The organism is Burkholderia sp. Ac-20349, from assembly GCF_017104865.1.
In the GTDB taxonomy this organism is placed as follows: domain Bacteria; phylum Pseudomonadota; class Gammaproteobacteria; order Burkholderiales; family Burkholderiaceae; genus Burkholderia; species Burkholderia aenigmatica.
Map to the genome: position 1 here is coordinate 56,344 of NZ_JAAGPM010000008.1, position 56,571 is coordinate 112,914.

Here is a 56,571-nt window from a genome sequence, read left to right on the forward strand (position 1 = left end):
CACTATCGCGACGAAGTCGTGCCGCTGCGCAAGACGATCTCGGACGAGCTGCTGCTGCGCTACAACGGGATGCTCGCGAGCGTGTTCGAGCTGCTGACCGATGCGCGCGAACAGGTCGGCGCGGTCAACGGCTACATCGATGCGCTGAAGGACTACTGGCTCGCCGAAACCGATCTGCAGATGGCCGTCGGGGGCCGGTTGCCGTCGCCGGGCGCGACGCCATCTACCCAACCCGAAGCCACTTCAAATGCCGACGCTGCGCCGCAGCCGGCTTCCACTCCCGCGGCGCAACCGGCGTCCGCGACGCAAACGCATCCGGAAGGTCATTGACATGGTGTCCCGTCGACAATTTCTCAGCGGCTCGGGCGCCGCGCTGCTCGGTGCGGCGATGGTCAGCAAGGCCGGCGCCGCGTCGCTGCCCGACGCGCCCACGATGGCGAAAACCGCCACGCAGCCGCCGCTCGTGCCGCCGAACGGCCGCCCGTACACGCCCGTCGCGACGCTGAACGGCTGGACGCTGCCGTGGCGGATGAAGAACGGCTGGAAGGAATTCCACCTGACGGCGGAGCCCGTCGTGCGCGAGATGGCGCCCGGCATGAACGCGAACCTGTGGGGCTACAACGGCCAATCGCCGGGCCCGACGATCGAGGCCGTCGAAGGCGACAAGGTGCGCATCTTCGTGACCAACCGGCTGCCCGAGCACACGACGATCCACTGGCACGGGCTGCGGCTGCCGAACGGGATGGATGGCGTCGGCGGCCTCACGCAGCCGCATATCCCGCCCGGCAAGACTTTCGTCTACGAGTTCCAGCTGGAAGCGCACGGCACGTTCATGTACCACCCGCACGCCGACGAGATGGTGCAGATGGCGATGGGGATGATGGGCATGTTCATCGTGCATCCGAAGGATCGCGGCACGATGCCGGTCGATCGCGACTTCGTGTTCCTGCTCGCCGCGTACGACATCGAACCGGGCAGCTACACACCGCGCGTGAACGAGATGACGGACTTCAACATGTGGACCTTCAACTCGCGGGTGTTCCCGGGCATCGATCCGCTGCCGGTGCGCGCGGGCGACCGCGTGCGGATTCGTTTCGGCAACCTGACGATGACGAACCATCCGATCCACCTGCACGGCTACAGCTTCGAAGTCGCGGGCACCGACGGCGGCTGGATTCCACCGGCCGCGCGCTGGCCGGAAGTGACGGCCGATGTCGCGGTGGGCCAGATGCGCGCGATCGAGTTCACCGCCGATCGTCCGGGCGACTGGGCGTTCCATTGCCACAAGTCGCATCACACGATGAATGCGATGGGCCACCAGGTGCCGAACCTGATCGGCGTGCCGCAGAAGGATCTCGCGAAGCGCATCGGCAAGCTCGTGCCCGACTACATGGCGATGGGCAGCACGGGCGGCGCGATGGGCGGCATGGAGATGCCGCTGCCCGACAACACGCTGCCGATGATGACGGGCACGGGCCCGTTCGGGCCGCTGGAGATGGGCGGCATGTTCACGGTCTGCAAGGTGCGGCAGGGGCTCCGCCGCAACGACTATCGCGATCCGGGCTGGTTCAGGCATCCGAAGGGCACCGTCGCGTACGAGTACACCGGCGAACTGCCGGACGGCTGAGCAGCAGCATGCGGCGGCTGCACGCAGGCGGCCGCCGGTTTCATTTCATTCACTGGGAGTCGACACGATGAAGCAGGGACTGGTTCTGATGGCAATGGGTGGTGCGCTGGTGTTTTCCGCGGCGTCTTACGCGGCCGGCGACATGGCCGGCATGGACATGAGCGGCGGCGCGAAGCAGGAAGCCGCGGCGCAACAGGGCATGTCGCACGGCGAGATTCGCAAGGTCGACACGGCCACCGGCAAGCTGACGATCAAGCACGGCCCGCTGGAAAACCTCGGGATGGACGCGATGACGATGGTGTTCAAGGTGAAGGACCCGGCGATGCTGTCGCAGGTGAAGGCCGGCGACAAGATCGACTTCGTCGCGGAAGACGTGGACGGCGCGCTGACCGTCGTCGAGCTGAAGAAGCCGTGACGCGGAGCGTGAACATGAAGATCCCGAACCTCGCGCGGCTGGCCGCGTGTGCCGTGGCCGGCGCGATCGTCGCGGCCGCACCGGTTGCGGCGTTGGCGCACGGCAAGCTGGAAAGCGCCGCACCGGCGACGGGCAGCACGGTCGACATCGCGCCCGACACATTGCGGCTCACCTTCAACGAAGACCTCGAACCGGCGTTCAGCTCGGTAAAGGTATCGGATGCGAACGGCAACGCCGTCACGCAGGCAAAGTCGAAGGTCGATGCGGCGAACCCGCGCGTGATGACGCTCGCGATGCCGAAGCTCGCGCCCGGCGCGTACACGGTGCAGTGGGCGGCGATGACGGCCGACGCGCATCGCACGAAGGGCACCTATACGTTCAGGGTGAAGGGATGAACGACGGCCTTGTCGGCCTCCTGCGGCTCGTATCGGTGGCGATCCAGAACGCCGGGTTCGCCGTCGTCGTCGGCGCGCTGCTCGGCAGCCACTGGCTCGCGCGCGGCGCGTCGGCGTGGCAGCACGGCATCGGGCGGCGGCTCGGTACGACGCTGCGCATCGCGTCGGTCGTATCGCTGGTCGCGAGCGTCACCGCGTTCTGGGCGCATTGCGCGCTGATGAGCGAGGTGTCGTTGCTCGAAGCGGGGCCGGCCGTCTGCGCGATGCTCGCGGGCACCGGGTTCGGTCATGCGTGGCTGGCTGGTACGGTGTTCATGCTCGTCGTCGCGGGGCTGTCGTTCGTCAGGCGCGCGAACGAGTCGCGCTTGCCGTTCGCGATGTGGGCCGCGCTCGCCTGCGTCGCGCTCGCACGCAGCAATGGCGGGCATCCGGTGGATGCCGGATGGTTCAGCGTGCCGGTATGGATCGACTGGCTGCATCTGCTGGCGATCAGCGCGTGGGTCGGGCTCGTGCTCGTGACGGCATTCGGCGTGATGCCGAGGCTGTCCGCAATGCCCGCGAGCGAACGCACGACCGGCGCATCGTTCGTGCAGTCGCTGTCCGATGCGTCGACCTACGCATTGATCGTGCTGTTCGCGACCGGCGCGTACAACGGCTGGCGCGGCGTCGATACGCCCGCCAATCTGATCGCATCGACGTACGGGCAGATCCTGCTGCTGAAGTTCGCGCTCGTGCTGATCGCGGCGGCACTCGGCGGACACAACCGCTTCTTCGGGATGCCGACGTTGCTGGCTGCGCTGAAGGATCCGGCCGCGTCGATGCCGGCCAGCGCGTTGAAACGGTTCGGCACGGTGTTGCGGATCGAGGCGGTGGTGCTCGGCGGCGTGCTGATGGTCGCGGCCGTGCTCGTGTCGAGCGCGTTGCCGGGCACGGTGTAGCGCGACGGCGCGACGCTGCGGCAGCGAACGCGCGCGGGGCAATCGTCACGGGCACGGCGGATTTTCATCAGACGATTTCCCCGCTTTTTCAGGCGTAAACGCGCGCTCGACGGCGATCGCAGCGCGATAACGACAATTACATCAACCTGTCTTTCAATTACCAAAAACTGTCATTGAGCGCCGCTAAGCTTTCGCCACCCTCACAACCGGGATTCCCCGTCATGCGCTCGACAATCCGCCTCATCCCCCCGCTATTGCTGCTCCCGACGCTCGCCGCGCCGGTTTTCGCCGCCACTGCCGCGCCCGTCAGCCCGAACTGCGGTGGCAGCACGACGCCGATCGCCGATATCCAGGGGCCGGGCGCGCCGTCGCCGCTCGCTGGCCAGAACGTGTCGATCGAAGCCGTCGTCACCGCCGATTTCGGCGGCACGGACGGCTTCGGCGGCTTCTTCGTCCAGCAGGCCGATGCGCAGCGCCGCAATCAGCCGGGCGTGTCCGAAGGGCTGTTCGTCTATGCGCCGAAAGTGCGTGCGAAAGCGGGCGACCTCGTGCACGTGACGGGCAAGGTCGAGGAAAAATACGGGCAGACGCAGCTCACGCAGTCGGGCGCGATCGCGGTATGCGCGAACAACCAGACCGTCACGCCCGCGACGCTCACGCTGCCGGTCGACAGCCCGAACGCGTTCGCCGCGTATGAAGGGATGCTGGTGCGCCTGCCGCAGACGCTGAACGTCACCGACAACTACGAGCTCGGCCGCTACGGCAGCGTGATGCTCAGCAACGGCCGCCTGCGCACGCCGACGAGCGTCGTGCCGCCTGCCCAGGCGCAGACGCAGATCGATGCGAACGCACGCAACCGCCTGATCCTCGACGACGGCTCCAACAAGCAGAACCCCGCCACGGTGCCGTACCCGGCGCCGGGCCTGTCGGCCGCGAACACGCTGCGCGCGGGCTACACGGTGCGCGACATCGAGGGCGTGCTCGAAGTGCGCTACGGCGCCTGGCGCGTACAGCCGCTGCCGGGTGCTGCCGTGCCGGCATTCGAAGCCCGCACGAACCCGCGCACCAACGCACCGGCGCGCGATCCGAAGTCGAACCTGCGCGTCGCGTCGTTCAACGTCCTCAACTACTTCAACGGCAACGGTCTCGGCGGCGGCTTCGACGATCCGAACAACCGCGGCGCGAAGAACTACCAGGAATTCCAGCGCCAGGAAGCGAAGATCGTCAGCGCGCTGAAGGCGATCGACGCCGACGTGATCGGCCTGATGGAAATCCAGAACAACGGCTACGGCGAACTGAGCGCGGTGCGCCAGCTCGCGGCGAAGCTCGGCAACAACTGGCGCGTCGTCGATCCGGGCGTGTCGCGCCTCGGCGGCGATGCGATCACGGTCGCGATGATCTACGACAGTCGCAAGGTCGAACCGGTCGGCCGTGCGGCGACGCTCGCGATCGACGACAAGAACCGCCAGCCGCTCGCGCAGTCGTTCCGGATGATCGGCGGCAACAAGCAGTCGCTGACGGTCGCGGTCAACCATCTGAAGTCGAAGAACTGCCCGGATGCCGCGAACGACGATCTCGACCAGGGCGACGGCCAGGGCTGCTGGAACCCGACGCGCACGCGCGCGGCAGCGAAGGTGGCCGACTGGCTCGCCGGTAATCCGACGGGCGTCGCGGGCCAGGGCGTGCTGCTGATCGGCGACTTCAACAGCTACACGTACGAAGACCCGATCCGCGCGCTCGAATCGCGCGGCTACCGCAACCTCGTCGCGCGCTGGATCGGCGCGAACGCGTACAGCTACGTGTACAACGGCGAAGCCGGCTATCTCGATCACGCGCTCGCGACGCTGCCGCTCGCGTCGCACGTGAAGGCCGTGCACGAATGGCACATCAACGCGGACGAGCCGCTCGCGCTGCAGTACACGCTCGCGTACAAATCGGCGGAGCAGCAGAAGACGTTCTACGCGCCGGATGCGTATCGCTCGTCGGATCACGATCCGGTGCTGATCGATATCGCGATGCCGGGCGGCGGGAAGTAATGGCGGATTGAACGCGAATGAAGCGCGGCATGCGGCGACGCTGCACGCCGCGCTTCATTTTCACCGCACAGGCCGGCTGGATCGCGGGTAAATAATTCCGCTGAAATTTTCGTGAATTAGCAAAATCGGTATTTTATGGATGGCGTGATGCGGATAAGCGCCTCGATTGAAGAATGGTTGAAGTGACTTGAATCATTGAGTGGCGGTCTATGCGTAATGCCACGCTGAATTAATCGATGGCCGATAATTAAAATGAAAGAATAATTCCGGCGATCTGAAGGCTTTCGAGGCGCTGCATCAGCGCCAGTAAAGGACGCCTGGTTGTGCGAGAAAAGCGGCGGATTCGGCGGATTATTGTCCGAAAAGCGCGCAATGCACAAATAATCCCGCTTTCTTTCAATTGCCAGACACTGTCCGCCGTTAGCATCATTGCGGGATTTTTAATATCCGAATGATCTTTGACAACGCGGCGCAGCACCGCCTATTTTTGTGTTGTCGTAAATTTGGGTCATATAAAAGTTGTCCAAACTGCAGGGGGCGTCCGAGCACCATTCTCGCCAGCAGTTTGCTGTGTCTGTATCAAGTTCAGTCTCTTAGAAGTCCAATCCCCAACCGCCGACTGCCGACCGTGCAACGCGAGTGGCGGGTCGGTCTGCGCGTTTCGCAGGCGTTGGCGGCCTTTGTGAAGCGGTATCCGAATCAAAGGACAGAGATGAAACCAGACAGGAGCTGTACCGGCAGCCGCCGTGGCCGTCACGGCCGGTTGACCGGGCTAGGTGCCTTGACCGTCATGACCTTGGCGCTCGCGGCCTGCGGCGGCGACGATTCGTCGTCCGTCGGGGCGTCGAGCCTCGCGCAGGCCACCGCCAGCCAGCAGGCCAGCGCGCAACAGGCGGCCGGCCAGACGCCGGCCAACCAGCCGTACGTCGACCCGGTCGCGTATTCGATGAATGCGGGCGACGGCCTTGCCCCCGGGCAGGTGTCCGAGAAAACGGCCGTCATGCATTACCAGTGGAAAAACGGCGGCACGACCGTCAACTACACGACGACCACCGGCCACCTGACCGCGCAGGACGCGAACGGCAATGCGGAAGCGTCGATGTCGTATGTCGCGTACACCGCGCCGAGCACGAACGGCAAGCCGCGCCCTGTCACGTTCGTCTATAACGGCGGCCCCGGCTCGTCGTCGATCTGGCTGCGGCTCGGCTCGTTCGCACCGACCCGCGTGGCCACGCCCGATCCGCTGTTCGGCGCCAACTGGCCGAACTATCCGCTCGTCGACAACGCCGAAAGCCTGATCGACACCACCGACCTCGTGTTCATCGACCCGCCCGGCACCGGGCTGTCGGAAGCCGTGTTGCCGAACACCAACCAGAAGTACTGGGGTTCCGATGCGGACGTGAACATCATGCGCGACTTCATCCAGCGCTACCTGAACGTCAACAGCCGCAGCACGTCGCCGATCTACCTGTACGGCGAATCGTACGGCACGCCGCGTACCGACATGCTCGCGCTGGCGCTCGAATCGGCTGGCGTGCACCTGACGGGCATCGTGCTGCAGTCGGCGATCCTGAACTACTTCGCGGATGCGGTGGAAGCGGTGGCGATCACGCAGTCGACCGAAGGGCTGCTGCTCGAAACCGATACGGTGGCCGGCTACCTGCCGGGCTATGCGGCGGTCGCGGCGTACTTCAACCAGGTGTCGCCGGCCCCGGTGAACCCGGGTCTGTACGCACTGCAGACGGAACTGTTCACGACGCTGATCTACAACCAGCTGCAGAAGTATTCGCAGTCGTGGGTGTTGAGCCAGCTCGGCATTCCGGATGCGCTCGGCACGCCGGTGTTCCCGAGCGATGCGACGCTCAAGCTGTGGTCGATCCCGTCGAGCCTCACGCAACAGGCGCTGCGCGGCTACTTCAACGCGAATCCGTTCGGCACGAGCCTGCTGCCCGGGACGACGATCGGCCGGTATGACGGACGCGTATCGTTGCCGAACGCCGATCCGCGCCTGCAGAACGACGGCGATCCGTCCGACATCCTGATTTCGCAGCCGTTCACGAACGCGCTCGCGACGCAGATGCCGGATTACCTCGGCTACACCGCGCCGAACGCGACGTACCTGCCGCTGAACGACAACATCATCGGCGTCTGGGACTTCACGCACGACGGCCAGCCGATGCCCGACACGATTCCCGATCTGCTCGGTGCGCTGCAGCTCAACCCGAAGCTTCGCGTGCTCGCGGAGAATGGCTTCCACGATCTCGCGACGCCGTTCTTCAACACCGAGAAGCAACTCGCGCGGCTGCAGACGGTGAAGGGCTTCAATCCGAAGCTGCAGGTGAACTTCTTCCAGGGCGGCCACATGATCTACCTGGACGACGTCGCCCGGCCGCAGATGAAGCGGGACCTGAAGACGTTCTACAAGGGCGCGCGGATTCCGACGGCGCTGACGCTGCACACGCTGCCGCCGCCGTGGCCGGATGAAAACCCGCCGAGCGTGCCGACCGGCAGCGTCCCGGGCGCAACCGCCGCGACGACGCTGGCGGCGGCCCCTTGAGCGACCGTGAGCGACGGACTCCTTGTCAAAGGAACCCTCTATTCATCCATTGAATGCGAGTGATCATGTCCCTAATCAATTTGATGCGGCGTATGTCTCCGTTGATCGTCCTCGGTGCCGTGATGAGCAGTGCCTACGCGTTGCCGCCGCAGGCGGTGGCGCCGGTGAAGCTGCCGCACGGCGGGCACGGTGTCGACGGTCCGTTCTTTCCTGCCACGAAAGCGGCGCCGGTGTTGCCGTCGACCGGCGCGACGCTGCAGCAGCAGGCGCAGCAGCGTGTCGATGCGCGGCTCGGCGCCAATACGGTGCTGAGCAACGGCGCGGCCGTGACGAAGGCGCAGGCGCAGAGCAGCGGTCTCGGCTTCGTGTCGAAGCACTTCGACGAGATCGATGCGAAGCACACCGGCCGCGTGACGATGAGCGATGTACGGCAGTTCATCCAGCAGCGGCAGGTGCAGGCGCAGCAGGAACAGCAGGACGAGTGACGTAGCAGGCAGGGCGGCGGCCGGTGCGGGATGATTCGCATCGGCCGCCGGAAGGTGAACGACAGGCGCTAGCCGGCCTGGCGCGCGTAGCGCTTCGCGGTGGCCGACGGCAGTTCACCGAACATCGCGCGATAGTCCTGCGCAAAGCTGCTCAGGTGCCAGAAGCCCCATTTGGTGGCAGCGGACGTCACGGAGTCGCCGAGCCGAAGCTCGCGGCGCACGTGATTCAGCCGCACGGCCCGCAGGTAGGCGATCGGGTTCAGGTTCAACGTATCCTGGAACGCGTATTGCGCGGTGCGCCGGCTGACGCCGAGCTCCACGCACAGCTCGGCGATCGACAGCGGGCAGGTCGATGCGTCCTGCAGCCGCTCCCGCACCGCATTGACCAGCGACCAGTATTTCGTCGGGCGCACGACCTGTGCGCCGGCGTCCAGCGTCGCGGCCGTCATCACTTCCGAGATCGCGTACAGCACGGTGCGTTCGAGCAGTTCGATCCGGTCCTGCGTCGTCACGTCGTCGACGTGCGAGCTTTTTGCCGCGGCAGCGAGTGTCTGGCGCAGCAGGTCGCGCAGATGGTCGGCCACACCGGTTGCCATCGGGATCACCGGCGCGTGGGTTTGCGCATGCAGCGACGCGGCCACGGTGCGCATCGCTTCCGTCGACAACGTCCCGGGTTCGATCTCGACATTCACGAGCACGTGCCGGTCGGGCGAGTAGAACTCGAATTGCGGCTGGCTCGAGAACACGTGCAGGCTGTCGCGCCCGCTCTTCTCGCCGCACAGGCGCGCGTGCCCTTCCAGTTCCAGCGGCACGGCCACGGCGATCCGCTCCGACGGCACGGCGCCTTGTTGCAGGATGACCTTGTCGAGATCTTCGACCAGCAGCTTGATGCCGCCCAGCGACATGATCGACGACGAGCCATGAAACAGCCCGCCCGAGATCTGCGTGTAGTTCATGTTCCAGCCGTCGAACGAACGCGCCTGTTCCTCCACGTCGGTGAACGCGCAGAACGCAACGGTTCGCGCGAACAGCGGGGCGCCAGAGAAATCGCTCGGGTGGGCAGACGGCGTCATCGAGGGCGGGAAGGGGCGGGCCGGATCGATTCATTGTAGCCGCTCGCCGCGCCGGTCAAAAAGGCCGGCCGGGTATCGCCTCGTCAAAACCCTAACTTGCCGAAATCCGATAGTGGAAAACCTTTCGACACCCTACCTTTGGCACCAATACGACGCTGGAGAGACGGTAATGGAACTTCCCCGTGGCGGATTCTGGAGAAACTGGGTCGGCAATCAGTCGTGCATGGCCGCGCACCTGGCGTCGCCGACCAGCGAGGCCGAGATCGCGGCGCTGGTGCATACGGCGACGCGGCAGGGCAAGCACGTGCGGTGCGCGGGGTCCGGGCACTCGTTCACGCCCGTCGTGGCCACCAGCGGCCTGCTGCTGTCGCTGCAGGATTACCAGGGCATCGTCGATGTCGACGAAGCGCGCAAGCGCGTGACCGTGAAGGCCGGCACCAAAATCAATGCGGTGACGCGGCACCTGAAGGAATGCGGCCTGTCGCTCGTCAACCAGGGCGACATCGATTCGCAGGCGATTGCCGGCGCACTGGCCACCGGCACGCACGGCACGGGGACGACGCTGAGCAACCTGTCGTCGCAGGTCGTCGGGATGCGCATCGTGCGCCCGGACGGCTCGATCATGAAAGTGAGCGACCGGCAGGACCGCGACCTGTTGCATGCGACGCAGGTGAACATCGGGATGTTCGGCGTGGTGTCGGAGATCACGCTGCAAGTGACCGATGCGTTCTGGCTGCACGACCGGGTATGGCGCGAGGACTTCGAAGCGTTGATGGAGCAATACGACGACCTGGCCGCGAAGCACCGGCATTTCGGTTTCTTCTGGTGCCCGACGTCCGCCAGCCGCGATCTCTACTGCCTGCCCGACACCACGAAGGTATCGAACTCGAAGAAGGACTACGACGTGTGCGAGATCAAGGTGATGGATGTCACCGACGCGCGCACGTTCCATGAAGGCGAGCACGAGAAGATCGCGTACAGCTCGGAGGTGTACGCAATCCACTACGTGCCGAACTTCCACGAGCTCGAATATGCGGTGCCCGCGCAGCACGGCAAGGAAGCGCTGCGCCGGGTGCGCGAGCTCATTCTCACGAAACACCGCGACTGCATCTTCCCGGTCGAGTACCGCTTCACGAAGGGCGATCCGGCGTGGATCAGCCCGTTCAATCACCAGGACAGCGTCACGATTTCATGCTCGGGCGGCCCGAACGGCGTCGACTACTGGCCGTTCCTGAAGGACGTCGACACGATCCTGCGCGACTACGGCTCGCGTCCGCACTGGGGCAAGCTGCATTTCACGAACCGCGAGGACGTCGATCGCTGGTTCCCCAAGGCCGAAGCGTTCCGCGCGCTGCGCCGCAGCGTGGACCCCGAAGGCACCTTCCTCAACGATCACCTGCGGACGCTGTTCAGTTGAGCAGACCGAACGCACCAGACTGGAGAACGCAACATGAATGTCAAGATTGACGGCCGCCTGGCCGGCAAGGTCGCCATCGTGAGCGGCGGCGCCGGCGGCTGCGGCGGCGCGGCGTCCGAACTGTTCGCCGCCCAGGGCGCGAAGGTCGCGATCATCGACCGCGACGGCGACGCCGCCGAAACGCTCGCGTCCAAGCTGCGCGACGCAGGCCTGCAGGCGATCGGCCTCGGCGCCGACGTGTCGAAGCAGGCGGAAGTCCAGCAAGCGGTGAACGCCGCGCGGGAGCAGTACGGCAACGCGGACATCCTGTTCAATCACGCGGGCACGCTGATCGTCAAACCGTTCCTCGATATCGAGGAGTCGGAATGGGACTGGCTGATGGGCGTGAACGTGAAGAGCATGTTCCTGATGACGCAAGCGGTGCTGCCGCAGATGCTGGAGAAGGGGCGGGGCAGCATCGTCTGCACGTCGTCGATTTCGGCGGTGTGCGCGACGCCGGGCGAGGTGCTGTATGACGCGACCAAGGGCGCGTGCCACATGTTCGCGCGGGCGATTGCGGTCGAGTATCGCGATCGCGGCATTCGTTGCAACGCGCTCGCGCCGGGGTTCATCCGCACGCCGCACGGGATGCGCGAACTGAAGGATCTGCAGGCGATGGGCGTCGATGCGACCGAGGCGGCGATCGCGGTGCAGCAAGGCCGCCTGTGCGAGCCGTCGGAAGTCGCGGCCGCCGCGCTGTTCCTCGCGTCCGACGAGTCGAGTTTCGTCAACGGCACGCATCTGTTCGTCGACAACTGCTTCTCCGCCGTCTGATCGTTGTTGCTCGCAAGAAGTTGAAGGGCAGGCTTCATGCCGGCCTGATCGGCAAGTTCCGTCGAAGGTGTCGCAGCGATGCGACCCTTCGATTTTTTTTGCGTATCCGGCGCGCGGTGTGTCCCAGCGGAATGTCGGAATCCTTCTAGCTGAACGAGAGCCGGTCTGGTGGAATGCGAAGGCCGAAACACCATGCAGCCGGCAAGCCGCGGTCAGTCATTCACTCTCAACTGGTCAATCAACATGTTCAACCGCACCACCAGCACCGTTGCCAACGTCGATCCGGAACTTTTTGCCGCGATCGAGCAGGAAAACCGTCGCCAGGAAGATCACATCGAGCTGATCGCGTCGGAAAACTACACGAGCCCGGCCGTGATGGCTGCGCAGGGTTCGCAACTCACGAACAAGTACGCGGAAGGTTATCCGGGCAAGCGCTACTACGGCGGTTGCGAATACGTCGACGTCGTCGAGCAACTGGCGATCGACCGCGTGAAGCAGCTGTTCGGCGCGGAAGCGGCGAACGTGCAGCCGAACTCGGGTTCGCAGGCGAACCAGGGCGTGTTCTTCGCGATGCTCAAGCCGGGCGACACGATCATGGGCATGAGCCTCGCGCACGGCGGCCACCTGACGCACGGTTCGCCGGTGAACATGTCGGGCAAGTGGTTCAACGTGGTGAGCTACGGCCTGAACGAGAACGAAGACATCGATTACGACGCGGCCGAGAAGCTCGCGCAGGAACACAAGCCGAAGCTGATCGTCGCGGGCGCATCGGCGTTCTCGCTGAAGATCGATTTCGAGCGTCTGGCGAAGATCGCGAAGTCGGTCGGTGCGTACCTGATGGTCGACATGGCCCACTACGCGGGCCTGATCGCAGCGGGCGTATATCCGAACCCGGTGCCGCACGCGGACTTCGTGACGACGACGACGCACAAGAGCCTGCGCGGCCCGCGCGGCGGCGTGATCCTGATGAAGGCCGAGTACGAGAAGCCGATCAACTCGGCGATCTTCCCGGGGATCCAGGGTGGCCCGCTGATGCACGTGATCGCAGGCAAGGCGGTGGCGTTCAAGGAAGCGCTGTCGCCGGAGTTCAAGGCATACCAGGAGAAGGTGGTCGAGAACGCACGCGTGCTGGCTGAAACGCTGGTGAAGCGCGGTCTGCGGATCGTGTCGGGCCGCACGGAAAGCCACGTGATGCTGGTCGACCTGCGCGCAAAGCACATCACCGGCAAGGCAGCGGAAGCGGCACTGGGCGCGGCGCACATCACGGTGAACAAGAACGCGATCCCGAACGATCCGGAAAAGCCGTTCGTGACGAGCGGCATTCGCCTGGGTTCGCCGGCGATGACGACGCGCGGGTTTGGCGTGAAGGAAGCCGAGATCGTCGGCAACCTGATCGCCGATGTGCTGGAGGCGCCGGAAGATGCGGCCACGCTCGAGCGTGTGCGCGGGCAGGTTGCGGAGCTGACGAAGCGTTTCCCCGTCTACGGCTGATGCCAGCGAGATTCAACCGCTGCAAGGCGGTTGAATCTCATCGTTGCGCATAGACATGAAAAAACCGACTCGCGGCATCGAGCCCGCGAGTCGGTTTTTTTCAGCCTGCTTCGAAGCCGCTTCAGACAGTCGGATCGACGTTCGCCTCGAGTTCGCGGATGCGGTCGAGATTGCGCGTGTCCTTCAGCACCGGCGGCCCCGCGAACGTGTTGCGCACGCCGAAGCCGTACCAGATCACCATCAGCACCACGACGAAACCGACGAGCACGTACAGCACCTTCTCGTTCGGCGGCTGAATGCCGACATACGCGAGCACACAGGCGCCGACCAGCGCGAGCAGCGCACACGGCTTCGACCAGATTCCCAGTTGAAACGGGCCCTTGTCGGTCCACGTGCGGCCTTCGGCCAGCATCCCGGAGCCGATCGGCATCGCATACGAGATGAACAGGAACACCGCGCTGCCGGCGCTCAGCACCGAGAACGCGTCGCCGTACAGCGTGACGACGATCGCGAGCACCGCACACGTCCAGATGGCGGGGCCGGGCGTCCGGTGCGTCGGGTTCACGCTGCGCAGCAGTTTCGACGCCGGCAGCCCGCCGTCGCGTGCGAACGCGTACATCATCCGCGACGTCGACATGATCGCGGCGAGCCCGCACACGTAGTTGATGAAGAACATCGCGAGTTCGAGGATGACGCGCAACGTCTTCGGAATCGGCGCGAGAATGGCTTCGAAAAAGCCGGTGCCCTGCTTCATGCTGGCGGTCAGGTCGGGCATCACCAGCACGAACGCGCACACCATCACGTAGCCGAACACCGCGGACCAGAACACCGACCCGATGATGCCGCGCGGCACGTTTTTGGCCGCGTCGTGCGTCTCTTCCGACGTGTGCGCGGAAGCATCGAAGCCGGTGATGGTGTAGGTCACGAGCAACAGGCCGGACAGGAACGCGAGCGGCGTGGCCTGCTTCGGCCATGCACCGCCGTCGACGCCGGTGAAATTGGTGAACGTCACCAATCGATGCGCATCGAACGCGACCGGCGAGTAGTAGAGCAGCGATACCACCAGCGCAATCGTGACCACGAAAATGAGGTAGCCCGACAGGTCGGTGATCTTGCTCGCGATCTTGATGCCGCGGGCATTCAGGATTGCCTGCGAGATCGTGATGAACGCGATGAACGCCGTCTGATGCCACCACGTCAGGCTGTCCGGGCTGACGCCGAACATCGGCGCGATCAGCGTCTTGAAGAACGGATCGTAGGTACCGAAGTTGATCGCGGCGATCACGAAGATCAGCCCGATCAGGTTGAGCCACGCCGTCATCCACCCCCATTTCTTCCCGCCGAGGATCGCGCCCCAGTGGTAGAGGCCGCCGGCCGTCGGAAACGCGGACGCAATTTGCGACATCGACACCGCGACGATCAGCGCGAACAGCGAGCCCAACGGCCAGCCGAGGCCGATCGACGCACCGCCGGTGGCGGAAAACGCGAGCTGGAACGCGGTGATGCCGCCCGACAGGATGCAGATCACCGAAAACGAAACCGCGAAGTTCGAGAAACCGCTCATACGTCTCGACAGTTCCTGCGCATAGCCCATCTTGTGCAGCAGGCTTACGTCACTGTCGGTGCCTGAATCAGGCTGGAATTTTGCATCCATGGTCGCTCCGTCACGAATGTCCTGCGTGGCAGGACCGTCATCGCCGCCCGGGCCGTGCGATACGGCCCGCTCCTGGGATTCGTCGGCGGCTCGCGATGCCGTGGGGAAATCGGCAATCGCTTTCCAGTCCGATGCGTGAACGGTATGAAATCAAATCTCCCGGCTCTATCAGATTTCGGCAACGTAGTGAAATTCCGGATGCGGGCCGGCTGGCCGGTCTCGTCGTCCGGATGACCGGGGGCGTGACGGATGCGCCGCATGTGCCGCCTGTGCCGACAGGCGATCGCCGCCGGGAAAGCGGCCCCGCACGAACACGGAACCCGGTGGCGGCCTATTCCGCCTGCGGCTTGTCGCGTCGCGGTCCGAAGCGTGCACGATAGTCGCGTGGCGATACGCCGACCTGCTTCGCGAACGCGCGCTGCAGCGCGTCGATACTGCCGAATCCCGATCGCTCGGCGATCCGTTCGATTGGCCAGTCGGCCCGCTCCAGCAGCGCCTTCGCGCGCTCGATGCGCGCTGCCAGCACGTACTGCGCGGGCGACAGTCCAGTCTCCTTGAGGAAATGGCGCGCAAACGAGCGTTCGCTCATGTGCATCCGTGCGGCCAGCGCGGCGACGCCGAGATCGCCGGCCGGATCGTCGGCGATCTCGGCGAGCAGGGCGCGCATGCGCGGCGTCGCGTGGGCGAGCGAGCCGAGCCCGACGCTGAACTGCGCCTGTCCGCCGGGCCGGTGCATGAACAGCACGAGTTCGCGTGCGACCGCGAGCGCGGTCGGCGCACCGCAGTCCGCCTCGACGAGTGCCAGACACAGATCGATGCCGGCCGTCACGCCGGCCGACGTATGGAACGGCGGATCGCTCACGTAGATCGCGTCCGGTTCGATCCGCGCGCCGGGGCAGAGCGCCTGCAGCGCCGCGCACTGGTTCCAGTGCGTGGTCGCGCGCTTGCCGTCCAGCCATCCGCCCGCGGCGAGCACGAACGCCCCCGTGCAGATGCTCGCGATGCGCCGCGTGTCCGCGATCCGCGCGCGCAGCCACGGCAGCACGCCGGCTTCCGACGCGGCGTGCCGCAGCGCCGCTTCATCGCCGCCGGCGACGACGATCGTGTCGATCCGCTCCGGCAGCGCTGCCAGCGCGACGGTACCGGCGAGGCGCAGGCCCGCATGCGTGACGATGTCATCGCCGTGTTGCGACGCGAGCGTGAGCCGGTACGGCACGGCGTGGTCGGGCAGGTAGCGGTTCGCGACCGCGAACACTTCCATCGGCCCGGTGATGTCGAGCGACTGGACGCCTTCGAAGCCGACGACGACGATGTCGCGTGCCGGGCAGGTTGACTGGGACATGGCGGAAAGTGCGGTGGAGTTGTCCTTGTGACCGCGAGCATGATCCTTGTAATTTTCCGGACGTGCAATCGACGGATGCGGGTGGACGATGCGGGTATGGAAGACAGGCGGGGCAGTACTGCTCGCGGGCGCGATGCTGGGTGCGTGTGCAGCGGGGCGGACGGCACCGGCGATGGCGGAGGACACAGCGCCGGTCGCACGCACGCTGACGATCGGCGCACCGAAGGCGGGCCGCGCGCGGCCGCTCGTTGCGATCGTCGCGGACAACGCGGGAACGGAGACGACCGATTTCATCGTGCCGTACGCGATGCTGAAGACGTCCGGTGTGGTCGATGTCGTCGCCGTGTCGGCCGACGAAGGCGAGGTCGAACTGATGCCCGCGCTGCGCATGCTGGCCGACACGACCTTCGAACGGTTCGATGCCGCCACGCCTGCGGGAGCCGATGTGGTGATCGTGCCCGCGCTGCATCGCGCGGACAGCCCGGCCGTATTGGCGTGGTTGCGCAAGCAGGCCGGTGCCGGCGCGACGATGGTGGCGATCTGCGATGGCGCGGAAGTCCTCGCGAATGCGGGCCTGCTGCGGCATCGCACGGCGACGTCCCACTGGTATTCGCGCGACGGCCTGCGCCGCCGCTTTGCCGATACGACCTGGATCGACGATCGCCGCTACGTGATGGACGGCGACGTCATGACGACGACCGGCGTGTCGGCGTCGATGCCCGCTTCGCTGGCCTTGGTGAGTGCGCTGGCGGGGCCGGCAGCGGCACGCGAGACTGCGCGGCGCGTCGGTGCGCAGGCATGGAGCGATGTTCACGACGGCAGCCGGTTCGCGTTGACCGCGCGTGCGGTGGCGGTCGCGTTGACGAACCGCGTCGCGTTCTGGCGGCACGAGACGTTCGATCTTCCGGTCGAAAACGGCTTTGACGAGCTTCCGGTTGCGTTGACCGCCGACGCGTGGGCGCGAACCTGGCGCAGCGACGTCGTCGCGACGGCGGACGCGCGCGTGATCGTGTCAACGCACGGGCTGCGGTTGCTGGCGCAGCCGGCGAATGTCCGGCATGCGCGCGTGACGATGCCGGCTGGTCGGCGTGGCGATGCGGTGCTTCCCGGCGTGCTCGACGATATCGCGGCCCGCTACGGCGATGCGACATCGGGCTGGGTCGCGCTGCAGCTGGAGTATCCGAAGTAGCGGCCGGCTTACTTCACCCACTCTGCGAGCCGGGGATCGGGAATGGGCAGGATGTCCCGCGACTCGGTGGGCTCGGCCACCCATTTCGTCCCGTTCCAGTGGAAATCGGCCTGCGTCTCCGTCCCGTGGCCGTTCGCGCGGATGACCAGCGTGCAGGCCGCCTGGATCGGGTAAGTCGGGTTTTTCGCGCCGATGCAGGAGCCGAGAAACACCATGACGTCGCCGAGGCCGAACCGCTCCTTCATCGCGTAGGTCGCGTCGAAGTCCGAGAGTCGATCCGGTACCGGCGTCGCGTCGCACGCGGCGACGCTCGCGGCAAGCAGCAGCGCGGCGGCGCGGCTGGCACGCCGCCAGTGCCACGGGCTGTTGGCCGAAGGTGCATCAGCGTCGGCGCGCTTCCACGCGCGGGAATGTGACGGGCAGGGCATTCGGGGTTCGGGTGACGGACACGACGGCCATTGTGACGGATTTCACCGGCACCCGGGCTGGCCGACCAGGGCCCCGACCCGAATCCCGCGCGCGAACGCTACGGCGCAATCACCGTCATCCTGAACGGCCCGCCATCCGGCCGCGCATCGAACTATCGGCTTCGTGCGCGAACGCCGGAGGCGGAGCGTAACGGGGCGGTGTTCCCGGTCAGGCCGAGGCCGTGCGCCGGGCGGACCAGCGATTCCACAGCATGCCGGAGCGGCTGCCGCTGCGGCAGTACGCGAGCACCGGCTTCTGCAGCGTGTCGACCAGCGCACCGAATGCCTCGATTTCGGCATCGCCGATGCGGTCGCGCTCGACCGGCAGGTAGCGCGCTTCGAGGCCCAGTTCGCGCGCCGCCGCGGCGATTTCATCGAATGCCGGATGCGCGTCGCCTTCGCCGTCAGGCCGGTTGCAGATGACCGAGCGGAAGCCGGCATTGCGGATCGCCTTCAGGTCGGCCGGCGTGATCTGCCGCGAAGCGGAAAACCCGTTCGACGCCGTCGCGCGACATTGTTCGATCGCGTGGCGGAAACAGGCGATCGCGAAGTCGACATCCTCCTCCGTCGTAAAGCGGCCGAAGCTCACGCGCACGGTGCGGCCGGCCGTCTCCGTATCGAGGCCGATCGCGGTCAGCACGTGGGACGGCGCGCCGCTGGTCGAGTTGCACGCGGACGTCGACGACACCGCGAGCGCTTCGCCGAGCATGAACGGGAAGAAGCCGGGCGCATTCACCGTCAGGCTCAGCGTGTGCGGGATGCGGCGCGCTGTGGCCGCGTTCTGCGTGATATCGCCGAGCGCGACCAGCGCGCTCGTCAGGCGTGCGCCGAGCGCCGCGATCCGCGCGGCTTCGCCGTCGAGCTTTTCGGCGGCCAGCTCGCATGCAACGCCCATGCCGACGATCTGATGCGTCGCGAGCGTCCCCGAGCGCAAGCCGCGCTCATGCCCGCCGCCGTGAATCTGAGGGGCGATCCGGTCCGCGATGTCGCGGCGGACGAACAGCGCGCCGATGCCCTTGGGGCCGTACAGCTTGTGCGCGGACATCGACAGCATGTCGATGCCGAGCGCGCGCACGTCGATCGGCGTCTTGCCGAGCGCCTGCGCGGCGTCGACGTGGAGCAGTGCGCCCGCGGCATGCACGATTCGGGAGATTGCGCCAATATCGGTCAGCGTGCCGAGCTCGTTGTTGACGAGCATCAGCGATACGAGGCCCGTATCGGGGCCGATGGCGGCCGCGACCGCGTCGGCGGTGATCTCGCCGTCGCGGGTGGGCGTCAGGTACGTGACCGACGCGCCGTGCTTCGACAGGTTCGCCATCGTGTCGAGAATGGCCTTGTGCTCGATGCGGCTCGTGATCAGGTGGCGCTTGCCGGTCGCGTTTTCCGCATAACCCTTCAGCGCGAGGTTGTTCGATTCGGTGGCGCCCGACGTCCAGACGATCTCGTCGGCCTCCGCGCCGATCAGCGCGGCGACTTGGGCGCGTGCCTGCTCGACCTTGTCTTTTGCCAGCCGGCCGGCGGCGTGCGAACTCGACGCGGGATTGCCGAAGATGCCGTCGAAGCCGAGGCAGGCCGTCATCGCTTCGATCACGCGCGGATCGGCGGGCGTCGTGGCCGCGTAGTCGAGGTAGTGCAGCGTGGTGGTGTCGCTCATGTCCTTCTCATACTCTTTTCTTTCGGAATGGAAGAAATGATACGGGGGACAGGCGGGAAAAAGGATCCAAAATTGGTCGTGTATTCAGCTTGATATGGAATAACGTTTTATCTGAATGTGGATTGGGAGAATTTGTTTTTCATCTCGACGGCGCCCGACAGTGGCGGTTTCGGCAGGTGGACGCACGCATGGCCGGGCGGGCCGCTCGTCTTTGCCGGCGTGGTTTCGTCAGGCCGGGCAACGGCGGCCAGGAGTGAATCGGGGTTGAGTGAAGCTCCGGGACGGGAATCGATCAGGTTGCCGTAATTGGGTCATTCTGAGTCGCCAATCGATACGCATCACGCACCCATGCGTGGAGTGCGGGCTCATATCTGGCCGGGATCGTGATCGTGAGGGTGGTGACGCGCGTACAGTTTCCCGGTAGCTCCAGATACCGCTGCCACGCCTTTCGTACCAGCTGCGACATCGCGGAACACGTCATGCCGAGTTCAGCCGCCACAGCCCGTTGTGAGCGACCCTTGACGAAAATCTCGTGCAGGGCCCACTGGTTCAAAGGCTTGATTCGCGTATCTTGCATGCGCAACAGGCGGAATTGTTCGGCAGTCATGCGTCGGGTCTTTTGCATTCAAACTCGCCCGGAGGTGTGAAGTGAAGAAATCAAGGTCGCGCCGCATGAAGTCTTGTGTCCATCGAACGCGGCGTCTTGACCTTCGACATTGAATGCGGTGTCGCCTTCGGCAATCGTGCCGGGACCGTGAAGCGGACACGAACACACGTCGCCGATGCGGGCGACCGAGCGCCCCATCACCTTGCTCGTTCCGGCTCCGGATTCGACCCGGCCGCCGTGGGTATGGACGTCGCCTACCCGGATAATTCCTCGCATATGACTCATCCCCTGAATGATTGGTGTGGTGCCCACGTTCGCACGCGACGTGCCGTCGCGTTGGTTTGCATCACCATGAATAGCCCTGCATGCCGTAGTTGGTATCGTGCCGGCGTCCCCACCACGGCAGATAGGCGTTGTTTCCGCCGCGTGCGCGGAACCAGTCCTTGTCGGGATCGATCGGCGTGAGCTTCGACGGTGGCCGGACAACGACCGCGGCCGGGTGATCCGGATCGGTCGTGCCGGCGACGAGTGCGTTGCCGCCGAAGTGATTGATCCGGCCGATGGCGAGCGCGACGTCGGTCAATGCGCTGCCTGTTCCCATGTCGCCAAGTAGGGCGGCCGTGTTGAATGTCTGTTTGCGGTGGTCGTATTCGGGAAGGGTTTCGGTCAAGGTTTGCGCGAGCACGGTAAGACGCGCCGACGATGCGTCGCTACCTTTACCTGCGTCGTGGACGATGTAGTTGAGGTCAGGGACCGCGATGCCGGCGTTGCGTGCCGCTTGGTCGATGGTCGCCTTCCACGCCTGCACGGCGCGGGTCGTGCCGACCTTCTGCGGAAAATCATGCGTGTTGCCGGTTGCGGCCTTGCCGATCCAGGCGAGGGGCTCACGCTCGGTGTTGAAGGTTGGGCCGGCGAGGAACAGCACGACAAGGTTCTCGTTGATCTGTGCATCCGTGGGCGGGAAGTTGGGTGCGTCCCAGTTCACTACCCAGACGGTCTCGTCGGGGTTCGCCTGCAGGTAGTCCAACGCGCTGTTCAGCGAGGTGAAGCCGGCGTTCGGCCCGCCTTGCGTGATCTGGACATCGGGAAGCGTGTTTCGGCTCCACATGGTTGGAAAGTATGAATTGCCGATCGAAAACGTCTTTCGAATGGAGTCCCGTAGATAGCTTTGCGATTCGGCTGCGTCAAGTCGTTCCGGAATCGCAAGCTCGACGCGGATGCCGGCCAGTTCGCGCCAGCCTTTCTTGTCATCAGGTTTGACCGTGTAGAAGTATTTCGCGTTGCTTGCATAGCGTGAGCGAAGCAGCAGCGGGAACTTGGTCATGTACTTGCGATAGAAGCCTCTAAATGTTTCTGCACCTTCGTTGCCATATACCAGCGCGCCAATCGATTGAAGCGTCGTGAAGGACTTCGGATCGGTCCGTACCATGTCGTCGTTCTTGTTCGGAGACACGAGTCCTTGCGTCCACAGCAATTGCCATTCGGTCGGGTAGTCCATGCGTTGCAATGGATTCAACCAGATCAAACCTGCAACCTGTGCCACGAACGGCTTCGCTGCTTCTTCCGCGGACAGCATCGCATGAGTTACGGGTTCCGTAGCGGGTGCCGCGTGCGCTGACCGTGCCGTGGCCGTGGTGAACAGGAGCACCATGAGCGCAGCCAAGCTGGGCACGAATACAAATCGTTTCATCCAATCTCCTATTTCCAGTTGGGTCGGGTCCGGTTGCTCTACGTGAGCCATCAGCGAAGCCATGAGTACGGCTGCGATCATCCATGCAGCGACCGAAACAGCGGCACGTCGCGGCCATGTAGCGATCAGTGCTTTCATCTTGCTCCCCCGACGTTCAGATAGAACTGACCTTCCCGTTCATCCGTGATCGTGTCCGGCATCGTGCCTTCACTGCTCTCTGCATGTATCCATTCGTGCATCGGAAGCTCATCAAGCTCTCCGCGTACAAAGTACTCTGCGTATTTCTTGTTCGGGTTGCCGTCGGGAATACCGTCTCCCATCCGCCAATCGGCTTCAATCCGTAGTGCTTTCATTTGCTCGGGCGTCAGGTAGCACCGCCCGATCGCCACGTCGTACGCAAGCGCCTTTTCAGCATGCTCCGGATTGGTCATCGTCGTGGAATGGTTCGTCGGGCTGTTGGTCGCACCACGATCGAGCCAGTCGACAATCTGCTTGTCGCGCCATTCCTTGTAGCCCTCCGGCATTTCGCTCTTGCCGCCCTCACCGATCACGCGGCCATCACCATCGAGCCATTCCGTATTCAGCGTGCGCCGCGCCTCCATCCGCATCAACGCGCGGTCCTCATAACGCTGTCCGGCTTCGCTCTCCGCCGTACCTTGCGCGACGCTGTCCTCGTCCTTCGCCTCGTACTGATCGTAGGGATCGTCCGCGCGCTTGTCCGCCTCGGGCTTGCCTGCGTCGCGCCAAGCGGCTGGCGGATCGTTGCCTTCGTTGAAGTCGCTCACCGCGTCGCCGTCCCTCGTTTCGACCGGCTTGCCAAACCGCAATGCCTTCGGCGGGAACGGTTCGTCGAGTGCCGGGGCGTCCGCCACCACGGTCCATCCCTTCGGCGGATCGGCGTTCACGCGGAACATATTCAAGGCCGAACTGATCCCGGTCAGCACGAACATGAGCGGCGCGGTTGCAAGCGTGGCCACCATCCCGAACACGGACTCGTTTCCCTTGAGCGCACCGATGAGATTGAACTGGGCCGGCGGCGAAGGCGGATACCAGAATCCGGACGTCTTTCCCTTTTGGACCTGCCGCCAGTCATCTTCCCAATACCGATAGGGTGTCTGCACACCGACGGGGAAGCCGGAGGCAAAGACGCGCTGTGTCAGCACGCCGGGGACACCGATATCGTTCAGTTCATTCTTGTCGACGCCGCGCCAGCCGATGCCTTGAACCGTGACCGCCGAAATCACCTGGTCGTGCGGACAGCAATACGCGGTGACGCGGCCATACGTCGATGCGTTCAGGCCGTGGCGAACCCGATCCTCTTGTGCCGCATACGACCTCTTGCTGGTTGGCGATACCCGTTCGTTGGCCATGTCTTCATCGATCTTGTCGGCGGAAAGTTCGTAGGCTCTTCGCGTGCGGATGATCGACAGAAACTTGCCGAACGTTTTCGTGCGCGCGGCGTAGGTCTGCCGTCCGCGACGGCCCTCGCCGTCCTTGGTCGCGCGTTGCGACCAGGTATCCATGAACGTATCGGATGGATTCGGACCGTCCGCACGCGCAAGGCTGTACGGCGCATTCGCCAGCACGTAGGCGTCCGCCACGCAATGCCCGTGGCGTCCCCACGGATCTTCGACATCGGGCAGCGCATCGCCGAAGAATGCGGCCGTCAGTCCCACGATGTTGCCCTGGCTATGGCACACGACGGTAATCGGTACGTCGGCCTGCATGCGGCGGATCGATTCGATCAACTTCGCAAGGCGCAACGCCGCGAGCACGCCATACACGCGGGGCGGCGCGCGATACAGCGGCCGGTTGGTCGGGTTGATGCCCTGCACGGTAATCCACCCGGCAGCGCGGTCGTCGAGGCCGCCGTGCCAGAGGTCGGGCAGGCTCGCGCAGCCGTTCGTGAACGGACCGCCGCCCCAATAGTCCTTCTCGTTCAGGAAAATCTTGTCGCCGTACTCTTTCAATTCCTCGGCTGTCGCGCGATAGCCCCATCGGAAATGAATGACCGGTGAAAACGACGGATCGGACTTGACGTAGTTGTCCGCGAGCAGCTTCGGATTCAGAAACCCGTCCGGCGTCACGCTTTCCGTGTACTTCGCAGGCACCAGCTGCCCGGCATCGATGCCGCGATACTTCAACTGATCGTCCAGCCGCCCGAGCCGGCGGTTCAGACCATCGCACAGCCCCCGCTCGGAGGCCTCGAACCATTCGCCTTCGGAGTTCACGCCGTGTACGAAGATGACGATACCGGGCAACGGCAGTTGCTTGATGCAGATCAGCCGGGTGCCTTTCGTCCACATCGCGACGCCTTCGCTCCGGCCGACGACGATCTGCGGCGGCTCCGGGCGCGGCGCCGCCGCGTCGGACACGTCGGACACGTCGGTCTTCGCGGCGTGCTCGTTGGCGCGGGCGTCCGCAGCCGGCCGAGGATCGAGAGATGAATGGGACATCCGGACTCCTGCGCTTGCATTAAACATTTTTCTTGGTGAACTGCACCGCCAGCCTCTCGAACCGGTCGGTATCGACCGCCGGCAGTTCCCCGGCCCTGTCGGTCGTCAAATCCGACAGCGTCCCCGATGCCTTTCGAATCTGTCCTTCGAACCCCGGTGCCGCGTTACCGTTCGTTGGGCGGATCAGCTTCGGGACGCGGCCGAGCGTACGTTGATCGAATGTCGGCAGGTCGACGCTCATGCTTGCGGGGCCATCCCATGCATGACCGTCCGATTTCACGGTGAACTTGCCAGGGCATCCCAGTTCGATATCGCTACCATGCAGCTTGAGATACGCGCCGCCGGACGTGACGAATACGACTTCGTCGCTTGCCGTGCCGGCAAGCTTGCCGTCGGCCGCAGTCAGCTGGATGCTTTTGCCGGACTCGATTTGCGTGTCGTCGTTCTGCGATTGAATGGCCACTTTCCCCTGATTCGCGATCGCCGATACGCCGTTGCTGTGCGCGAACATCGCGACGCCATGCCCGGCATGCAGATTGATCCGCTCGCCGCTCGTGATTTGCACGTGTTGCTGCGCAATCTGATCGATGTTCTCGCCCGCATACGTGACATGCGTTTTCGGCGTGACGTTCAGCGACCCCGCTTGCGCGCCGAACGCCATGAACGCGGATGCGTTGCCCGCGGCGCCGGATTCCGAACCGCCGGGGTTCCAGTGGCGGAATGCGCTGGCGATGTTGTCCTGGCCGGCCGTGTCGGCGGATTGCCCGCCATGCTGGCCGGCATGATCGCCGAGCGACTTGAACAGCGCCGTGCATCGATCGAGCAAGTGAATCAGTTCATCGCGATCGAGCTGACCACCGGTCGCGTGCGAACGCGCATAGGTCGTCAGCAGCATGCCTTGGGCGGCGCGCAACGCCGCAGCGGCGTCGGTACGCAGCTCCGCGCCTTCGCCCCGATCATTCCCGTGTCCGTCCACACGGGGCTGCGTCAGATAGCCGAGATTCAACTGGGTATGCGCATGTTCGCTTGCCAACTGCGCGGAGATTTGCGACGGCGTATCGTCCAGGCGTAGCTGGTTGTGCCGGCGGCCCCTGATTTCCCTCGTCTTGATCCCGGACACGTAGCGATTGCCCGGAAGCGCGCCGGTATCGCTGAACGTCGCGGGCGGGTTCGCGCCGTTGCTCAACACCCCGATGATCACCAGACGGTCCGGATCGCCCGACAGGCTACCGAGCAGGACCTCCATGCCGACACGCGGCAGGAACAGCGCACCGAAGCATTCGCCCGCGAGACTTGCCGCGACGCGAATCGGCGCGCTGTCGCCGGCCAGACCGTTTGTTCCGGCGCCTTGCGCGTGAGCATGGTCCGTCGGATCCAGCCCATGAATCAGCACACGGACGCGGCCAGCCTTGTCGCAAAACACCTCCTCGCCCTGCGTGCCGACGATCGTGCCGGTCAGCAGGTGAACCGGCGGCACATCGATCGTCGGATCGTAGGACGGCCTGAGCGGTACACCGCGTTGCACGCACGTGAAACTGTTCTCGTAGCGCGTGTCCGTTTGTCCCGATGCATCGGGCGGCGGGACGGTCGGCGCCAGGTTGCGGCTTGCCGCGAATAGCCTGCATGCGTGGCCCGACAGGTCTTTCGGCAGGTTGTTGCGGATGACGTGTCGAATCGAGGTGACGACAAATCGACGATGATCGATCGACTTCATATCCAGCTCGGGGTCGCCCGCCAGCGTGAACCCGTGCCCAACCAGCATGTCGCGCACGGTGCCGATGCCTTCGAAGCGCGCGGCTTCGAACTGATGCGCCAGCATCCGGTCGTGCGTGATGCGCGCGTGATCGTTCCACGAGTCGCCGACGTGCGGGATATCGATCGCGACGTCGGTCAGCAGGCGCGCAAGATCATTCCCCGACTCGCCCTGATCGATGCCGGTGACGGCCGCGCAATCGTCCACACGAGCGGTTTTGTAATCCCATGACGGGCGGCGGACTTTGCCGGGCGACAGACGCTGGTCGTACGCAAAGAGGGTGACGGTGTCGCTTTGCTCGACGCCGCCGTCGCGCGGGTGAAGGCGTACGGTGCCGGCGGGTGCGTCCGGCAGACGATGCGGATCGTCGCAGAACACGAGTGTGTGAATCGGCCGCTCATCGGTCACGCCGCGTATCCCTTCGATCGGGCCGGCTTTCGCAAAGACCGTGATGCCTTCCCGGCGCAGCAGGCGTCGAATGAAGCGTGCGTCGGACTCGTTGACCTGCCGCGTCAGTTCGCGTGCCGGATAGCGTTCGGCCTGCAATGTCGACAGGTCGAAATCGAACGCTCGCGCGAGGGCGGGGCTACGCTGTTTCCACTCGCTCATCAGCGTCGCCAGAATGTCCGGCACGCTGCACGAGCGGAACAGGCGGGCGTTCGTGCGCCGGTCCATCAGCGACAGGGCGTCGCACACTTGCAGCTGATACGCGGTCAGTTCGCCGTCGGATTGACCGGTTCGCACTTCGTGCACGATCGCGTTGATGGCCCGGAGGTTGCCCCGATCGGTCGTCAGCCGGACCGATACGGGCAAACCGAGAAACAGCGCAGGCGGCAGATGATCGTAGGTGGACACGCAGGTCAGTTGCCCTTCGATGCCCGACATCAGGCCCTCGCGGATATCGGCGTGATGGAGCGCCAGCAGATGGCCGACTGCGCGTTGCGCCTGCCCGAAATGGAGATCGACCGGCCGCCTGTTCCCGACGGCCAGACCGGACGCAAAATCCCGGAATGTTTTTGTTATCGACATCACTACGATCTCATGATTTATGTTCTTGATTCGTATTAGTTCGAACGGGTCTCTCGGTGTAATAAACGAATGCGCTCTGAAATATTCGGTTAAGAATATCGATGTCGTGCTGGATATGAAATGAATTTTTATTTTTAGATAACGTTTTAATTTGGATGAAACGGTATTTGACGTTTTTGATGATTATTTTATTTAATAAAAGTCTTGCTTCGAGGCGTGTTGGCCGCGTCCGAAAGGTCGATGTGGCAATCGGTCAGAAGTATTCTTGTTGATCAGATCGAAGTTTGATTATTCGGAAATAGTATTTGTCCCATATCGAACGAAGCGCGCTGCCATTTCAACAGACGAAAAACTCGCCCGCCGAGAGGTTTGGCCCCGATTGCCCCTTCGGGCGATACAGGATGAATCGCACCATCTACCGGCTTGAAGAGGCCGGTGCCCAGCCTGTCGGATGGTGTTGCATGGCCCGCGTGGGCGATTGCGATGTCTATCAGGGATTCCCCCGTCACGCCCGAGCGAGCGCCATGTCTACCTTGTGCGCACCCGCTCCACGCCCTCCTGCCGCCCCTTTCTGCCCGCTCCACCCGATTATTTGCGTTTCGCGAATGGCGCGTTCGCCGGTTGTTCCATACCCGATTGGCGGCCTTGCACCTATCGTGGTGACGTCGGCTGACTGAATTCCGCGCCACGAACCGGAACGGCAGCCGCCACTTCCTCGCGATTCGCGTCGCACACAAAAGACATCGGACCTGGCTCATGCGCAGGCGCTCCGGCGCGCGCAGGCGAACCTGTGTCCACGGAGACGGACATGAAAGCAAACGAGTGGGATACCTCATACGAGTGGAAGGCGGTCACGCTGCTGGCGCTCGGCTTCGGGCTGGTCGGCCTCGATCGCTGGCTGATCGCGCCGCTGTTCCCGTCGATCATGAAGGACCTCAACCTGAACGCGCAGGACGTCGGCAACTGCATCGGCGTGCTCGGCCTGTCGTGGGGCATCTTCGCGGCGCTGATGGGCGGCATCTCCGACAAGATCGGCCGCAGGAAGGTGCTGATTCCGGCCATCGTCGCGTTCTCGCTGCTGTCGGGCTTCTCGGGGCTCGCGGGCGGGCTGCTCGGGCTGATGGCGATTCGCGGCCTGATGGGCGTGGCCGAAGGCTCGTTCTGCCCGACCAGCTTTGCCGCGACGGCCGACGCGTCGCATCCGCGGCGGCGCGGGCTGAACCTCGGCCTGCAGCAAAGCGGCTTCGCGCTGTTCGGGCTCGCGCTGTCGCCGATCATCGCGACGCAGCTGCTCGGCTTCGTGTCGTGGCGCTGGGTCTTTGCGCTCGTCGCCGTTCCCGGCCTGATCCTCGGCGCGATCATGTTCTTCGTCATCCGTGAGCCGAAGGTCACCAAGGCCGTTGCGTCGGAGCATGCGCCGGCGTCGCTCGGCCATGTGCTCAAGAGCCGCAACATCCTCGTGGCGATGGCCGCGCTGTGCTGCGCGATGACGGGCGTCTTCGTGCTCGGCGCGCTGCTGCCGCTGTACCTGACCGATTACCTGGCGCTCGGCACGCAGAAGATGGGCCTCGTCGTGTCGGCGATCGGCTTCGGCGGTTTTCTCGGGCAGTTCGGCTTGCCGGGCCTGTCCGACCTGGTCGGCCGCCGCCTCGCAAGCATCGTCGGCTTCGCGGGAACGGCCGTGATGCTCTACATTTTCCGCGGCCTCGGCCCGCAGCCGCTCGCGCTGTTCGGGGTCCTGTTCGTCGCGTCGTTCTTCACGCTCGGGCTGGTGTCGCTGCTGTCCGGCCCGGTGGCGACCGAGGCCGCGCCGATCGGGCTCGTGTCGACGTCGATTGGCGTGGTGGTCGGGGTCGGCGAGATCTTCGGCGGCGGCATCGCGCCGGCGCTGGGCGGCTACGTCGCCGCACACTTTGGCATCCAGAACATTCTGTGGCTGCCGATGTGCGCGGTCGTGCTGGGCATCGTGGTCAGCCTGCTGCTGAAGGAAACCGCGCCGGCCGTGCTGCAGCGTCGCGTGGCCGTGCAACCGGAACTGGCGGCCGGCGAGCAATCGCGGTAAGGCCCGCGCGGGCAGGGCGGTGCATGCGGGGGCCGATGTCCTCGCGATTGACATCGATTGGGGGACACAGTGACGCCTCCCGCATGACACAGCCCGATACACGCACAGGTAGACTGCCGGTTTCGCTGTCGAAAAAGGGCGCGGTATGGACCGGTTTCTGAGCATCGAGGCATTCGTCAGGGTGGCGGAGGCGAGCAGCTTCGCCGAGGCGGCGCGGCAGCTCGGCGTGACCAGTTCGGTCGTGACGAACCGCATCCAGCAGCTCGAGAAATTCGTCAACGCGCCGCTGTTCCATCGCAGCACGCGCCACGTGCGCCTGTCGGAAGTGGGCGAGGCGTTCTATCGCGAGTGCGCGGAGGTGGTGGGGCGCGTCAACGAGTTGACGGACCAGATGCGCGAGCTTCGCGCGACGCCGACCGGGCGGTTGCGCATCCAGGTGCTGCCCGGTTTCGCCCTCGATCACTTCGGTGCGCCGCTGATGGAATTCAACCGGCGCTACCCGGGCATCCAGCTCGACGTCATCGTCAACGACCGCGTCGTGGATCCTGTCGAAGAAGGGTTCGACATCGCGTTCCAGATCTTCCCGCCCATCTCCGAGTCGCTGATCGAACGGCGGCTGTTCACCGTCAGGCGCCTCTTTTGCGCGTCGCCCGCCTACCTCGACGCGCATGGTGCGCCACAACATCCGCGCGACCTGCTGCAGCACACCACGGCGCTCTATTCCGGCTATCCGTCGCGCAACCGCTGGACGATGACGCGTGGCGACGAGGTCGTCGAAATGGAGCTGCCGGGCATGATCCGCTCGAACTCCGTGCACCTGCTGCGCGAGTACGCGCTGTCGGGCGGCGGCGTCGTGTGCCTGCCCACGCTGGTGGCGAGCGACGCGCTCGTCGCCGGCCGGCTGGTGCCGATCCTGACCGACTTCCAGCTCGCGCCGCTGAGCTTTGCCGCGGTTTATCCCGCGACGCAGCGACAGGCGTTGAAGGTGAAGGCGCTCGTCGAATTCCTCGCGGAAACCATCGGCGACGAATCCCCGTGGGATCGTCCGCTTTTGGAGCGTGGCTGGGTGCGTTGAAGCGCGCGGATTATTCGCGAAACGCAAATGCCGTAGTCGTCGTCCCGTGCCTTGTTGCGGGGGTTCCTTGCCCCTAGAGTTGAATCCAACAAGCGGTTCAACTCAGGAGACAGAAATGACCGACACGGCATTCCACACCGTATTTGGCTCGCTCGACCATTACCGGAAGGGCGAGATCGAAATCACCAGCGGCAGCGCCCGCCACTACGCCTTCTCGAATGTCTTCGAGGTGGCATCGAAGTCGGCCCCTTATGAAAAGGTCGTCGCCGGCAAGAACCTCGAATACGTGATCGAAGTGCTGCGGACCGACGGCCAGTCGCCGTGGTTCGCCTGCGCGCACGACGAGTTCGTGATCCAGATGGATGGCGAAGTCCGGATCGAATTCATCAAGCTCGATACGCCGCCGACATCGGGGCGCGGCACCGTGAGCGCCGGCACCCAGCCGGCCGGCCGCAAGATGGGCTACGTCGTGCTGCGCCAAGGCCACCAGGCGCTGCTGCCGGCCGGCAGTGCGTACCGCTTCACCGCGAGCCAGCCGGGTGTCGCACTCGTGCAGACCGTCCTGGGCGAGCTGTCCGTGGAGAAGTGGGCCGACATCTGCCTGCACTGATTCGACCGACCTCATTCGACTATTCCAGGAGACACGTTATGGCCACCCTCGACACCCTCGACCTTTCCGCGGGCTTTGCCGCCGATCTGGTGCAAGCCACCGAAGCCGATGCCGTCACCGGCTACCGCCGCTTCCGGCTCGGTGAATTCGAATTCCAGCGCGACGAATATTTCGTGAAGATCTGCTGGCCCGCGAAAGGCCAGACGCGCACGCATGCGATGCCGGCGGACGCATTCCTGCGCGCGATGATGCGCGACGTGGCATGGGGCTTCTTCTACGGCTGGGTGAACTTCGACCACGTGTTCGGCACGCGCAATCACTACGGCAAGGTGGACATGTATGCGGGCACCTTCAACGGCATCCTGAAGGACGCCGGGGTCGACTACACCGAGACCTTCGACACGCCCACGATCATGGCGACCTTCAAGGCGATGCTGCACGACTGGACCAACGAAGGCTTCGACCCGTTCGCGGCGCCGGAGGAAACAGGCACGGCGTTCGGACGCAAGCACGGCGAAAACGGTTCGGCGATCGAGCGCACGCGTATCGCGACGCGCCGCATGCCGGGCCTCGAAGGCGATTCGCCGCTGCGTGACGACCTGCCGGTCAACCGCGCGTTCGTCGACGTCGCGCAGGACGAACCGGAAGTGCATGTCGAGCCGGGCTTCGAAGGCGAGCTGCACGCGTTCAACCTGTTCAAGTACCTGTCGCGCTCGGACGTGACGTGGAATCCGTCGGTCACGTCGGTGTGCGGGCGCAGCCTGTTCTGCCCGACCACCGAGGAATTCATCCTGCCGGTGTTCCACGGCAACGACCGTGTCGAATGGTTCCTGCAACTGTCCGACGAAATCGTGTGGGACATCGGCGACAAGAACACCGGCGCGCCGCGCGCACGCGTGACGATGCGCGCCGGCGACATCTGCGCGATGCCTGCCGACATCCGGCATCAGGGCTATTCCACGAAGCGGTCGATGCTGCTGGTCTGGGAAAACGCGACGCCCGACCTGCCGCAACGCTACGAGAGCGGCGAGCTCGCGCCGTATCCGATCGCGTTCTGAGCGGCGCGTCAGTTTCCGCTTCCGCTTCAAGCCATACACCGAGGACGATTCATGCAAACCCAACTCTTCATCGACGGGCGCTTCGTTGACGCCGTCGACCGCGGCACGATCGACGTGCTGAACCCGCACGACGGCTCCGTCATCACGAAGATCGCGGCGGCCACCGCGGCCGACGTCGATCTGGCCGTCGAAGCCGCGACGCGCGCGTTCCCCAAATGGTCGGCCCTGCCGGCCGCCGAACGCGGCCGGTTGCTGCTGCGCCTGGCCGACGCGATCGAGGCCAACGCCGACGAGCTGGCGCAGCTCGAATCGCTGGACACCGGCCACCCGATCCGCGATTCGCGCTCGCTCGACGTGCCGCGCACGGCCGCCTGCTTCCGCTACTTCGGCGGCATGGCCGACAAGCTGCAAGGCTCGGTGATTCCGGTCGAAACCGGCTTCCTGAACTACGTGCAGCGCGCGCCGATCGGCGTCGTCGGCCAGATCGTGCCGTGGAATTTTCCGCTGATGTTCACGAGCTGGAAGATGGGCCCGGCGCTCGCCGCCGGCAACACGGTGGTGCTCAAGCCGTCGGAAATCACGCCGCTGTCGACGCTGCGGATCGTCGAGCTGATGGCCGAGGTCGGGTTCCCCGCGGGTGTCGTCAACATCGTCCCCGGCTACGGGCATACGGCCGGCCAGCGGCTCGCCGAACATCCGGGCGTCGGCAAGATCGCGTTCACGGGATCGACGGCCACCGGCCGCCGGATCGTCGAAGCGTCGCAGGGCAACCTGAAGCGCGTGCAGCTCGAACTGGGCGGCAAGGGCGCCAACATCGTGTTCGACGATGCCGACCTCGACGCGGCCATCAACGGCGCCGCGTGGGCGATCTTCCACAACCAGGGGCAGGCGTGCATCGCCGGCTCGCGTTTGGTGCTGCACGAGCGCATCGCGGATGCGTTCCTCGAGCGCTTCGTCGCGTTGGCCGCGTCGATCCGCATCGGCAACCCGCTCGATGCGAACACCGAGATGGGGCCGCTGACGTCGAAGCAGCACCTCGATCGCGTGCTGTCGTTCGTCGACGTCGCGCGCGAGCAGGGCGGCCGCGTGCTCACGGGCGGCAGCGCGCCGCAGGATCCGGCGCTCGCCAACGGCTACTACGTGCGCCCGACGGTCATCGAGGCAAAGAGCGCGGCCGACCGCGTCGCGCAGGAAGAAGTGTTCGGCCCGTTCGTCACGGTGCTGCGCTTCGGCAGCGACGACGAAGCGCTGGCCATTGCCAACGCAACCGAATACGGGCTGGGCAGCGGCCTCTGGACCAAGGATCTCTCGCGGGCACACAAGATGGCATCGCAGATCAACGCGGGCATGTGCTGGATCAACTGCTACAAGCGCGTCAATCCGGGCAGCCCGTTCGGCGGCGTCGGCCAGTCGGGCTACGGCCGCGAGATGGGCTTCGAGGCGATGCACGACTACACGGAAGCGCGGTCGGTGTGGGTCAACGTCGACGGCAACGTGCCGCCGCACTTCAAGCGCTGAGGTTCGCCATGGATCGCTTCGTCTATCAGGGCACCCCTTCCCGCGTGGTGTTCGAATGGGGCGCGCTCGACAGGTTGCCGGACGAGCTGTCGACGCTCGGCGCCCGCCGCGCGCTGATCCTGTCCACGCCCGAGCAGCGGCCGCTCGCCGAGCGCGTGGAGGCGATCCTGGGTGAGCGGGCAGCCGGCATCTGTGCGCAGGCGGTCATGCACGTACCGATCGAGGTCGCGCACGCGGCGCGCGAGATGGCCGGCGAGCTCGACGCGGACTGCTGCGTCGCGATCGGCGGCGGGTCGACGATCGGGCTCGGCAAGGCCATTGCGCTCGAATCGGTGCTGCCGATCCTGGCTGTGCCGACGACGTATGCCGGCTCGGAGATGACGCCGATCTTCGGGCTCACGGAAGGCCGGCTGAAGCGCACCGGGCGCGACGCACGCGTGTTGCCGCGGACGGTGCTCTACGACCCGTCGCTGACGCTGTCGCTGCCGCCGGACATTTCGGCGGCATCGGGCATCAATGCGATGGCGCATGCCGTCGAGGCGCTCTATGCGGAAGACACGAACCCCGTGATCAGCCTGATGGCCGAAGAATCGATCCGCGCGCTCGGCGAAGCGCTGCCCGTGGTCGTGCGCGATCCGGGGAACCGCGAGGCGCGCAGCCGCGCACTGTACGGCGCCTGGCTCGCGGGAACCTGCCTGGGCGCGGTCGGCATGGCGCTGCACCACAAGCTGTGCCACACGCTCGGCGGCACCTTCAACCTGCCGCACGCGCAGACGCACGCGGCGATGCTGCCGCACACCGCGCACTACAACCACGCTGCCGCGCCCGATGCGCTGCGCCGCGTGGCGCGCGCATTGGGCGGGAACGACGCGGCCGAAGCCGGCCCGCTGCTGTTCGCGCTGAACGCGCAGCTCGGCATCGCGCCGGCGCTCGCCGACCTCGGGATGCCCGAGGCGGGCCTCGACGAAGCGGCCGACCTTGCGTGCCGCAATCCGTATGCGAATCCGCGGCCGATCGAACGCCCGGCGATTCGCGCGCTGCTTCAGCACGCATGGGAAGGGCGCGCGCCGCAATGAACGGCCCGACGCGTCAACGGAGACAGAGATGAGCCATGACCCCCATGACGACAACGCCAGGCTGACCGGGCAGGTCGTCGCCAGCTTCGACGGCACGCCGAGCCCGCGCCTGCGCGCGCTGATGCAGAGCCTCGTGCGGCATCTTCACGCGTTCGTCCGCGAAACGGAGCTGACGGAGGCGGAGTGGATGGCCGCGATCCGCTTCCTGACCGAGACCGGGAAGCGGTGCGACGACGCGGTGCGACAGGAGTTCATCCTGCTGTCGGATACGCTCGGCGTCTCGATGCTGGTCGATGCGATCAACCATCGCTTCGCGACCGGCGCAACGGAAACGACCGTGTTCGGTCCGTTCTACATCGAGGGGATGCCCGATCGCGCGTATGGCGAGAACATGGCGTGCACGCCAGGCGAGCCGGCGGTCGTGCGCGGCCGGGTGCTGACCACCGACGGCAAGCCGGTGGCGAACGCCGTGCTCGACGTGTGGCAGACGGCGGAAAACGGCATGTATTCCGGCCAGGATACGGCGCAACCGCACGGCAACCTGCGCGGCCGCTACCGCACCGACGCCGAAGGCCGCTACGCGATCACGACGATTCTGCCGATCAGCTATCCCATTCCGACCGACGGCCCGGTCGGGAAGATGCTCGAGGCCACCGGGCGTCATCCGTGGCGGCCCGCGCATCTGCACTTCATGATCGACGCGCCGGGCTGCCGTACGCTCGTGACGCACCTGTTCGACGAAGACGATCCCTATCTGAAGTCGGACGCCGTGTTCGGCGTGAAGCCGTCGTTGATGGGGGCGTATCGCCGGTGCGACGCGGACGACGCGCTCGCCCGTCAGTTTGGCCTGACCGGCCCGTATCGCGAAGTGACGTACGACTTCGTCCTCGACCGGAGCTGACTGTCATGGCGCGATTTTTCGCGGTGTTTGCAACGGACCAGCCGGGCATGCGCGACGTGCGCGATCGCGTGCGGCCGCGTCATCGGACTTACCTGCGCTCGGCCGACCAGCACGGCGTGGTGGTGCGGCTCGGCGGCCCGACGCTGGACCCGCACGGCGACGCGATGAACGGTACGCTGCTCGTCGTCGAGGCGGACGACATTCAGGCGGTGATGCAGTTCATTGGCAACGATCCGTATGTGAAGGAAGGGCTGTTCTCGCGCGTGGAAGTGCGGCCGTGGGACTGGAGCCTCGGTAATCCCGAGCAGCGAGTGTGAGACATGGACGCACGACAACTCTGCCGGTTTTCCGATGTGCCCGACGGCGGCGCGCGGGTCGTCGATGAAGCCTGCATCGGACGTCCGGTGATCGTGGTGCGACGCGGCGAGCAGGTATGGGCGTACGTGAATCGTTGCCCGCACTTCTCGGTGCCGCTCGATTTCGTACCGGGCAACGTGTCCTGTTACCGGTCGCAGGTATTGATGTGCGCCCATCACAGCGCGCTGTTCCGGTTCGACGATGGCGTGTGTATCGACGGGCCGTGTTCGGGATCGGCGCTGGAGGCCGTGGTTGTCGAGGTGGACTCCGCTGCGTGGATCATCTATCGGGGCGCTTGATTCGAGTGCTTCGATGCGTAGGGGCGGGGCCGGTCGACAAGACGGTAATCGTATTGATCAATCAGTAAGACTAATCATATTTCGGGTGCTGGTCAGTCAACTCCGGACACCGGAATGAAGGCGATTTCTTGTGGAGCATCAAGCGAGCACCTGCCACGTAGCGGGTGGCAGCCTCGCATTTTCATAAAAAAGACGGAGACGCAATGAAACTCAGGTTTGGAGCAGTGGCGATTCTCGCCGTGGCGCAGGGCGCATGGGCGCAAAGCAGCGTGACGATGTTCGGTCTGATCGACGCCGGCATCTCTTATGTCAGCAACGAGGGCGGCGGAAAGAACGCCAAGTTCGACGACGGCATCTACGCGCCCAATCTGTTCGGCTTCCGCGGTACGGAAGATCTCGGTGGCGGATATCGCGCGACCTTCGCGCTCGTGAACCAGTTCTCGATGGCGAACGGCAGCATCATCGGGACGGGGATTTTCGGGCGCAATGCGTACGTGGGCCTCGAAAGCGACCGGTTCGGCAGCATCACGCTGGGCAATCAGTACGACTTCATGGTCGATTCCCTGTTTTCAAAGAACAACGCGATTTCACGGGATATCTCGGGGCTGTACGGCTTCCGAAATGGCCCGTTCCAGCGCCTCGCGCTTCCCGGTAATCCGACCGGTGCATTCGATTGGGATCGCACGGCGGGCAGCAAGCCGATCGCGAATTCCATCAAGTACAGTTCGCCGACGGTGTCGGGTTTTTCCGGCGGCGCGATGTACGCGTTCGGTGGGGTGGCCGGATCAATCGGGGCGGACAATGCGGTCAGCGCAGGGCTGACCTACGACATGGGGCCGTTCGGTGTGGGCGCGGCCTATACGAACGAGAAATACGGTCCCGCCCCCGGCGTGCCGTCCACCAGCGTGCGCAACTGGGGCGTCGGGATGCACTACGACTTCGGTGTCGTGACCGCGGATGCGCTGATGACCACCGTACACAATTCCTTCAACGACGCCGGGGTGTGGATGGCCGAAGCGGGCGGGCTGTGGCACGTCAGGCCGGATGTCGTGCTGGGCGCGAAGTACATGTACATGAAGGGCAATGAAGCGGTGAACAACAACCACGCTCACCAGGTCAGCGTGGCGCTTCAGTACCTGTTCTCGAAGCGGACGATGGTGTATGTGTCGGCCGACTACCAGCGCGCGAACAACGGCGCGAATGCGCAGGTCAACGGCGTGCTGGATCCGAACGGGGCGTCGAGCTCCGCGAGCCAGACGGTGGCGCGGATCGGCTTGCATACGGTGTTCTGACGGGGCGGGCGGACCGGGCATCCCGTTCCGCCCCGCCTTGTGCCTTTGCGCTATCTGGCAGGCGCGGCGGCCGTCTTCGCGTTGTCCTGCGCTGCCGCCAGCGCCGCGTCGGCCGCTTGCGCGCGCTGGATCGCCGGACGCGCGAGGATGCGGTCGATGTACGCGCGCACCGTCGGCGTCTCGGGCATCAGCTTGAACAGCGTGATCCAGTTCAGCGCCGCGCCCCACAGTACGTCGACGGCCGTAAAGCGCTCGCCCAGCAGATAGGGCCCGTTGGACAGTTGCGCGCCGATCGTGTCGACGACGGTATCGAAGTCGCCGTAGGGCGACGTGGCGTACGGTGCGGGCGGGCGGTTCATCGAGCGATCGACGATGGCCGGCTCGAAACACGAACCGTAGAACACCATCCAGCGCAGATAGGGCCCGCGCAGCGCATCGCCTGCCGCCGGCGAGAGACCGGCTTCCGGATACAGCTCCGCCGCATACAGATAGACGGCGGCCTGTTCGGTGACGATCACGTCGCCGTGGCGCAGGGCGGGCACCTTGCCCATCGGGTTGGTGCGCAGATAGTCGGGGTCGTGATGCTTGCCGTCGGACAGGTCGAACGCGTGCAGTTCGTAATCGGCGTTCAGTTCTTCGAGCAGCATGCGGGCGCCGGCCGAGCGGCTGCGCGGCGCGTGGTAGAGGATCAGGTGACGGTCGGGTTGCATGGCGGGCTCCGGAATGCGGTCGGGGAGAGGGAACCCAATGTAGGACGTCCGGGCTCCGCCGTCTTGGAAAAATCCGCTGTGGCGGTGCATCATCGTGACATCGCCGCTATCGTCTACCGTCCACATCATGTCCGACTTGCGCAAGGTGACCGATACCCCGAAGGGCGTGGTCGGCCCACGGGCTGCCCGGCAGCGCTTCCGCCTGAATCGCTATTACCCGTGTGCGGAACTGGCCGGCGTGCTGGATCACCACTGGATCGTCGAATGGGATTTGCGCGACCAGCCGCCCCATGTGCAGCGCACGCTGCCATATCCGTGCGTGAACCTGGTGTTCGACCGGCGGCGCACGGGCATCTTCGGTGTGGTGTCCGGTGCGTTCGAAACCACGCTGGCCGATGCGGGGCGCGTGATCGGCGTGCGCTTCCGGCCCGGCGCCTTTCGTGCGTTCTTCGGCAAGCCCGTGCACTGGATGACCGACAAGGTGCTGCCGGTGTCGACGTTGTTGCGAGGTAGCGATTCGGAAGCCGAGGAGGCGGTGCTCGGTGCGCCGGACGACGCCGGCATGGTGTCGGCCGCGGAGTCGCTGCTGCTGCGGGTGCTGCCGCCGCCCGATCCGCAGGTCGAACGCATCCACGACATTCTGCAGATGCTGCAGCAGGATAGCGGTCTCACGCAGGTGCGTGACCTGGCCGAACGTGCCGGCCTGAGCGAGCGCACGCTGCAGCAGCTCTTTTCCGGCCATGTGGGCGTGACGCCGAAGTGGGTGATCTGTCGGTATCGGCTGCATGAGGCTGCGGACAAGCTCGCCAGCGGCGATGCGGTGGATCTGGCGGAGTTGGCGCATGCGCTCGGCTACTTCGACCAGGCGCATTTCACGCGCGACTTCCGCAAGCTGGTGGGCAAGGCGCCGGCCGAATACCGGCGGGACGACTCGCAGCAGTGAGGTCGCCCGGGCATCCGTGGGGGAACCTCGCCCTCATGTAAGATGCGCACAGCTTTACCCGGTCTTGAGAGGGGCCGGTTCTCGCGCAACAACGGCAATCAGCCGCACAACAACAAGGAAGCCACGAGATATGCCGGGGATTCCCGCTGAAGACTTTTCTGTCTGGCACACGATCCTGACCGTGGCCCGACATGCACCGTCGCCGCACAACGTTCAGCCGTGGCGCGTGCAATTGATCTCGGACGATTACGCCGAGTTGTTCATCGACGGCACGCGCACGCTGCCGAAGGAAGACACGACCGGTGCGTTCCTGTTGTCCGCGATGGGCATGTTCATCGACGCGATCGATCTGCTCGCGGCGCCGCACGGCTTGCGCGTCGAATGGCAACTGCATCGCCCGGTGCAGGCATTCGCGGCCATGCTGTCGCAGCCGACGCCGCCGGGGCTGATACCGTTCGCCGCGTTGCGGCTCGTCACCCAGGCGAACGCGGACGCATCGCGCGACGATCCGTCCGCGCTGATGCTGGCGCGCCGCACGTCGCGCGTTTCGATGGATCCGACACCGGTACCGGACGCGGCCGTCGCGCAACTGGCGACGCTCGCCGACGAATGGGGGCATCGATATACGCACCTGTCGGGTGCGGAACTGATCGAGCCGATCATCGCGACGAACATCGACGCCGTGTTCCATGACATGAACGTCGCGGACTACCACGACGAAATCACCGGCTGGTTTCGCTTCACCGACCGTTCGACGGCCCGGCACCGCGACGGCCTCGACTGGCGCTGCATGAACCTGTCGCGGGCGGAGTTCTGGATGTCCGCGCGTCTGTCGAAGGTCCTGACGTTCAAGCCGACGCGCTTCTATTTCAAGCGCCGCTATCGGTCGCAACTGGGCCACGTACCGGCGATCGGCGTGTTGAGTGGCGATTTCTTCAATCCGGAGAACGCGATCGAGTCGGGTCGCTTCCTGCTGCGCTTCTGGCTCGCGCTGACGAGCCTCGGCCTGTACCTGCATCCGTACGGCAACCTGGTCACGAACCCCGATGCCGCCGCGTGGTTCAGCGCGCATACCGGGGTCGACCGGGCCTGGCTCGTGTTCAAGGTCGGCTACTCGCGTACGCCGCCGCAGAGCCAACGCAGGGCGCTTGCCGACATCCTCGTCGATGCGCCGGTTCCGTTCCACTCGCCGAGATCCGCATGAACACGCTCATTCGCCTCTTTCTCGAAGCCGTCCTCTGGACGCTCTGGTTCCTTCGCCGCGTGATCAGCGTCGACGGACGTCTCTATGTATTCCTCAATGCGCCGATCTTTCAGCCCTATCTGGCCTATGTCGGCCGCATGCGCGCTCGCGTCGCGTTCCTCAAGGCGAGCACGTCGTGCCCCGCGTACATCGAGTTCCTGAAGGCCGAAGGCTACAAGGCCGGCGGCACATGGCGGCTGTCGGACCTGCCCGCCATGACCAAGGAGAACTACATCAAGCGCTATTCGATCGAGCAGCGCTGCTATGGCGGCGCGATTCCGAAGTCGGGCGTCGTCATCGACGAATCGTCGGGATCGACCGGCCAGCCGAACAACTGGGTGCGCAGCGCGGCCGAACGCAGCGACGTCAAGCGCATCCTGCAACTGAACTATCAGCTGGTGTTTCGCGACTCCGGCAAGATGTTGCTGAACTGCTTTGCGCTCGGGCCGTGGGCGACCGGCATGAACGTATCGATGTCGCTCGTCGACGTCGGCATCATGAAGTCGATCGGCCCGGACAAGGCCAAGCTGATCAACACGCTGAAACTGTTCGGGCCGAAGTACCAGTACCTGATCTTCGGCTACCCGCCGTTTATCCGCTCGGTGGTCGACGAATGCGACCTCGACCTGACGCCGTATCACATCGATTTCATCGTCGGCGGGGAAGGGTTGTCGGAAGCGTTGCGCGACCATCTGCTGCGCAAGGCGAGCACGGTGATCTCGTCGTATGGCGCATCGGACCTCGAGATCAACATCGGTGTCGAGACGCCGACGACGATCGGCTTGCGGCGTGCGCTGCTGAGTCGCCCCGAGTTGTGCCGCGAACTGTTCGGGCGCGATACGCCGCCGATGATCTTCCAGTACAACGCGCTCGATTACGTGATCGAGACGAATGACGACGGTGAACTGCTGGTGACCATCGGGCGGCAATCCGGCGCGGCGCCGAAGATCCGGTACAACATTCGCGATTCGGGTGGGACGTATAAATTCCGCGAGCTGAACAAGCGTCTGTCGTCACATGGCATGCGCCTGACGGACTTTGCGTCACGCACCAGCCATTTCCCGTTTCTGTTCGTGTACGGGCGCAACGATTCGAGCGTGCCGTTTTATGGCTCGAAAGTGTTCCCGTCGGATATCGAGCAGGTTCTGTCCGCTTCGCCGGTGCTGCATGACGCGATCAGCACGTTCCAGCTCGCGACGACCGAGGATGCGCAATTGACGAGCTTCCTGCATGTCCATCTCGAACGGGCTTCGGGGAATGGGGCGATGCAGCTCGACGATGCAGCGCTGCACGGCGAGGTGTTCGAAGGGATGAAGCGCGTGAATCAGGATTTTCGCGAGGTGTCGAGGTTGTTCGATTCGAAGCAGGTGATCGTGCATGTGCATGAGCACGATACGGGGCCGTTTCAGGGGCGGGATATTCGAATCAAGAACAAGTACATCGCGTGAGGGGTGGGGCGTGCCCTCGTGCAGCAGGTGATGCTGCACGAGGGTTTTCGTACCGTGAATCCTGAGGTGGTCGCGCGACGCCAGTTCGTGAGCTGTGCAGCCAAGTATCTTCGTCAAAAAAATAAACTTGATCCTCGGAGAGCAGGCGATGAATGGCTATTTTTGGATGTTTTTGCTTTTATTGATCGTCTTGAGTGCGCTTATTGTGCACTCGAACCAGAAGCGCATTAAGCACATGCGCGCAAGAAACTACCAGTGGTATCGGGCCACCTACCCTGACGCAATGCGCGGAAGTCGAGTCGTGTGCCGTAGTTGCGGCAACGACCGAGTTCATGTCCGCAATATCATGCAGCACACGTTCATGCGGGAGCACTTCTGTAGCCAGTGTGGCGAGAGCCTTTACTACAGCCGGGAAGGCAAGGTCTAGCCAGGTCGAGGCTCGGGACATTCATCGATGCTTGCTCGCGCGATGGCGCACTCATCGAGCACGGCCGCACGGTCGTTTTGCTCGTCGTGCGATATGTAGGTCGTGCCAACACGCTTCGGCACCAGATCGGAGCGGTGAGCAAGTCAATGCGGACGATATGCGCCGCTCCTGTCTGTCACGAAGACCTCGGGCATGCGATGCGGCCGCCCTGTTGCACCCGAACACCTGGCACGTGGTACGCCCATGCTTTCCAGATGCGGGGCTCTGACACATCTGCCGATCCGCACCCTGCGTGGCGGCTTCTTGATTCGCCTATCCTTGACCCTTCGCCGTCAGGAACGCAGGGCGCCGCATCTGCCAAAGCATCCAGACACTCCCCACGCCCACGGCAACCGCGCCGACCCATGCCGTACTGGTGAGCCCCATCGCTTCCAGACTGGCGCCACCCAGCAGCGAACCCAATGCGATACCGCCATTGAACCCGGCGATGTTCAGGCCGGCCGCAACCGCGGGCGCTTGCGGTGCATGGACGTGCGCCAGCCCGATGACCCGCGCCTGCAGGGCCGGCACCGCTGCATAGGTCAGCGCACCGAGCAGGCCGGTCAACAGCGCCATCAGCGGCAGAGATGGTGCCGATAGCCGGATCGCCAGCAGTACCACCGCCAGGCCGGCCAGCACCGTCATCACGGCCGCATCCGCGCCCTTGCGGTCGGTCAGGCGGCCGCCCCACACATTGCCCATGGCCGCCATCACGCCGTAACCCAGCATCAGCAGACTGGCCGTTCGCTCTGAAACGTGCGTTACCTGCAACAGGATGGGCGAGATGTAGGTATAGAGCGAGAACGACCCCGCATAGGCCAGCACGGTGATACCGGCCCCAGCGAGCAGGGGCGGATTGAACATGGCATGCAGGCCGTCCATCGCATTGGCCTGAGCCGAGGCATCGTTGCGATCGGTCGGCATCAGGGCCAGCAGGCCCAGGAAGCCGATCGCGCCGCTGGCGGCCACGGCCATGAAGATGGCCTGCCAACGCCACACGCTGCCCAGGTAGGTGCCAAGCGGCACGCCCAGTGCCAGGGCCAGCGTGAGGCCACCGAACACCACGGCCACCGCCGCGCCCGCGCGATGCCGGCCCGCCAGTTGCGTGGCCACGCTGGACGCCACGGCCAGAAACACGCCATGCCCCAGCCCCGACGCGAAGCGGGCCACCAGCATCGGCGCCAGCGTACCGGACAGGCTGACGACGGCATTGCCCAGCGTGAACAGTGCCATCGCCACCAGCAGCAGGCGTTTGCGCGGCCAGCGCGTGGCCAGTGCCGTGAGGCCCGGCGCACCGATCACAGCGCCCAGTGCATAGGCCGTTACTGCTGTGCCCACGTGGCTGACGCTGGCATGCAGGTCAGCGGAAATGATGGACACCAGGCCGATGGTGACGAACTCGGTGAAGCCCAGGGCGAATGAGCAGAGCGCGAAGACATAGATGACGAAAGGAATGCGCTCGTTCATGGCTCAGTTCCGCGCTGCCGATACTGCTGCCGGCAGCGGCCGGATCGCTGCGACGGAATCGGCCGGCCCTGTGCTGTCATGGCGGGTCAGGACGTCAAGAATGTGTTGGATCATCAGCAACTCCAGTTGGGATAGGCCGGTGAGTGCAACTCCCGGGGGAGTGAGGCGAGGCGGCACCGGACGAAGCGTGTCAGTCTCGCGGACTCGCTATATCCTTTGAATGACCAAAATAGCCAAACACTTTCTACGAATCGACCCAAATGACCCTGCGCAATCTCGACGACCTGTCGGTGTTCGTGCAAGTGGTGGAGCGCCAGAGCTTCTCCGCCGCCGCGCGCGACCTGCACCTGGCGCCCAAGACTGTGAGCAAGCAGATCGCTCGGCTGGAACAGGCGCTGGGCACCACGCTGTTCGAGCGCAATACCCGCCATCTGCGGATTACCGACGAAGGCCGCGCGATCGCCGAACGGGCGCGGGTGGCGCTGGGTGTGCTGGAGGAATTGCAGGAGCTGGCGACCGGCGGCAGCCAGGAACTGAGCGGCATCATTCGCCTGACCGCGCCCACGCCGTTTGGCCGCAAGTTCGTGGCAACGGCGATTCAGGATTTCTGCCGCCTGCATCCCCGGGTCGGCTTCGACCTGCGCCTGTCCGATCAGGTGCAGGATCTGTATGGCGGCGACCTGGATATGGCGATCCGCATGGGCGAGCTGGCCGACTCGCGACTGGTGGCTCGGCGCATCGCCGACAACCGGCGCGTCCTGGCAGCGTCTCCCGCCTACCTGAAAGCGTATGGCCGGCCCGAAAAAACCGAAGACCTCGCGCAGCACAACTGCCTGGTATTCGCCTATCCCGGCTTGCTGCAAAACACCTGGCCTCTGCGCAAGGGCGGCCGGGAGCATGCTGTTGCGGTCAGCGGTACCTTGTGCAGCGACAACGGCGAGGTGCTGCATGCGTGGTGTCTGGCCGGATTGGGCATCTCGCTGCGTGAGACCTGGGATATCCATGAGGAATTGCGCGATGGACGGCTGGTGCGCGTGCTGCCGGAATGGGAAGCGACGCCCTCGAAGATCAGCATCGTGCGGGCGCGGCGCGAACCCGTGCCGCGCCGGCTGATGGCGTTCAGCGATTTTCTGTTCGAACGTTGGCGGCACGCGCCGTGGGACGCAATCTGACGATCCAGCATTGAGGGAGGGAGCCGCATGCAGATGGACGAAGCACCGACCCATCGTGCGAGCGAATAGCACGGCGCCTGGTTCTCATTCCAGCGCCTGGGCGGCTTTGGCCCACCGATCACCGCCAGCAGGTCCATGCCTTCGGCCGATGAACGTCCTCGGGCGCCCCCGGCACAGGGGCCGGATGGGGAGGAGCCATCCGGCCGGAGTGCGGTTCTCCCGGCACTGCTTGCCCGATGCCGGGTATTCGGTATAATGAACCAGTGTTCGAAATGTCGAACGCGAGAAATCAAGCATCCAGAGTCGGACTATCCGACGCCAACCTGCCCTCCCGGGCAAGGTGGACGCCTTCGAGGCGATGCGGCCGATTTACGGCAACGAAACGGGAGCAGCATGGCTGGCACCGGTTCGATAACCACTCATCCGGAGCAACCATGCGTCAAGCTACCTCTGCTTCCCACCCGGCAGTCTGTGAAGACTGGTCGCAGTTCCTTCCTGGTTTCACGCTGACGCATACGGTTCATCTCGTGTCGAGACGGAATCCGGGCATCGTCTCGACCGCGGCTGCTGTGCTCGAAGGTGAAACCGCCACGGTCGACCGTTGGGCCATCACCCGTTGTGGTGACGTTCTCGAGCAAAAAATCGTTCTCGGGGAGATGACGGAAGGGCAAGCGGTGCGACTGCGCGAACGACTGGCCGCGCTCGATGGCGTACTGCGCACGAGGGTGGAGCATCATTTCGTGCGGGGTGGGGCGGTTGCCTCCTGAAATTCACCGGTGCCAATCGCGGCCTGGGTCTGGCTTTTGCGCGAGAGGCACGTCGTCGCGGGGCGGCGAAAGTCTATGCGGGCATGCGCAACACGAGCGGTTTCGACGAGCCGGGCGTTGTGCCGGTCAGGATCGATGTCACGGATCCAGCGTCGATCGCCGAGGCCGAGAAACTGGCTATCGAACGAACGGCGATGGGGAAAATGGTTGGCTTCCTGGAACGCGACGGCTTCGTCACGATCAAGCCGTCGCCCAAGGACGGCCGAAGCCGCCTGATCGAGTTCACCGAGGAAGGGCGGCGCCTGCACGAAAGGGCGGCTCCTCTCTGGCGGGAGGCGCAGCGGGAGTTTGAGCAACTGAATGTCACTGCCCCAGCCCATCGCGCTGCTGCTCGCTTGTCGTGGATTGTTGTAGTCTGGGCACTGCGATAGTGCGGCGCGCCGGCCTGCTGCCGAACTGACAATGAACCTATGATGTGTCGCGCAGGCGACCGGTGAACTCGAACGGTTGGACCGTTACCGATCGCTTGATCCTGCCGATCTCATAGTCGACCGATCCGCCAGAAAATCAGGAGTTTGTCGTGTTTCACCGGAGATCCATGTTGGGCCGTCTGAATGTCGCGTGCGTCGTCGCCGTGGCGATCATGCTGGCCCCAGTCGCGTCGCGTGCAGCGGCCGACAATGTCAACGAAACGGCGAGCGTCGCGCCTGCCGTTTCGGCCAACACGTCGCTCACGCGGCCGATTGTCGGCGACGATCCGGTTGCGATTAGGGACGCACTGGAGAAGCTGCACGTCAAAAGCGCGTCCCCGTCCCTGAGCGATCGCGTTCGCAGCCTGGTCCCCGGCGTGGCCGACAAGCATGGCCAGAACGCCGACCTGGCCGCGGTCAACCTGGATCGTGAGGTAACTTTCCTGGTGCCGGTGTCGTACGGGCTGCGATATCAGTCGCAGAAGCATCTGTTGAACGTGGACGTCGACCTGGTCGACGCCGACGGCGAAGGCCGGACAGGCATCCTGCTCAGAAAGGTCATTACCGGGCCGCGAGGGCGAGGGCTCGTGATCGCACCCGAGGCGAAGGCAAAAGGCTATATCCAGCAGATCGACATCATCGAACTCGATCCCGGAAAAGGCAGGAAGTCCACCGTGCGCGGCCGCGTGAGGCTGTCACCCGCTGCGTACGCGCAAACGCATGGCGGGTTCGTGTTCGCTCTTTCCGGGCACCTGGTCCGGCCGTACCTGACCGAACACATCGAGCACGCCGAGCCGAGCAACGACGAGCCGACCGACATCACGACGAGGACTTCGAGGTTGTACCTGGATATCGAATCCATTTCGCTCGTGAGTCCGGCGAGTGGTGCGGTGTTGTTGAAGAAGCTGAGTCTCTCGCAATAGCGGGTTTCTTGCGCGAGTCTTTGGCCGGTAAGGGGCTCCGCAACGGAACATTTCGAGCGTGCGGGGTTGAGCGAGCGCACGCTGCAGCAGCGTTTTTCCAGCGATGTGAGCGTGACGCCGAAGCGGGTGATCTGTCGATCTCGCGGAACTGGCGCATGCCCTCTCGGGTATCTCGCTCAGGCTCACTTGATGCGCGATATCCGCAAGCTGGCGGGGAAGACTCGGGCGGAGTATCGGCGGGAGCATGGTCGCGGGTGACGCCGCGGCACACGGCGGCGGCGCCACGTCAGGCCGGATCGTGCTGCTGCGGAAACCGGGCGACGTCAGCCTGACCGTTGCTCGGTTGCGATGCGGGCAAGTCATTCCGGAAAACGTCTCGCGCTGCGCGTCGTCATGCCCGACCCGAATCGCTGATTCGGAGACCCTCACTCCACCGTCACCGACTTCGCCAGATTCCTGGGCTTATCAATATCCGTCCCCCGTGCCAGCGCAGCGTGATATGCGAGCAGTTGCATCGGCACCGTATGCAGAATCGGCGAAAGCGGCCCGTAGTACTCGTTGAGTCGAATCACCTCGATCCCTTCACTCGGCACCAACCCGCAGTCCACATCCGCAAACACAAAAAGCCGGCCATTCCGCGCACTGACCTCATGCATGTTCGACCGTAGCTTTTCAAGCAGCATGTCATTCGGCGCAACTGCAATCACCGGCATTTCGTTACTCACCAAAGCCAGCGGCCCATGCTTCAGCTCCCCTGCCGGATAAGCTTCCGCGTGAATATACGAAATCTCCTTCATCTTCAGCGCGCCTTCGAGCGCGATCGGATAGTGCATCCCGCGCCCGAGAAACAGCATGTTGTCGCGTCGCGCGAGCAACTCTGACCACGCCATGATCTGCGGCTCCAGCGCGAGCACCTTCGACATCGCATCGGGCAGATGCCGCAGCGCACGCAGATGTTCCTTTTCCTCGTCGTCGCTCAACCGCCCGCGCACCTGCGCAAGCGACAACGTCAGCAGGAACAACGCAACGAGCTGCGTCGTAAAAGCCTTCGTCGAAGCCACCCCGATTTCGATCCCCGCACGCGTGACGAACTGCAGCGCACATTCGCGCATCAACGCACTCGTCGCGACGTTGCAGATCGCGAGCGTATGCATCATCCCGATGCGCTTGGCGACATGCACCGCACCGAGCACATCGGCCGTCTCGCCGCTTTGCGACACCGCGACGACCAACGTGCGCGGATTCGGCACACTGTCGCGATACCGGAACTCGCTCGCAATTTCCACGCTGGCCGGCAGCTTCGCGATGCTCTCGATCCAGTATTTCGCGGTGAGCGCCGCGTGATAACTCCCACCACAAGCGAGCAACAACACCGAATCGACGTCATTGAAAACCCGCCACGCGCCGTCACCGAACAACTCCGGCATGATCGAAGACACATCGAGCAACGTATCGGCCACTGCCTGCGGCTGCTCGAAGATTTCCTTCTGCATGTAGTAGCGATACGACCCGAGATCGGCCGCGCCGCTATGCGCGGCGACCCGCTGCACCGCGCGCTCGACGCGCTGGCCCGCGGCGTCGACGATCCAGTAGCGATGCAGCTGGATATCGGCAACGTCGCCGTTCTCGAGGTAAGCGATCCGATCGGTGATCCCCGACAGCGCAATCGCATCGGATGCCAGAAAATTCTCGCCTTCGCCGACCCCGACCACGAGCGGCATCCCGTCGCGCGCGCCGACGATCCGGTGCGGTTCGTCGCGACACATCACCGCGATCGCATAGCTGCCGCGCAGTCGCGCGACCGCGCGCCGGACTGCATCGAACAGATCGCCGTCATACAGGTGGTCGATCAGGTGCGCGATCGCCTCGCTGTCGGTCTGGCTCGCGAACACATAGCCATGCGCCTGCAATTCCGCGCGCAGTTGATCGCAGTTCTCGATGATCCCGTTGTGCGACAGCGCGATGCGCGCATTGGCGTCGCTCGGCGAGAAGTGCGGATGCGCGTTGAGCGTGACGGGCGCGCCATGCGTGGCCCAGCGCGTGTGCGCGATGCCGGTGTAGCCCGACAACGCTTGCTCGGCGATCTCGCGCTGCAGGTTCGCGACGCGGTCGACGCTGCGGGCGCGCGCCAGCGCCCGGTCGCGGTAGACCACGACGCCGCACGAATCGTAGCCGCGGTATTCGAGCCGCTTCAGGCCGTCGACCAGGTTCGGCAGGATGTCCCGCTGGGCAACCGCCCCGACAATTCCACACATATCGCGCTCCGTAAATGTCCTGTCTGGATCAGTGAGAGCGATGGTAGAGCGGCCTAAATGGAATTAAATTTCAAAATACAGACACAAATGAAATGATTGGCAGATCGTCTATCATGCTGAAATTAAATTTCACGTCCTGACCGGAAGGAGCCGCTGATGGCCGGCATCACCCTCGACGATCTCGACCTGCGCATCCTCGCGATCCTGCAGGACGACGCGTCGGTGTCGAACCTGCAACTGGCCGAGCGCGCGCTGTCGTCGCCGCCCACCTGCATGCGCCGCGTGCGGCGGCTGACGGAGGCCGGCGTGATCCGCCGGCAGGTCGCGGTACTCGATCCGGTGGCGATCGGCACGGCCGTCACCGCGCTGATCGAGATCAGCCTCGACCGGCAGACAGCCGAAGACTACGACGCGTTCGAAGCGTACGTGTGCGCGGAGCCGGCCGTCACGCAGTGCTATCGCGTGTCGCCGGGGCCGGATTTCGTCGTGGTGGCCGATCTGGCCGACGTCGCCGAATACGACGAATTCGCGCGACGCTTGTTCACCGGTGCGTCGAACGTTCGCAACGTGCGGACGTTCTTCTCGACGCATCGCGCGAAATTCGAAGCGAACGCGCGGGTTGCGCATGCGATGCGCAAGCGCGCATGAAGTGATCGCACCATTGTTCGCAAGGCGTTCGCGAATGCCTTCGCGACGGCATCACGCAGCCGCGTCAGCCGCATCCACCAATTGCAGCGGCTTGCCATACCCGAAGCAATGCGCGGGTTCCGGGAACACACGCTGCCGCACGTCGTGCGCGTACTGACGGATCGCATCGCGCATCACCGCGTTCGCATCGGCATAACGCTTCACGAAGCGCGGCGTGTACGCATCGAACGCGCCGATCATGTCCTCGGTCACGAGCACCTGCCCGTCGCACGCGGGCGATGCGCCGATGCCGATTGTCGGGATCGTCAGTGTTTCGGTGATATGGCGCGCGAGCGCTTCGGCCGTGCCTTCAACGACGACGCTGAACGCACCGGCCTGTTCGGCCGAGCACGCGGCGTCGAACACCTGCGCGGCCGAACGCGGGTCCATCCCCTGCGCGCGGAAGCCGCCCGTCGCGTTGGCCTGCTGCGGCATGAGGCCGACGTGCGCCATCACCGGGATGCCGCGCTCGACGAGGAAACGGATCGTGTCGGCCATTTCGCTGCCGCCTTCGAGCTTCACGGCCTGCGCGCCGGTTTCGGCGAGCAGGCGCGCGGCGGAGCGATACGCTTGCGCGGGCGATTCCTGGTAGGTCGAGAACGGCAGGTCGACGACGACGCACGCCTGCGCAGCGCCGCGCACGACGGCTGCACCGTGTGCAATCATCATGTCGAGCGTGACGCGCAGCGTATCGGGCATCCCGTACAGCACCATGCCGACAGAGTCGCCGACGATGATCACGTCGGCCACCTCGTCGACCAGCTTCGCCATCGGTGCGGAATACGCGGTCAGCGACACGAGGCTGCCGATGCCCTTGGTCGATCGGATCGCGGTGACGGTCTTGCGGGTGGTGCGGGTATGAGCGCTCATGAACGGAAGCCATGTGAAAGAAGAGCCGTCACGGTAGCATCGCGCTCGATCGTGCAATGACCTTCGGAGGACGTCTTATGTTGCTGGCGGGACAATCGGGTGACCCTTATGCGGTGCCGCCGATGGCGCGCCTGCCGAGGCCGCTGTACGTGCGTGCGTTCGAGATTCCCGGCAACGCGAATGTCGACGCGCACAGTCATCCGTGGGCGCAACTGATGTATGCGACGAGCGGCGTGCTCGAGGTGTCGACGCCGTCGGGCCGTCACCTGCTGCCGCCGCACTATGCGATGTGGATTCCGCCGCACGTGCCGCACGCGGTGTCGACGCGCGATTGCGTGGCGTTCCACAGCCTGTATCTCGACGCAGCGATCGCGCGCGACGACGTACACGACGATTGCGCGATTCTCAGCATGACGCCGCTACTGCGCGAGCTGGTGATCGCCACGGCCGACTTGCCGGTGAACTACGACGAGACCGGGCCGGACGGTGCGCTCGTCTGCCTGATCGCCGACCGGATCGCGCGGATGCGACAGGCGCCGCTGACGGTGCCGCTGCCGCGCGATCCGCGTCTGCTGAAAATCGCGCGTGCGTTGCATGCATTTCCCGGCGATACGCGCAGTCTCGACGATTGGGGGCATCAGGTCGGCGCGACGCGGCGCACGCTGTCGCGGCTGTTCCGGCAGGACACGGGGCTGTCGTTCACCGAATGGCGGCAGGCGGTGCGGCTGCTTGCGTCGCTGCCGCTGCTCGATGCCGGCGAGCCGATCGGCGCGGTGGCCGCGCAACTGGGCTACGATTCGACGTCGTCGTTCATCGCGCTGTTCCAGGCGAAATTCCGCGTGACGCCCGGCGCGTATGCGAAGCGTGAAGCGCGCCGGCCTGTGCTGAGCGCGTGACGCGGTCGCTTAACGCTACTCAGAACGCGAGCGCCTGCTGCACCGGATGATGAGCGCCGCGCTCGAACCCCGCGCCTTCGAGCGACAGCAGCGCGCGCTTGCGATCGATGCCGCCCGCATAACCGGTCAGGCTGCCCGATGCACCGACCACGCGATGGCACGGCACCATGATCGACACCGGGTTGCGGCCGACCGCACCGCCCACGGCGCGCGCACCGCTCATCGGCAACCCGACGCGCTCGGTGATCTCGCCGTACGTCACGAGCTCGCCGAACGGAATCGCGAGCAACTCCTTCCAGACGCGTCGCTGAAACGCGGTGCCGCGCAAGTGGATCGGCACCGAGAACGTCTCGCGCGTGCCGGTGAAGTATTCGGCGACTTCTTCCGCGACCTTGCGCGCAAGCGGCGACATCGCGCGCGCGTCCGCTTCGGTCACGATCGCAACCGGCGGGAAGTATTTCTGGCCGACGAAGTAGAGGCCCGTCAGCGCATCGTCCTCGATGCGCACGGCGATGTCGCCCAGCGGGCTCGGAATCAGGTGAGCGGGAGTCATCGCAACACATCTCCATGAAGGCGCCACACGTGCAGTGCGGCATACGCGCGCCACGGCGCCCAGCGCGCAGCATGCGGCGCGGATGAGGGCATACGGGCGCGTTCGGTGCGGTCGGGAAGCCACGCATCGTCGGCCGGGAACGCATTCGGCCAGGCCATCGCGCGCATCGCGACGTACTGCACCGCGCGTTCGTCGAAGCCGGGCAGCGCGCGCAGCGCGGCCAGCGTCGCGTCGAGCGGCGCCATCGGTTCGAGCGCGAGCGTGCCGTCGTCGACTGCGCGGGCGAGCGACACGATCGCCAGTGCCGCGTCGCGCGCGATGCCGATCGTTTCAAGGGCGGAAGGCGGCAGGGCGGCCAGCGTCGCGGCGGAAGGCAGCGCGTGCGTGAGGCCCGGCGGCGCGCCTTCCACCGATGAGCCGAAACGTTCGGCGATGCGCGCCAGCACCGGCGTGCCCGCATGTGCTGCCACCAGCCGTTCGCCCGCGATCGCACGGATCGCAATCTCGACGCCGTCGAACGCGCCCGGTACACGCAGGCCCGGCGAGCCGCTCGCGAGTTCGCCGAGATGCGCGTCGATCACGTCGGGGCGGCTGTCGAGATCGAACAGCCGCCGCACGCGTGCGAGCACGGCCGGCACGACCGGCGTCAGCGCGGGCGATACGGTGACGGCCAGCGCGAAGCGCTGCGGTACGTGCGTGACGGACAGCCAGCCGGCGACGCGCCCGTTATCGCCGTTGCCGTTCCGGTTCGGCATGTCGACGACGCGCGCATAACCCGGTGCATCGATTCGCTCGACGCCATCGATCTGCCGCTGCGCGAGAAAGCGCATCAGGTCGTCCCACGCGAACGGCGGCCGATATGGCAGCGGGAACGTCATGTCGCCATCGGCCGATGCACGGGCCCCTTTGCGCAGCCGCAATGGATTGAGGCCGTAACGCTGCAGGAACAGGTCGTTGAAGCGCCGCACGCTGCCGAATCCGGCCGTCGACGCGACGACGGCCACCGGCAGCGCGGTATCGGTCAGCAGCCGCTTGGCCATCAGCAGCCGGTGCGTCTGCGCGAACTCGACCGGCGACACGCCGAACTGCGCGCCGAAGATCCGGCGCAGATGGCGCTCGGTCACGCCGACGCGCTGCGCGAGCGCGTCGACGGAATGGGTGTTCAGGAAACCGTCCTCGATCAGCGTGGCGGCCGCGTCGGCGAGATTGCCGGACAGGTCGAGCAGCCCGTGGCCGGGCGCGAGCTCCGGGCGGCAGCGCATGCAGGGTCGAAAGCCGGCTTTCTCGGCGGCCGCGGCGGTCGGGTAGTAGCTGCAGTTCTGCGCCTTCGGCGGCTTCACCGGGCAGACGGGGCGGCAATACACACCGGTCGTCGCCACGCCGACGAAGAACCAGCCGTCGAAGCGGCGGTTCCGCGAAAGCAGGGCGTCGTAGCAGGTGTCGGGATCGAGGCGCATGGGACGACTGTAAACCATCCCGGCCGCCGATTCTGGCTGGAATCGGACATGTGTATCGGCCACCGTACCCGCGCGCGCCCGTCGGGAAAATCCGGGAAAAACGGTTAATGCCACGCGGCGAAACAGTCGTCTCTTTTGCCACGGCCAATTTGAGATGACTCATCGAAATCCCCGACTGACAGGGCGCCGGCACACGCCCTATCCTTTGAAAAACGTTTTCCAGATTGATCGGCGGAATCGGCCGCGCGCGACAGCGCGCTGTCGTCCGCCCCGGCGCCGGTCGCCGGTCAATGAACATCGTGCGGCGCGACGGGCGCGGCCGCGTATCGGAGACATTCATGCAATCTGCCGTCGTCGGCGCCGTGCGCGCTGCCGCCAGCCGCTACCGCTGGACCGTCTGTGCGCTGCTGTTTTTCGCGACCGTGATCAACTACATGGATCGGCAGATCCTTGGCCTGCTCGCGCCGATGCTCCAGCACGACATCGGCTGGAGCCAGGTGCAGTACGGCCGCATCGTGATGGCGTTTTCCGCGTTCTATGCGCTCGGCCTGCTCGGCTTCGGGCGCATCGTCGACCGGCTCGGCACGCGCATTTCGTATGCGCTGGCGATGCTGGTGTGGAGTATCGCCGCGATGCTGCACGCGGCGGTCGGCTCGGTGATGGGCTTCGCGTTCGTGCGGGCGCTGCTCGGGATCGGCGAGGGCGGCAACTTCCCGGCCGCGATCAAGACGACGGCCGAGTGGTTCCCGCGCCGCGAACGCGCGCTTGCCACCGGCATCTTCAACTCGGGCGCGAACATCGGCGCGGTGTTCGCGCCGGCGATCATCCCGGCGATCGCGGTGGCCTACGGCTGGCGCGCGGCGTTCGTGATCATCGGCGCGATTGGCCTCGTGTGGCTCGCGGTGTGGCTCGTGTTCTATCGCCAGGCCGATACGCGCGCGCTCGCCGCCGAGTACGACGAGCCGCGCGACGAAGCCGAAGCGCTCGACGCGGCGAATGCGAACGCCGGTGCGCCGCGCTGGGGCGAACTGATCCGCAAGCGCGAGACGTGGGCGTTCCTGATCGGCAAGTTCCTGACCGACCCGGTGTGGTGGTTCTACCTGTTCTGGCTGCCGAAGTGGCTCAACGAATCGCGCGGGATGGACATGCAGCACATCGGCCTGCCGCTCGTCTGCATCTATGCGCTGACGACGGTCGGCAGCATCGGCGGCGGCTGGCTGTCGTCGATGCTGCTGCGCGCGGGCTGGAGCGTGAACGGCGCGCGCAAGACGGCAATGCTGATCTGCGCGTGCTGCGTGCTGCCGATCGCGTTCGTGTCGCAGGTGCAGAGCCTGTGGGCCGCGGTGTTGATCGTCGGCCTTGCCGCCGCCGCGCACCAGGGCTGGTCGGCGAACCTGTTCACGACGGCATCCGACCTGTTCCCGCGCCGCGCGGTCGCGTCGGTGGTCGGCATCGGCGGGATGGCCGGTTCGATCGGCGGTGTGCTGTTCTCGGAAGTGATCGGCCAGGTGCTGCAGCGCACGGGCCACTACTGGGTGCTGTTCGCGATCGGCGCGTCGGCCTACCTGATCGCGTTGGGCGTGATGCACATGCTCACGCCGAAGATGAAGCCCGCGCAGCTCGACGCTTGATCGCGTCATCGCATGTCCGCAAACGAACGCGCCGCCCTTGGGCGGCGCGTTTTCTTTTGAAGGCTCGAAGCGGGGCGCTCAGCCGACCGCGGCCGTCGACGCGCGCATGATCAGCCGCGGCTCGAACGTCGAATAGCTCGCATCGGTGCGCCCCGCGAGCGCGTCGATCAGCTTCTGCATCGCGAGCTCGCCCATGTTCTCGCTCTGGATGTCGACGGTCGTCAGCGCGGGCGCCGCGTATTCGCCGTACGGCACGTTGTCGATGCCCGCGACCGACACATCCTGCGGCAGCCGGAAGCCGAGCGACGCGGCTTCCTTCATGAAGCCGAGCGCGATCAGGTCGTTGTAGCAGATCACGGCCTGCGGGCGCTGCGGCCCGAGCATCACGCGCGAGCACGCGCGTTCGCCGGCTTCGGCGGTCGGCGCATGCGCATCGTGCACGTCGAGCGTGAGCCCGGCTTCCGCGAGACAGTCGCGCGCGCCCTGGATCCGTTCGTCGTTCACGCGCGCGGTGCCGAAGCCGAGATACGCGATGCGCGTGTGCCCGAGATTGAGCAGGTGGCGCGCGAGCATGTAGGTCGACAGCCGGTTGTCGATGCCGACGCTCGGAATCGGCAGGCCGGGGCTGCGCCGCAGCAGCACGAGCGGCTTGTTGAGGTCGAGCATCCACCCGGCTTCTTCATCCGGCATCCGCGTGCTGACGATCAGCCCGTCGACGCGCTGCGCGAGCGCTTCGATCAGCGAGCGTTCGCGCGTCTGGTTCTCCTCGGTATCGACGAGCAGCAGCGTGTAGTCGTGCTGCAGCGCGACGCGGTTCGCGCCCTTCACCACGTTCGTGAAGTGCGGGTTGCTGATGTCGAGGATCACGAGGCCGATGGTGCGCGTGCGCCCGGTGATCATCGAGCGCGCGAGCGGGTTCGAACGGTAGCCGAGACGCTCGATCGATTCCTTGAGCCGTGCCTCGACGGTCGGCGAGAAGCGCTGCGTGCCGTTCACGTACTTCGATACCGTCGCGACCGACACGCCGGCTTCCGCGGCCACGTCGCGGATCGTCGGGGAAACTTTTTTCATCGGAAGGGTAACGTTTTCGTTCGATAACGCCGGATTGTGGCAGAAAAAGGGCACGCGCGGCCACGCGGCGATATCGGGAAAGTGCGGATGGCAGCGAACGGGTTCGACCATTGACGTTCGGCTGTGCTGGCGCGTATAGTTGGAAAACGTTTTCCGATTCAGTCAGATTTCAGGTCAGATTCAAGGAAAGGAGATTCGATGAACGC

General features: G+C 65.1%; 52 protein-coding genes, 2 pseudogenes and 1 riboswitch (2 of these 55 cut by a window edge). Of the genes and pseudogenes, 36 read left to right on the forward strand and 18 right to left on the reverse strand.

Going from position 1 to position 56,571, the window contains the following annotated elements; translation table 11 throughout:
* From G3N61_RS04525 to G3N61_RS04550, 6 genes are all read left to right on the forward strand, one after another.
* Positions 1–330 carry the 3' portion of a TolC family protein gene (locus tag G3N61_RS04525; RefSeq protein ID WP_205821698.1) on the forward strand. It extends 1,155 nt beyond the left edge of the window, so 330 of the gene's 1,485 nt are visible here — the last part of the coding sequence; the start codon falls outside the window, past its left edge; the stop codon is at positions 328–330.
* Between the two features lies 1 nt (position 331).
* The gene (locus G3N61_RS04530; protein ID WP_089453804.1) at positions 332–1,627 is read left to right on the forward strand and encodes a copper oxidase; all 1,296 of its coding nucleotides are present in this window, start codon (positions 332–334) and stop codon (positions 1,625–1,627) included.
* Between the two features lie 67 nt (positions 1,628–1,694).
* Positions 1,695–2,042: a copper-binding protein gene (locus G3N61_RS04535; RefSeq protein WP_089453803.1), complete on the forward strand. Its 348-nt coding sequence runs from the start codon at positions 1,695–1,697 to the stop codon at positions 2,040–2,042.
* A 14-nt stretch (positions 2,043–2,056) separates the two neighbouring features.
* Positions 2,057–2,437 carry a copper homeostasis periplasmic binding protein CopC gene (copC, locus tag G3N61_RS04540; RefSeq protein WP_089453813.1) on the forward strand — a complete coding sequence of 127 codons (381 nt, stop codon included), beginning with the start codon at positions 2,057–2,059 and terminating at the stop codon, positions 2,435–2,437.
* Positions 2,434–3,375, forward strand: coding sequence for a CopD family protein (locus G3N61_RS04545; RefSeq protein WP_089453802.1), 942 nt, complete (start codon positions 2,434–2,436; stop codon positions 3,373–3,375). Before copC ends, G3N61_RS04545 begins: the two co-directional genes overlap by 4 nt.
* Positions 3,376–3,596: 221 nt before the next feature.
* Entirely contained in the window at positions 3,597–5,411 is a 1,815-nt protein-coding gene (locus G3N61_RS04550; protein ID WP_205821699.1) for an ExeM/NucH family extracellular endonuclease, read from the forward strand.
* Between the two features lie 247 nt (positions 5,412–5,658).
* Here G3N61_RS04550 and G3N61_RS04555 read toward each other — a convergent pair whose 3' ends face one another.
* Positions 5,659–5,889, reverse strand: a complete 231-nt coding sequence (locus G3N61_RS04555; protein WP_241017568.1) for a hypothetical protein — start codon at positions 5,887–5,889, stop codon at positions 5,659–5,661.
* 234 nt (positions 5,890–6,123) lie between these two features.
* On the opposite strand from G3N61_RS04555, the gene G3N61_RS04560 reads away from it, so the two are divergent.
* Positions 6,124–7,968, forward strand: coding sequence for a peptidase S10 (locus tag G3N61_RS04560; RefSeq protein ID WP_205821700.1), 1,845 nt, complete (start codon positions 6,124–6,126; stop codon positions 7,966–7,968).
* 53 nt (positions 7,969–8,021) lie between these two features.
* A complete protein-coding gene (locus G3N61_RS04565) occupies positions 8,022–8,453 on the forward strand; it encodes a 2-oxoglutarate dehydrogenase (RefSeq protein ID WP_089453801.1) in 432 nt (143 codons plus the stop codon).
* 68 nt (positions 8,454–8,521) lie between these two features.
* On the opposite strand, the gene G3N61_RS04570 is transcribed toward G3N61_RS04565, so the two are convergent.
* Complete coding sequence (locus G3N61_RS04570) at positions 8,522–9,526, reverse strand: helix-turn-helix domain-containing protein (protein ID WP_205821701.1); 1,005 nt, start codon at positions 9,524–9,526, stop codon at positions 8,522–8,524.
* 169 nt (positions 9,527–9,695) lie between these two features.
* On the opposite strand from G3N61_RS04570, the gene G3N61_RS04575 reads away from it, so the two are divergent.
* The 3 genes from G3N61_RS04575 to glyA all read left to right on the forward strand — a co-directional run bounded on the left by G3N61_RS04575 (position 9,696) and on the right by glyA (position 13,247).
* Positions 9,696–10,943: a D-arabinono-1,4-lactone oxidase gene (locus G3N61_RS04575; RefSeq protein ID WP_205821702.1), complete on the forward strand. Its 1,248-nt coding sequence runs from the start codon at positions 9,696–9,698 to the stop codon at positions 10,941–10,943.
* A 33-nt stretch (positions 10,944–10,976) separates the two neighbouring features.
* Positions 10,977–11,756, forward strand: a complete 780-nt coding sequence (locus tag G3N61_RS04580; protein ID WP_205821703.1) for an SDR family NAD(P)-dependent oxidoreductase — start codon at positions 10,977–10,979, stop codon at positions 11,754–11,756.
* A 243-nt stretch (positions 11,757–11,999) separates the two neighbouring features.
* Positions 12,000–13,247, forward strand: coding sequence for a serine hydroxymethyltransferase (gene glyA / locus G3N61_RS04585; protein ID WP_043179231.1), 1,248 nt, complete (start codon positions 12,000–12,002; stop codon positions 13,245–13,247).
* A 121-nt stretch (positions 13,248–13,368) separates the two neighbouring features.
* Here the strand turns inward: glyA and G3N61_RS04590 are convergent, their stop codons facing one another.
* On the reverse strand, positions 13,369–14,901 hold the full coding sequence (locus tag G3N61_RS04590) for an amino acid permease (protein WP_043178631.1): 1,533 nt from the start codon (positions 14,899–14,901) through the stop codon (positions 13,369–13,371).
* A gap of 331 nt (positions 14,902–15,232) precedes the next feature.
* The gene (locus G3N61_RS04595) at positions 15,233–16,243 is read right to left on the reverse strand and encodes a helix-turn-helix domain-containing protein (RefSeq protein ID WP_205821704.1); all 1,011 of its coding nucleotides are present in this window, start codon (positions 16,241–16,243) and stop codon (positions 15,233–15,235) included.
* A 172-nt stretch (positions 16,244–16,415) separates the two neighbouring features.
* On the opposite strand from G3N61_RS04595, the gene G3N61_RS04600 reads away from it, so the two are divergent.
* Entirely contained in the window at positions 16,416–17,432 is a 1,017-nt protein-coding gene (locus tag G3N61_RS04600; RefSeq protein WP_241017569.1) for a DJ-1/PfpI family protein, read from the forward strand.
* A gap of 8 nt (positions 17,433–17,440) precedes the next feature.
* Here the strand turns inward: G3N61_RS04600 and G3N61_RS04605 are convergent, their stop codons facing one another.
* The 7 genes from G3N61_RS04605 to G3N61_RS04635 all read right to left on the reverse strand — a co-directional run bounded on the left by G3N61_RS04605 (position 17,441) and on the right by G3N61_RS04635 (position 26,944).
* The gene (locus G3N61_RS04605) at positions 17,441–17,860 is read right to left on the reverse strand and encodes a hypothetical protein (RefSeq protein WP_205821705.1); all 420 of its coding nucleotides are present in this window, start codon (positions 17,858–17,860) and stop codon (positions 17,441–17,443) included.
* Positions 17,861–18,068: 208 nt separating this feature from the next.
* Positions 18,069–19,553 carry an aminotransferase class V-fold PLP-dependent enzyme gene (locus G3N61_RS04610; protein WP_205821706.1) on the reverse strand — a complete coding sequence of 495 codons (1,485 nt, stop codon included), beginning with the start codon at positions 19,551–19,553 and terminating at the stop codon, positions 18,069–18,071.
* A 292-nt stretch (positions 19,554–19,845) separates the two neighbouring features.
* Entirely contained in the window at positions 19,846–20,178 is a 333-nt protein-coding gene (locus G3N61_RS04615; protein ID WP_205821707.1) for a TrfB-related DNA-binding protein, read from the reverse strand.
* A complete protein-coding gene (locus G3N61_RS04620; RefSeq protein ID WP_205821736.1) occupies positions 20,179–20,436 on the reverse strand; it encodes a PAAR domain-containing protein in 258 nt (85 codons plus the stop codon).
* A gap of 70 nt (positions 20,437–20,506) precedes the next feature.
* Entirely contained in the window at positions 20,507–21,988 is a 1,482-nt protein-coding gene (locus tag G3N61_RS04625; protein ID WP_241017570.1) for a virulence factor, read from the reverse strand.
* Positions 21,985–24,306, reverse strand: coding sequence for a hypothetical protein (locus G3N61_RS04630; protein WP_205821708.1), 2,322 nt, complete (start codon positions 24,304–24,306; stop codon positions 21,985–21,987). The genes G3N61_RS04625 and G3N61_RS04630 overlap by 4 nt, the downstream gene beginning before the upstream one ends.
* 19 nt (positions 24,307–24,325) lie before the next feature.
* A complete protein-coding gene (locus G3N61_RS04635; protein ID WP_241017571.1) occupies positions 24,326–26,944 on the reverse strand; it encodes a type VI secretion system Vgr family protein in 2,619 nt (872 codons plus the stop codon).
* A gap of 24 nt (positions 26,945–26,968) precedes the next feature.
* On the opposite strand from G3N61_RS04635, the gene G3N61_RS39425 reads away from it, so the two are divergent.
* The 11 genes from G3N61_RS39425 to G3N61_RS04685 all read left to right on the forward strand — a co-directional run bounded on the left by G3N61_RS39425 (position 26,969) and on the right by G3N61_RS04685 (position 37,336).
* Positions 26,969–27,127, forward strand: a complete 159-nt coding sequence (locus G3N61_RS39425; RefSeq protein ID WP_241017572.1) for a hypothetical protein — start codon at positions 26,969–26,971, stop codon at positions 27,125–27,127.
* Between the two features lie 769 nt (positions 27,128–27,896).
* Positions 27,897–29,150 (forward strand): MFS transporter, encoded by a 1,254-nt coding sequence (locus G3N61_RS04640; protein WP_043178624.1) that lies wholly within the window; start codon positions 27,897–27,899, stop codon positions 29,148–29,150.
* A 145-nt stretch (positions 29,151–29,295) separates the two neighbouring features.
* Positions 29,296–30,225, forward strand: coding sequence for a LysR family transcriptional regulator (locus G3N61_RS04645; RefSeq protein WP_043178622.1), 930 nt, complete (start codon positions 29,296–29,298; stop codon positions 30,223–30,225).
* A 115-nt stretch (positions 30,226–30,340) separates the two neighbouring features.
* Complete coding sequence (locus G3N61_RS04650; protein ID WP_089453786.1) at positions 30,341–30,835, forward strand: hydroxyquinol 1,2-dioxygenase; 495 nt, start codon at positions 30,341–30,343, stop codon at positions 30,833–30,835.
* 38 nt (positions 30,836–30,873) lie between these two features.
* A complete protein-coding gene (locus G3N61_RS04655) occupies positions 30,874–31,893 on the forward strand; it encodes a hydroxyquinol 1,2-dioxygenase (RefSeq protein WP_043178619.1) in 1,020 nt (339 codons plus the stop codon).
* A gap of 51 nt (positions 31,894–31,944) precedes the next feature.
* Positions 31,945–33,411: an aldehyde dehydrogenase family protein gene (locus G3N61_RS04660; RefSeq protein WP_205821710.1), complete on the forward strand. Its 1,467-nt coding sequence runs from the start codon at positions 31,945–31,947 to the stop codon at positions 33,409–33,411.
* 8 nt (positions 33,412–33,419) lie between these two features.
* Entirely contained in the window at positions 33,420–34,487 is a 1,068-nt protein-coding gene (locus tag G3N61_RS04665) for a maleylacetate reductase (RefSeq protein WP_205821711.1), read from the forward strand.
* 28 nt (positions 34,488–34,515) lie between these two features.
* Positions 34,516–35,388, forward strand: a complete 873-nt coding sequence (locus tag G3N61_RS04670) for an intradiol ring-cleavage dioxygenase (protein WP_205821712.1) — start codon at positions 34,516–34,518, stop codon at positions 35,386–35,388.
* Positions 35,389–35,393: 5 nt separating this feature from the next.
* Complete coding sequence (locus tag G3N61_RS04675) at positions 35,394–35,705, forward strand: YciI family protein (RefSeq protein ID WP_043178613.1); 312 nt, start codon at positions 35,394–35,396, stop codon at positions 35,703–35,705.
* A gap of 3 nt (positions 35,706–35,708) precedes the next feature.
* A complete protein-coding gene (locus G3N61_RS04680) occupies positions 35,709–36,044 on the forward strand; it encodes a Rieske 2Fe-2S domain-containing protein (RefSeq protein ID WP_089453782.1) in 336 nt (111 codons plus the stop codon).
* A 203-nt stretch (positions 36,045–36,247) separates the two neighbouring features.
* On the forward strand, positions 36,248–37,336 hold the full coding sequence (locus G3N61_RS04685; protein WP_205821713.1) for a porin: 1,089 nt from the start codon (positions 36,248–36,250) through the stop codon (positions 37,334–37,336).
* 50 nt (positions 37,337–37,386) lie between these two features.
* Here G3N61_RS04685 and G3N61_RS04690 read toward each other — a convergent pair whose 3' ends face one another.
* A complete protein-coding gene (locus G3N61_RS04690; protein WP_205821714.1) occupies positions 37,387–38,046 on the reverse strand; it encodes a glutathione S-transferase family protein in 660 nt (219 codons plus the stop codon).
* A gap of 127 nt (positions 38,047–38,173) precedes the next feature.
* Here G3N61_RS04690 and G3N61_RS04695 point away from each other — a divergent pair, with 127 nt between their 5' ends.
* The 4 genes from G3N61_RS04695 (at position 38,174) to G3N61_RS04710 (ending at position 42,107) form a co-directional block, all read left to right on the forward strand.
* Complete coding sequence (locus tag G3N61_RS04695) at positions 38,174–38,989, forward strand: helix-turn-helix domain-containing protein (RefSeq protein WP_205821715.1); 816 nt, start codon at positions 38,174–38,176, stop codon at positions 38,987–38,989.
* Positions 38,889–40,193, forward strand: a complete 1,305-nt coding sequence (locus G3N61_RS04700) for a nitroreductase family protein (RefSeq protein WP_277405084.1) — start codon at positions 38,889–38,891, stop codon at positions 40,191–40,193. Before G3N61_RS04695 ends, G3N61_RS04700 begins: the two co-directional genes overlap by 101 nt.
* Complete coding sequence (locus tag G3N61_RS39430) at positions 40,190–41,680, forward strand: hypothetical protein (RefSeq protein WP_241017573.1); 1,491 nt, start codon at positions 40,190–40,192, stop codon at positions 41,678–41,680. The genes G3N61_RS04700 and G3N61_RS39430 overlap by 4 nt, the downstream gene beginning before the upstream one ends.
* Positions 41,681–41,828: 148 nt before the next feature.
* Positions 41,829–42,107 (forward strand): hypothetical protein, encoded by a 279-nt coding sequence (locus G3N61_RS04710; protein WP_205821717.1) that lies wholly within the window; start codon positions 41,829–41,831, stop codon positions 42,105–42,107.
* A gap of 312 nt (positions 42,108–42,419) precedes the next feature.
* On the opposite strand, the gene G3N61_RS04715 is transcribed toward G3N61_RS04710, so the two are convergent.
* Positions 42,420–43,613 (reverse strand): MFS transporter, encoded by a 1,194-nt coding sequence (locus G3N61_RS04715; protein ID WP_205821718.1) that lies wholly within the window; start codon positions 43,611–43,613, stop codon positions 42,420–42,422.
* 260 nt (positions 43,614–43,873) lie between these two features.
* Between G3N61_RS04715 and G3N61_RS04720 the strand changes: the two genes are divergently transcribed.
* The 5 genes and pseudogenes from G3N61_RS04720 to G3N61_RS04735 all read left to right on the forward strand — a co-directional run bounded on the left by G3N61_RS04720 (position 43,874) and on the right by G3N61_RS04735 (position 46,945).
* Positions 43,874–44,785, forward strand: a complete 912-nt coding sequence (locus G3N61_RS04720; RefSeq protein WP_205821719.1) for a LysR family transcriptional regulator — start codon at positions 43,874–43,876, stop codon at positions 44,783–44,785.
* A 288-nt stretch (positions 44,786–45,073) separates the two neighbouring features.
* A riboswitch (SAM-I-IV-variant riboswitch) is annotated at positions 45,074–45,177 on the forward strand.
* Positions 45,178–45,219: 42 nt separating this feature from the next.
* A complete protein-coding gene (locus G3N61_RS04725) occupies positions 45,220–45,552 on the forward strand; it encodes a hypothetical protein (RefSeq protein ID WP_205821720.1) in 333 nt (110 codons plus the stop codon).
* Positions 45,549–45,719: pseudogene (locus G3N61_RS40210) on the forward strand (short-chain dehydrogenase); the annotation flags it as partial. The gene G3N61_RS04725 and the pseudogene G3N61_RS40210, both read left to right, overlap by 4 nt.
* Positions 45,717–45,914 (forward strand): annotated as a pseudogene (locus tag G3N61_RS40215) (MarR family transcriptional regulator); the annotation flags it as partial. The pseudogenes G3N61_RS40210 and G3N61_RS40215, both read left to right, overlap by 3 nt.
* A gap of 236 nt (positions 45,915–46,150) precedes the next feature.
* On the forward strand, positions 46,151–46,945 hold the full coding sequence (locus G3N61_RS04735) for a hypothetical protein (RefSeq protein WP_241017574.1): 795 nt from the start codon (positions 46,151–46,153) through the stop codon (positions 46,943–46,945).
* Positions 46,946–47,370: 425 nt separating this feature from the next.
* Here G3N61_RS04735 and glmS read toward each other — a convergent pair whose 3' ends face one another.
* Entirely contained in the window at positions 47,371–49,200 is a 1,830-nt protein-coding gene (glmS, locus tag G3N61_RS04740) for a glutamine--fructose-6-phosphate transaminase (isomerizing) (RefSeq protein ID WP_043178597.1), read from the reverse strand.
* Positions 49,201–49,356: 156 nt separating this feature from the next.
* Between glmS and G3N61_RS04745 the strand changes: the two genes are divergently transcribed.
* A complete protein-coding gene (locus G3N61_RS04745; RefSeq protein ID WP_034181959.1) occupies positions 49,357–49,848 on the forward strand; it encodes an Lrp/AsnC family transcriptional regulator in 492 nt (163 codons plus the stop codon).
* Between the two features lie 51 nt (positions 49,849–49,899).
* On the opposite strand, the gene panB is transcribed toward G3N61_RS04745, so the two are convergent.
* On the reverse strand, positions 49,900–50,757 hold the full coding sequence (gene panB, locus G3N61_RS04750; protein WP_205821723.1) for a 3-methyl-2-oxobutanoate hydroxymethyltransferase: 858 nt from the start codon (positions 50,755–50,757) through the stop codon (positions 49,900–49,902).
* A gap of 77 nt (positions 50,758–50,834) precedes the next feature.
* Here panB and G3N61_RS04755 point away from each other — a divergent pair, with 77 nt between their 5' ends.
* Positions 50,835–51,653: a helix-turn-helix transcriptional regulator gene (locus G3N61_RS04755; protein WP_205821724.1), complete on the forward strand. Its 819-nt coding sequence runs from the start codon at positions 50,835–50,837 to the stop codon at positions 51,651–51,653.
* A gap of 19 nt (positions 51,654–51,672) precedes the next feature.
* Here the strand turns inward: G3N61_RS04755 and G3N61_RS04760 are convergent, their stop codons facing one another.
* Together G3N61_RS04760 and G3N61_RS04765 are read right to left on the reverse strand one after the other, a co-directional pair.
* Complete coding sequence (locus G3N61_RS04760; RefSeq protein WP_089453748.1) at positions 51,673–52,206, reverse strand: methylated-DNA--[protein]-cysteine S-methyltransferase; 534 nt, start codon at positions 52,204–52,206, stop codon at positions 51,673–51,675.
* A complete protein-coding gene (locus G3N61_RS04765) occupies positions 52,203–53,681 on the reverse strand; it encodes a DNA-3-methyladenine glycosylase 2 family protein (protein WP_089453747.1) in 1,479 nt (492 codons plus the stop codon). Before G3N61_RS04765 ends, G3N61_RS04760 begins: the two co-directional genes overlap by 4 nt.
* A gap of 320 nt (positions 53,682–54,001) precedes the next feature.
* Here G3N61_RS04765 and G3N61_RS04770 point away from each other — a divergent pair, with 320 nt between their 5' ends.
* Positions 54,002–55,294, forward strand: a complete 1,293-nt coding sequence (locus tag G3N61_RS04770) for an MFS transporter (protein WP_089453766.1) — start codon at positions 54,002–54,004, stop codon at positions 55,292–55,294.
* A gap of 78 nt (positions 55,295–55,372) precedes the next feature.
* Here G3N61_RS04770 and G3N61_RS04775 read toward each other — a convergent pair whose 3' ends face one another.
* Positions 55,373–56,476 carry a LacI family DNA-binding transcriptional regulator gene (locus tag G3N61_RS04775; RefSeq protein ID WP_205821725.1) on the reverse strand — a complete coding sequence of 368 codons (1,104 nt, stop codon included), beginning with the start codon at positions 56,474–56,476 and terminating at the stop codon, positions 55,373–55,375.
* A gap of 87 nt (positions 56,477–56,563) precedes the next feature.
* On the opposite strand from G3N61_RS04775, the gene G3N61_RS04780 reads away from it, so the two are divergent.
* Positions 56,564–56,571: the beginning of an NAD(P)-dependent oxidoreductase gene (locus G3N61_RS04780; protein ID WP_205821726.1), read on the forward strand. The gene runs 829 nt beyond the window's last position; only the first 8 of its 837 coding nucleotides appear in the window; it begins with the start codon at positions 56,564–56,566; its stop codon lies off the right edge, out of view.

Coding starts and splice junctions, on each gene's coding strand:
- G3N61_RS04765 (WP_089453747.1), bottom strand. CDS start 53,681: ATGGTTTACAGTCGTCCCATGCGCCTCGATCCCGACACCTGCTACGAC.
- G3N61_RS04530 (WP_089453804.1), top strand. CDS start 332: ATGGTGTCCCGTCGACAATTTCTCAGCGGCTCGGGCGCCGCGCTGCTC.
- G3N61_RS04640 (WP_043178624.1), top strand. CDS start 27,897: ATGAAAGCAAACGAGTGGGATACCTCATACGAGTGGAAGGCGGTCACG.
- G3N61_RS04650 (WP_089453786.1), top strand. CDS start 30,341: ATGACCGACACGGCATTCCACACCGTATTTGGCTCGCTCGACCATTAC.
- glmS (WP_043178597.1), bottom strand. CDS start 49,200: ATGTGTGGAATTGTCGGGGCGGTTGCCCAGCGGGACATCCTGCCGAAC.
- G3N61_RS04680 (WP_089453782.1), top strand. CDS start 35,709: ATGGACGCACGACAACTCTGCCGGTTTTCCGATGTGCCCGACGGCGGC.
- G3N61_RS04575 (WP_205821702.1), top strand. CDS start 9,696: ATGGAACTTCCCCGTGGCGGATTCTGGAGAAACTGGGTCGGCAATCAG.
- G3N61_RS39425 (WP_241017572.1), top strand. CDS start 26,969: ATGGAGCGCCAGCAGATGGCCGACTGCGCGTTGCGCCTGCCCGAAATG.
- G3N61_RS04595 (WP_205821704.1), bottom strand. CDS start 16,243: ATGTCCCAGTCAACCTGCCCGGCACGCGACATCGTCGTCGTCGGCTTC.
- G3N61_RS04565 (WP_089453801.1), top strand. CDS start 8,022: ATGCGAGTGATCATGTCCCTAATCAATTTGATGCGGCGTATGTCTCCG.
- G3N61_RS04755 (WP_205821724.1), top strand. CDS start 50,835: ATGTTGCTGGCGGGACAATCGGGTGACCCTTATGCGGTGCCGCCGATG.
- G3N61_RS39430 (WP_241017573.1), top strand. CDS start 40,190: ATGAACACGCTCATTCGCCTCTTTCTCGAAGCCGTCCTCTGGACGCTC.
- G3N61_RS04615 (WP_205821707.1), bottom strand. CDS start 20,178: ATGCAAAAGACCCGACGCATGACTGCCGAACAATTCCGCCTGTTGCGC.
- G3N61_RS04545 (WP_089453802.1), top strand. CDS start 2,434: ATGAACGACGGCCTTGTCGGCCTCCTGCGGCTCGTATCGGTGGCGATC.
- G3N61_RS04620 (WP_205821736.1), bottom strand. CDS start 20,436: ATGCGAGGAATTATCCGGGTAGGCGACGTCCATACCCACGGCGGCCGG.
- G3N61_RS04550 (WP_205821699.1), top strand. CDS start 3,597: ATGCGCTCGACAATCCGCCTCATCCCCCCGCTATTGCTGCTCCCGACG.
- G3N61_RS04775 (WP_205821725.1), bottom strand. CDS start 56,476: ATGGTCGAACCCGTTCGCTGCCATCCGCACTTTCCCGATATCGCCGCG.
- G3N61_RS04670 (WP_205821712.1), top strand. CDS start 34,516: ATGAGCCATGACCCCCATGACGACAACGCCAGGCTGACCGGGCAGGTC.
- G3N61_RS04600 (WP_241017569.1), top strand. CDS start 16,416: ATGGCGGAGGACACAGCGCCGGTCGCACGCACGCTGACGATCGGCGCA.
- G3N61_RS04745 (WP_034181959.1), top strand. CDS start 49,357: ATGGCCGGCATCACCCTCGACGATCTCGACCTGCGCATCCTCGCGATC.
- G3N61_RS04560 (WP_205821700.1), top strand. CDS start 6,124: ATGAAACCAGACAGGAGCTGTACCGGCAGCCGCCGTGGCCGTCACGGC.
- G3N61_RS04760 (WP_089453748.1), bottom strand. CDS start 52,206: ATGACTCCCGCTCACCTGATTCCGAGCCCGCTGGGCGACATCGCCGTG.
- G3N61_RS04580 (WP_205821703.1), top strand. CDS start 10,977: ATGAATGTCAAGATTGACGGCCGCCTGGCCGGCAAGGTCGCCATCGTG.
- panB (WP_205821723.1), bottom strand. CDS start 50,757: ATGAGCGCTCATACCCGCACCACCCGCAAGACCGTCACCGCGATCCGA.
- G3N61_RS04690 (WP_205821714.1), bottom strand. CDS start 38,046: ATGCAACCCGACCGTCACCTGATCCTCTACCACGCGCCGCGCAGCCGC.
- G3N61_RS04660 (WP_205821710.1), top strand. CDS start 31,945: ATGCAAACCCAACTCTTCATCGACGGGCGCTTCGTTGACGCCGTCGAC.
- G3N61_RS04570 (WP_205821701.1), bottom strand. CDS start 9,526: ATGACGCCGTCTGCCCACCCGAGCGATTTCTCTGGCGCCCCGCTGTTC.
- G3N61_RS04695 (WP_205821715.1), top strand. CDS start 38,174: ATGTCCGACTTGCGCAAGGTGACCGATACCCCGAAGGGCGTGGTCGGC.
- G3N61_RS04625 (WP_241017570.1), bottom strand. CDS start 21,988: ATGAAAGCACTGATCGCTACATGGCCGCGACGTGCCGCTGTTTCGGTC.
- copC (WP_089453813.1), top strand. CDS start 2,057: ATGAAGATCCCGAACCTCGCGCGGCTGGCCGCGTGTGCCGTGGCCGGC.
- G3N61_RS04700 (WP_277405084.1), top strand. CDS start 38,889: ATGCGCTCGGCTACTTCGACCAGGCGCATTTCACGCGCGACTTCCGCA.
- G3N61_RS04535 (WP_089453803.1), top strand. CDS start 1,695: ATGAAGCAGGGACTGGTTCTGATGGCAATGGGTGGTGCGCTGGTGTTT.
- G3N61_RS04645 (WP_043178622.1), top strand. CDS start 29,296: ATGGACCGGTTTCTGAGCATCGAGGCATTCGTCAGGGTGGCGGAGGCG.
- G3N61_RS04630 (WP_205821708.1), bottom strand. CDS start 24,306: ATGTCCCATTCATCTCTCGATCCTCGGCCGGCTGCGGACGCCCGCGCC.
- G3N61_RS04770 (WP_089453766.1), top strand. CDS start 54,002: ATGCAATCTGCCGTCGTCGGCGCCGTGCGCGCTGCCGCCAGCCGCTAC.
- G3N61_RS04675 (WP_043178613.1), top strand. CDS start 35,394: ATGGCGCGATTTTTCGCGGTGTTTGCAACGGACCAGCCGGGCATGCGC.
- G3N61_RS04720 (WP_205821719.1), top strand. CDS start 43,874: ATGACCCTGCGCAATCTCGACGACCTGTCGGTGTTCGTGCAAGTGGTG.
- G3N61_RS04685 (WP_205821713.1), top strand. CDS start 36,248: ATGAAACTCAGGTTTGGAGCAGTGGCGATTCTCGCCGTGGCGCAGGGC.
- G3N61_RS04715 (WP_205821718.1), bottom strand. CDS start 43,613: ATGAACGAGCGCATTCCTTTCGTCATCTATGTCTTCGCGCTCTGCTCA.
- G3N61_RS04710 (WP_205821717.1), top strand. CDS start 41,829: ATGAATGGCTATTTTTGGATGTTTTTGCTTTTATTGATCGTCTTGAGT.
- G3N61_RS04590 (WP_043178631.1), bottom strand. CDS start 14,901: ATGGATGCAAAATTCCAGCCTGATTCAGGCACCGACAGTGACGTAAGC.
- G3N61_RS04725 (WP_205821720.1), top strand. CDS start 45,220: ATGCGTCAAGCTACCTCTGCTTCCCACCCGGCAGTCTGTGAAGACTGG.
- G3N61_RS04735 (WP_241017574.1), top strand. CDS start 46,151: ATGTTGGGCCGTCTGAATGTCGCGTGCGTCGTCGCCGTGGCGATCATG.
- G3N61_RS04665 (WP_205821711.1), top strand. CDS start 33,420: ATGGATCGCTTCGTCTATCAGGGCACCCCTTCCCGCGTGGTGTTCGAA.
- G3N61_RS04610 (WP_205821706.1), bottom strand. CDS start 19,553: ATGAGCGACACCACCACGCTGCACTACCTCGACTACGCGGCCACGACG.
- G3N61_RS04605 (WP_205821705.1), bottom strand. CDS start 17,860: ATGCCCTGCCCGTCACATTCCCGCGCGTGGAAGCGCGCCGACGCTGAT.
- glyA (WP_043179231.1), top strand. CDS start 12,000: ATGTTCAACCGCACCACCAGCACCGTTGCCAACGTCGATCCGGAACTT.
- G3N61_RS04655 (WP_043178619.1), top strand. CDS start 30,874: ATGGCCACCCTCGACACCCTCGACCTTTCCGCGGGCTTTGCCGCCGAT.
- G3N61_RS04635 (WP_241017571.1), bottom strand. CDS start 26,944: ATGTCGGGCATCGAAGGGCAACTGACCTGCGTGTCCACCTACGATCAT.